Origin of the sequence: uncultured Treponema sp. (assembly GCF_934725225.1) — a bacterium.
Classification (GTDB): Bacteria; Spirochaetota; Spirochaetia; order Treponematales; family Treponemataceae; genus Treponema_D.
On sequence record NZ_CAKVAM010000002.1, the window covers coordinates 346,029 to 403,699 of the forward strand.

Sequence of the window (57,671 nt, forward strand, 5' to 3'; positions counted from 1 at the left end):
CACAACAGAATAAATTTTGCTTAGCTTTTGTAGATTACTTTATTTATAATCCAGCCTCGGCATACACTTCTTCTGCTGGAATTGTTTTTTCTTTTCCACTTTTTATGTCCTCGAGGATTTTTTCAGAAAGATAGATGTCCTCCAAATCTTCAAGATAATCTTCAAGCAAAAGATTATAATAGAAGCTTGTTGGTCTGTGGGTTTCTTTTGCAAGAAAATCCATTCTGCTTTTAAGTTCTGGTGTTGTTCTGAAAGTTGCGGTTGCTGTCATTGCCATAATTGTACCTCTCTGTAATACAATGTAATCGATGTATTACAATTTGTCAAATAAAAAAAATCTTCAATAACCAAAAAATTTCAATAAAAACAATGATTTGCTATTGACTTTTTTTTTATGACCTTGTATTTTATATGCACATTGCATTCCCCGATTGTGTAATGGTAGCACTTGAGATTCTGGTTCTCACTGTGGGGGTTCGAATCCTCCTTGGGGAATATAAGCTGGACTGCTAGTCTGGCTTTTTTTGTTTAGGTTCCTTCGTCTATCGGCTAGGACGTGACCCTCTCAAGGTCGAAAGACGGGTTCGATTCCCGTAGGAACCGTTTGCTCCTGTTTTGCGCAGGAGCTTTTTTTATGCATTTTTACTAGAAACTCATAGGAAAAAGTGATAGTCTTTTGAAACATATAAAAATCAGTATTCATTTAACTTGGAGTAGGAAATGACATTTTTTGAGGAGCTTCAGTGGCGCGGACTTGTTAAGGATGTTGCCGGAGAAGACATTGCAGACAAGCTTAACAATGAAAAAATCACATTTTACTGGGGAACAGACCCTACAGCAGACAGCCTTCACTTGGGACATTATTCGTCTTTGGTAACAGCAAAACGTCTTGCACGCGCAGGTCATCATCCGATTCTTTTGGTGGGCGGCTCTACAGGACTTATTGGAGATCCTCGTCCTACAGCAGAACGTGAAATAATCAGCCACGAAACGCTTGAAAAAAATCTTGCGGGAATTAAAAGCCAGGTTGACAGGATTTTTGAAGGAAAGGCGGAAATTGTAAACAACTACGACTGGACAAAAGATTATACTTTCCTTGAATTTTTGCGCGACATTGGAAAATACATAAACGTGAACTATATGCTTTCAAAGGAAATAATTTCACGCCGCCTTGACACTGGAATTACTTTTGCGGAATTTTCATATACGCTTCTGCAAGGCTACGACTTTTTGTGGCTTTACAGAAACAAAAACTGCATTCTTCAGGCTGAAGGCGCGGATCAGTGGGGAAACATAACAACAGGCCTTGAGCTTATCCGCAAAATTGAAGGAAAAGAAGCTTACGGATTCACGATGCCGCTTGTTTTGGACAAATACGGAAATAAATTCGGAAAAAGCGCAGGAAATGCACTGTGGCTTGACTTGAATAAAACTTCAAGCTATGAGCTTTACCAGTATCTTGTAAACGTTGACGATTCGATGGTTGTTGACTACCTTAAGATTTTTACCTTCCTCTCAAAAGAGCAGATTGAAGAGCTTGAGGCAAAAAACAAGGAGCATCCAGAGCTTCGTGAGGCTCACAAGGCTTTGGCGCGTGAAATTATAACTGATTTGCACGGAGCGGCGGAGTTTGAAAAAGCCGTGAACATAAGCAATTCGCTTTTTTCCGGCAATGTAAAATCTCTTAGCTTAAAGGACATTGAAATTGGATTTAAGGACGTTCCGACTGCCACGATTTCAGAAGGCGAAAAACTGATTGATGTGCTTGTAAACAATAAAATCGCTTCAAGCAAACGCGAGGCAAGAGAATTTCTTGCGGCAGGATCAATAACCTTAAATGGCGAAAAGTTCACGGACGAAAATATGCCTGTAACAAGCCAGCTTGCAATTGAAGGAAAAGTGATTGTCTTGCGCCGCGGAAAAAAGAAAAACTACATTGTTAAATTTGGTTGAGAATTTGGCAATTCTGATTTATAATATCATGCGGTGTTTTTATAAAAGCACGCTAAAATTTTATGGGAGCAAAACAGATGAATTTTATTTTTTTAGGACCACCGGGAGCAGGAAAAGGAACTTTGGCAGCTCAGGTTTCTGAAGAATACGGAATCCCTCAGATTTCCACAGGAGATATTTTCCGCGAGAACATCAAGAACCAGACAGAACTTGGAAAAAAAGTAAAGGCGATTCTTGATTCCGGCGGACTTGTAAGCGATGACGTTGTTCTTGAAATTGTAGAAGACAGGCTCAAGAAAGATGACTGCAAGAACGGCTTTATCTTGGACGGATTTCCACGCACAATTCCGCAGGCAGAAGCATTTGAAAAGCTCGGAATCGATGTAAAGGTTGTTAACTTTGAAGTTGACAACGACTTGATTATTGCGCGCCTTTCAAATCGCCGTGTATGCAAAAACTGCAAGGCAAACTACAATGTTAAGTTTATGCCTCCAAAAGTTGAAGGAAAATGCGACAAATGTGGCGGAGAACTTTTTACACGCGAAGACGACAAGCTTGAGTCTATAACTCACCGCCTTGAAGTTTACAGAAAAGAAACAGAGCCTCTTATTGAATTCTACAAGAAGCTTGGAAAAATCACAGACATCGACAGCGCAAGAGATTCAAGTCTTGTTCTTGTTGACTTTAAAAAGCTTTTTCCAAAGAAATAAAACTTTAAGCATTTAGCTTTTATTGGCTGTCCAGAAATCGGGCAGCCTTTTTTTTGTTTCCGCTGAAATTTGCTTTGCCTTGAAAATCATTTCCAACTCATGTATTATTTTTATATGCAGAAAAAAGTTACACTTGCTCTTTTTATTGTGATTGTTGCGGCGGTAGCTGTCGCGTTTATTGCAAAGAATTATTTCTATAAGCCAGATAAAAATAAAACTTCAGCTTCTGTCGTTGTGCCTATGTCAAGTTCCGCAGAAGAAAAAAAGAATTCAGCGTTTTCTTCAATGGAAGAGGATAACGCGCTTGTTTCCCTTATTCCGCTTAACGACAACGAAACTTTGATTGGCATTGTGAGCATGGATTTTGACGGCGACGGCTTTGATGACCAGGTGAACGTAATCAGAACAATGGACAGTCCGTATCTTGCGATTTTGGTTGGACTTTATAATCCGCAGAGAACTGCTTACGAAAGAAAAGCTGTTATTGCCACAGAAATTTCCCAGGCGCAGACATTTTCTTACACCGGCATGGACTTGACTGGCGAGCACAGGACGGCTTTGGTTTATCAGGGATTTGCAGACAACGGAGATTCCATTCTTCAGGCGTTTTTTATTTCAAACGCAGGCGGAAACTTTTCACTTACGAAGATTGCCGATTTGCGTGGCGACGGAACAATTTTTATTCAGCAGCTTGACCGCTACGATGCCTACGAACGCTCAAAGGCGAACGGCGCGAGTTTCCCAATCTGGGTTTATACTTCGGACACAGAACGGCCGGGCAGCGCAGACCAGCTTCAGATTCAGTATGAATGGAAGCATTCGGAAAACAGCTATGTAAAGACAAGAACTGTCCGAGTTGCAGGAAGCAGAATTGCGGCAAAGGAGCTTGCAAAAATTCAGGACGGAACAGTTGCTACATTCGCAAGCTTTTTGAACGGACTTTGGTATATGACCGAAGCTAACGGAAATTTACGGTACGTTTTCTTTGACTATGATTCCCGCGAGATTATTTTTTTCAAGGACGATACGGAAGAAGTTTACAAATGGGCGCACAGCAATATTCGGCGCAACGGAATTTATCTTTCAACTATAAATCAGGAAATTGAAAACCTTCAGCGCAGAATCGACATAAGCCTTAAAAGCACAGAAGAAATTCGTATAAGAATTCAAGATGATGTCCGGATGCTTATAAGTGAAAACGCAGTGTGGGACGGAAACTATAAAAAAATCGGAAAGAATATGTTTTTGAAAAATGCTTCGTCAAAGTCAAACAGCGTTTCAGAATCTTTTGAAAAAGACAGCACTTGGAAAATTCCAGACGGCTCTACTGTGAAGCTTCAGGACGGAAAATATTCAATGGAATCTGAAGGCTTTTTGGAAACCGGCATTTACACTTGCTTTGAAAACGAAGGCACTTCTTTTATTCAGTTTCGGCCTGATTCTGAAAACAACGCGCGCTTTTCTGGAGTTTACAAATTGTCTGTGGAAGAAAGCAATTCGCCGCAAAAAAAATATATCTTGCAGCCATGCAGGGCAACCGGCTACGGAATAGTTGTGCAGGAGTCGCGTCCAGTTGTCCTTATGATTCCGTCTGACAATTAATAAACAAAATTTATGTTGTCAACGAAGACCGAGCCTGAAAAACTTTTGCCTTTTATTTGGAAGGAAATGCTCCTTATGTCGTCGTTTTCGATTATGGCGGAAATCGGGTTGCCGTTTTCATCTGTTATTTCATGGAGCAGGTCGAAGTAGACATTTATATTTTCGCCTATGCCAAGAAGAATTTCCTGTGTCCTTGAAATTATATGATGAGAACCGCCTTGAGTTTCTAAAAGAATTGCAAGCGGATTTTGGCAAGTGTTGTTTATGTCCGCAATCAAGGCTTTTGCGCCCGACCAGTCTTTTTGCACAAGATTTTCTATTGAAAACGAAGCCTTTGCATTTTGCGGAATTTTTGCAAAGCTCCATTGCGCGCAGAAATCTCCTTGCGAGCTCCATTCTTCCGTAGTGTCCGTGTCTGTGGAATAGTCGTCGGTTTTTGTTTCGCCCAGCGCAAACCAAAAGTTCTCTTCTTCAAATCCGTCTATAAGCTCAAGAGTTCCTTTTGGAAGCGGATTATTTATAGGAATGACTTTTGCCGCCGTGTTTTTTTTCGCAGTTATTTCTGTGTCCGGCTTGCTTGGCGTAGAAGCGCACGACACTAAAAAAGCCGCCGTTACAAAAAGAAACATTGCCTGAATTGACTTTTTCATAATTCCTCCATAAATGATTGAATCTGATATTAACTATATATACGATTTTTTTCAAAAACTGCAAGGCTTCCGAAATAAATCCGCTGTGGCATTTGATTTTTTTGTGTTTTCTCTGTAAAATCAGTAACTAATATTATGCTACTTTGTTTATAATATTTTCTTTTTTAACTTTTGGAGGCTTTAAGTGAAAAAGGTTGTTTTGGGAATTGCCGCTGCGCTTTTTATTGGAGCGGCTGCTAGTGCGCAGGTTTTGGAAAGAGCGCAGATTAAGAACACTTTGTGGACTGGATTTGGAAACCCGTTTGACGGCGACACAATGTTCTATGGTTTTACTGATATTTTTCAGGCAAGATTTGACCAGGGTAAGTTCACGATGGACGGAATGCTCAACATGGGCGCATTGGCAAACTATGAAAACGGCGGCGATGTTGACAACTTTGAAGTTGGAACAACAAATTTGAATCCGCTTGCTCTTCACTACGGACGAAACACAAGAGGCGGCAATCACTCAAATACAAATCGTGATGGCTATAATAATGCTATTGATTCAAACAACACAATTACAGACGCTTTTTATTTGAACTTTGTTTACCATATCAACCGCAACTTTGACTTTGGAATGGGAACAAAACTCAACTGGAAAGTCGGACCTGCTCCGGGATACGGCGACTGGGTTTGGGGACCTAATGCTCACGTAAGACAGGGCGGATTCAGCACAGCCTACGATGACCGCTCAGGCTCATTTGCTCCTAGCTCAACTTCAACAGACTGCGCAGGCTACTACAAGTTCACTGTTGACAGACCGGGCACTGCTGATGTTGTAGGATTCATTCCTTATTCAAATTCCTATGCAAGAAGAGGACTTGGCGTAAGATACGTTTCAAAAGGAAAATTGAACCTTGAAGCGGGCGCAGTTCTTCCTAACGGATTCAACACAGACGATCCTGCTGTGAACTTTGGTGTAAAATTTGCTCCTGTAAACTGGATTAGCATTGGCGCTGCAATGGAAGGCGCTTTTGAAGATGCCGCAAACTTCTATGCAGGCTCAACAATCGGCGCAAAAAACTTTGTTCTTGAAGTTTATCTTGCAATGGATTCTTTGTTCACAAAAGAAAAGGATGACGAGGCTTACGGACTTGGAGGCGCAATCACATTCTCGCTTCCAAACTCAAAGCTTTCTTTGCGCCCGGAAGCCGGCTTGAACTTCTTTGAAAATGACGATTACACATTCGCTTGGTATGCTGGAGCTGCTCTTATTGTTCCTATTAACAAGGACTTCCAGTTCAATGCTTATGGTTCTCTTGCATTCGGTTCTAAAGACAAGGACTGGGACGATGACGACTGGAACGGCGGACACATCTTTACAATCCGTCCTTCTGTAAAATACAAGTTCTCTAAGAAAACAGACTTTGACCTTAACTTGAACTTGGAAAACAGAAAGGCATTCGACGGAAAAACTCGCAATGCTTGGTCTTGCGGATTCTATGTAAGCCACATTCTGTAAAGAAAGATCTTCGGGTCAATGCCCGAAGATGACAGACAGCTTGCCGATTGCAAAAATGGCAGGCTGACTGTAATACTGTCATTCCCTGGCTTGACCGGGGAATCTGTTTAAGCGCATTTATTTCTATATAAATGCAAGAGAATATGCTGTGGAATTCAGCTGAGGACCCACCACCGTAAAATCCGGACTTCTCTTAACTCTTTTTTTCGTTTAGGGGGACATCTAAATGAAGTTCATAAAGGCGTGTTCTGCCTTACTTTTAATTTCCTTTCTTTTTGCCTCGTGCATGGACAATGCAGACGATTCTGACAACAACGAAATCTCAAGCATTGATTCTCCTTCTTCAGGGGCAAACAATTCAAATCAAGATAATGCAAGGGCTTTGCTTTATGATGACGTTGCAAATACCGTGTGGTTTGCTTCAAATGAATATAGATTCGATTTTCCAGAAGATAAAGATAAAAAAATTGTTTACTTGAATTATATGCCGGACGGTGTTAATACAGAAAGATGGATTCAGCTTACCGCAGAAGAAAACGGCATAACGAAAGCGAAGATTATTTATTCTACAAATGTACGCGAAATAGGAAAAACTTCTGAAGTTTCTTTTTATAAAGAAAGCAATGGCAATGTTTATTTTAAATGCGATTTTCTTTATGCAACAAGTATGCAGATTTCCGCGGATAACAGCGCTTCATTTTTTGACTATGAAAAAGTTTCTCCATTAAAATCTGACTATCTTGCAAATTTTGATGGAAAATATAAATTGAATAAAAACAGTGGATGGGAGTTGCAGATTGGCGCAAAGCTTAGCATTTCTAAAGATGTAAGCCATTTCTGGTTTGCAAATGTTCTTGCCACAGAATACGATGAAAAAACAAAAACTTATGATTTGCTTTTGGCTCACACTTCTCAAAAAGGTGCGGCAGGCTCAACAAGTCCCGGCATAACAGGAAACGAGCCTTTTGTAACAAAGCAAGGTCTTTTCTGGAATCATTGTACCCTTACTAATATTGCGGGGGGGGTATGGAATGTTAAGTGGTCTTCTGATTGGTACGACAGCCCTGCGGAAGCTTTGGATGCTGCTCTGGATATGGATGACACATTTTATGGTCCTACGGAAACAAAGATGCACTACGTCTTTAACTTCTATTTTGGAGTGCCTGTTCAGTCAAAAGATAGTAGCTTGGAATATTGGACTGTGGAAAGAGGAGAGCGGATAGGTGCTTATAAAGAAGATTCTGATGTTGCAAAAACTTGGACCTGGGCTGAAATAAAAAGCCACATTCCTAGCTATACAATTCCAGAAGACAAAATTGAAGATTACTGGTGGTATGGTTCACCTAATTCATTTTATGTTAACAAGGATTCCTATGTTCATGAATTGAAATCTGATTCTGCCGAATTGTCTTTGGAAAGTTATGATATTTATCTTGCACTGAAAGATAAATTACCTGTAGGAAAAGAGCTTCCCACAAATGGAATTTTTATTTCTTCTAAGGATAGTGACAACCCTTTAGTTTTTGAAGGTTCTACTCTGAAGTATGGTTCCAATAGTTATATAGTCAAAGAACTTGTTCAATGGTCTTCTTCTGCAAATAATGAATGTTGGGCTTTGCTTCTTGACGATGGTATTTCTACTTATTGTGCTGCTTTTTATTGGTATACACATTATAAAGGAGAGTTACTTGCCCCTGATTATATGCATTGGTATCCACCTAAGCTTTATTCTGGGGAACTTCCAGCTTCCACAAATTTTAGAATTATGAATTCTAGAATTAAGGATTATGAAAGGCAATAATTCCTCTTACACAGTTCCATAGTGAACTGTAAAATTTAAACGCAATGGAGTTTTTATGAAAAACACAAAATTTTCTTTTAACCGCGCCTGGTTGTTTTTGACCGCGCTTTTGATGTCTGCACTTGTAGCAGTTTCCTTTGCAGGCTGTAAATCAGATGACGACGATGATGAAGAAGTTCATTACGCTCTTTACCCCGTCGAGCTTTCCGCTGCCGACCCCGTCAGCGGAGTATATTCTGGTTCTGCAGGTTATTACATTTTCCGTTCTTCAATTGCTTATGCTACAGCATGTTCAGCTGATAGTTTATCTTCTGTTGATGGCTTGAAAGAAAATACTGATTATGTAAAAGTAACAATTGATGATTATTCTAATTATCCAACTGTATCAAAGAAAGATTTGTATTTTGACTTAAAAGATTCAAACAAAGTTTATGTTGTTTACAATCTTCTCTCTGGTGCAGATTCTTCTGATGGAATTTCTGATAGTGAATTGGATAAGCATTCTGGTGTAATTCTTTTTCAGGCAAAGTATTCACCGTATGGTACTCCAGCTGTTGGTTGCTGGTATGGCGTAAAATTTCAGTTCCTTACAAAAGATGGTGAAATTCCAACTTCTGTAAATAAAGATTCTGTATTTAGTGATACAAAGATTTATATTGAAGGTGCTGCAGGAGATGCTTATAAAAACATAACAACTCTTGATGAGGCTGTTGAAAAATTTGCATTTAATAATGCGGATTGTTTTAACACAACTTACTGGACTTCTTCTTCATCTGGCGCAGACAAAACAGGACGCGCAGTTTCTTCAGTTATTGTTCCAACTAAAAATATTTTTTCTAAAGTAGAATAATTTTTTCATCTTCGGGTTAATCCCGAAGATGTCATTGGTATGAAAAATCTTATTGCTTTTCTTTTTGCTTTAGTTGTTTCTTTTTATTCATTTGCTCAGGAGCTGGAGCTTCCGGGCATTACGACAACAATTCACCGTGAAAAAAATCCGGAGCTGATTGTGCTGGATGAAGATGATTTGTCTTCTTTTTCTTCCGCAGAACAGGCTTTGGAAAGCGCGGGTTTCGCATTTAAAAAAGGAAACAATGAGCTTACTTTTCACGGCTATTGGAATTCTTCCATAAAAGTTTACATAAACAATGTTCTTGTGAACGATTCAAATACCGGCAAGTTTGATTTTTCAACTTTAGACTTCGCAACTGTAAAATCCATAAAAGTAAATCCTGCCGCGGTAAACGGTTCTGTTGCAATTTACATAACCACGGTTTCCTGCGACTTTAACAAGATTCACGCCGGCGCGGAATTAAAAAGCAAAAGCTATCTTTCTTCAGTGAACGACAGTCCTTCGGCAAGAACTGAATTTTCTGTTCCGCTTATTTTTGAAAACGGCTCGTCGCTTTTTGTGCACGAAGCCTTCAATGTTTCCCGCAAGGAAAATCACTTCGGCTACCGTTCGCTGGATGCAACTTACAAGCCGGATTTTAGCGATTCGTATTCAGGCTACAAGAAAAAATATTCAGGCTATGAGCGCACGCTTTTTAACAATTCGCTTTTTGCGGAATTTGCCACGCAGAAATTTCCGGGCGCTTCGTTTGGATTTTCAAGCTATGCAAACTATTCCGATGCCAACTGCGGAAAAACTGGCGGCGCATATTTTACAGAAGAAAATCAAAAAGACTTTTCGCTTGTTTTTGCGCTTCCTGTTTTTCTTCCGTTTGAAAACTGGAACTTAAAAGTTTTGCCGTCTTACAAATATTCAGACCTTGACTACACAAAGCACGCCCGCTTTTCTGATTTGGGAAACGAATACAAAGTAAGCAATTTTTCTTTTCAGGCGGAAAGTTCTGTCTTGGACTTTTTGGAATTTTACGCGCTTTGCTCTTATGATTTTTCCGATGAAATTTCTTCCGGCAAAGAAAATGCAACTTATTCACATTCGCTTTTTTCTGCGTTTTTTTCTCCGTCTGTGAAGTTTGAATTTTTTGGCTGGAACTTTTTGCTGTCGCTTCCGCTCGATTACTTTGAGCCTTCAAATACTTTGAGCTTGCTTTATAGTTTTTCTGCGGAACGGAACTTAAAAAATTTTGCGTTTTTCTTTAAGGCTTCAAAAAACATAACGAATCCAGTTTTTCAACAGCTTTATTATTCAGGCGATGGCGGAGTTGGAAATCCGAATTTAAAAAGCGAAAGCGCATATTCGTTTTACACAGGAATTTCTTACTCACAAAGAATCGGATTTTCTGTAAAGCCATTTTTGATTTTTTATAAAGACAAAATCGGGTGGGTGAGCGATTCAAGCGGTTCCTGGTCGCCGGACAACTGGGGTTCTTCTGTTAACTGGGGCGCGGATTTTTATTTTTCCACTAAAGAACTTTTGGGAAGCTTAGAGTTTTCCGCAAGCTATACTTTTTGCAAGGCAGTTTTGACTTCAGGCGGCATCACGGACGGAAATCAGATAATGTACACGCCTATTCATACTTTTTCTTTAACTGAAAAATATTCATTTTTTGATAACTTTGCTTGGACAACTGTTTTTTCCTATAATTCAAGAAAATACACAAGCAACAGCAATACTCTTTATGTGCCGGATTATTTTAATTTGGACACAGGAATTTCTTGGACAGGAAAAAAACTTTATGCGCAGTTTTTGTGGCAAAATGTTTTTGACTTTCAGTATGTCCATGTTGATGGCTATCCTGCGCCGGGAACATCATTCACATTGAGCGCAGGAATAAAACTGTAATCTATTTAATTTCCTTTTGAAGCTCTAAGACTTTTTCAAGCGGAATATTTGTAACCATTGAAATTTGCTCAGGCGTTCCTATATTTTCCTTAAGCATTTTTTGCGCAGTTTCAATAATTTTCTGATTTGCAATGTCATTAGCTATGCTTTGTGCAGTATCTTTGACCATGTCTCTAGCTATATCTTTTGCCATATCTTTGGCAAGCTTCTTTGCTCTTTCCTCTGCTATTTCTTTGGCTCTTTCTTCTGCTTGAATAGCCATTTCCTGTTCCCATGTCATAAACCTGTGCCTCCATTGCGCGTTTATTTTTACACGTTCGACCAGCGCGGAGAGCCTATCTGTGAAACCGGAGCTCGGCTCTTTTCCGCAGAGATATTTGAAAAACGATTTCAGCTCCTCGGATTTCATTGTATCATATTTTTTCGCATTGAAAAAGATATTTACTGTTCCGTCGTTCATCAGAAAATCCTTGTCCTCATCGGCGCGGTAGCGGAATGTGTAGACTGGAAATCCCTTTCCGAACGCGTCTCCCAGGCACAGAAAAATAACGTAGCTCTCATTAAGCACATCATAGCCTGCTCCGTGCTGCACATTGTCAACGTCCATCAGCCCTTGATAATAGCGGGCGCGTTTTGCTAGGGAAGTGCTGTGCGTTGTCTGAATCTCTATGTCGAACGAGCGGCCGTTTCCGTCCTTCACATATACGTCGAATCTTATTCCGTGCGAGATGAAATCTGTTTTAACTGATTTTTCCGCGGCAGGCTTTTCGATTCTATCAATTTTTATGTTCAAGAGAATTTCGATAAGATGCCTGCAGACTTCCGGATTGTCCTCAAGGACTTTGCAGAAGATGAAGTTGTCGGCGAGTGTGAGCCGCTCCCATTTTTGGGCCGGTGTAAGTTCATGTCTTTGCATTTTTCCTTCCTGTTTTTGTTGAAGTTTTCTATGATAACTATTTATTGCCGAAAAAATGCAAAAAGTGCGCGGTTTTGAAGAGATGTTTATGAGCAGCTGGGATTTGTTGATGTTTTATGATTGGAAAAAAAATAATCCCATGATTTTTCATGGGATTAATGGAAAATAAAATTTTCAATATTTACTTATACATTCCGTCCAAAAGTCTGTAGAGCATATTGATTTTTTCTTTTCGTGAAATATCAAGCTCTGAATCCTTTGTGTCGTCAATGAGCTTTTCAAGGGAGGCAAGGCTTTCATTGAGCGCGGTTGTAAATCCTCTTGAAACCTTGAACCAGTAAGTTCCGTTTCCGTCCGTAAACAGGCAGACAAATCCAAGTTCCTTTGAAGCGGCTTTTGCAACTGTAATGCGCATCGCAAAGTCAATGTTTTTTATTAGCTGTTCAAGTCCGCCGTCCTCAAAGATGTTTATGTTCAGCTTGCGCGGCCAGGATTTTTCATCAATCGGATTCAAGTTGAGCGTCTTTGCAATCTTCATTATGACTTCCATTTTTTCGCCGGAAAGAAGCTTGAATCCGCCCTTCATAAGAATTACGCCTTTCATGCCTGCGATGTTGTTCAGGAGGCTTTCGTTTGTTTCCTTTGAGAGTGCGCTTTTGAATTCATTCCAAGGAAGAAGCAATATTTTTTTGCCTTTGATTTTTTTGCATTCGAATGATTCTCCGCCGAACGAAACTGTGTTTTCATCCTTTTTCTTGTCTTCTTTTTTTGCGCCTTTTTTGCTTTCCGGCTTTTCTTTTTTCTTTGATTCTTTTGCGGCCTGAAGTTTTTCTGCTCTGTCCTTTTCTTTTTCCGCGCGGATTTTGTTTAGCTTTTCTTCAAGTCCTGGACTTATCTGCTCAAGGATTTTTTTTGTAAGCGGCGAAACACTCATTGCGAACATTCTGCTTGTGCGCACAATTTCTCCGGCTACAATGTAAACTGGATTCGCCTTGAACATCGAGGAGCCGGGATGAATTGAAATGTGGTCTTGCGTAAGACTTCTGTAGTTTTCTCTTCCTTCTCGCACGCATACAAACTGAATCATTCCGCAGCCAATGCAGCAAAGATAGTCTTCCAGATTTCCGTTGTTTAAAATTGGAAGCTGAAGCTTTTGCGACACGATTTCTTCAAGCTGAATTTTTATGTTCTGGATTTCCGCCATTACACGCTCGTCAAGGTAATTCTTTTTGCAGAACGCTTCCTTGTTTTTCATTTCTGAATAAGTCCTGAACATTTTTACGTAGGCAACAAAGTCTCCCTGCATGTCTCTAAATGAATGGTGTGCTTGCCGTGCGTCCATTTCTTCTCCAACAGGAAGCACAAACGGAGACTGCGCGCTTAAGAACGAAGAGGCAATCAGAACTTCTTCCATCACATTCGGATAGCGCATTATGCTTTCTACAATTATTCGGCTTATGCGAGGCTCAAGCGGGAACTGAACCATGAGTTTTCCGATGCTGGAAAGCGAGCCGTCTTTTTCAAGTGCGCCCAGCATATTCAATGTGTTTACAGCTCCAACAAGTCCTTCGTGTCCTGGTGGCGAAATAAAGTCGAACTTTTCAAATTCTGTTATTCCAAGTTCCGCCATGCGCAAAACAACTTCGCTTAAGTCTGTTCTGTAAATCTCTTCTGTTGTGTATTCCTGGCGGCTTTCAAAGTCCTTGCGTGAATAAAGCCTGTAGCAAGTTCCTTCGCAAGTGCGTCCGGCTCTTCCTCTTCTCTGGCTGCAGCTTGCGCGGCTTACTGGAGTTTCCACAAGGCTTGAAGTGAATGTCTTTGGGCTGTAGAAATTCAGCTTTGCAAGTCCTGAATCAATTACTGTTGTAATTCCGTTTATTGTAATAGAAGTTTCTGCAATGTTCGTGCTAAGGACAACTTTCTTTTTTCCGAACGGAGCATTGTCAAAGACCCGTTCCTGCTCTTCTTTTGGAAGCCTTCCGTAAAGCGGAACAATATGGATTTTGTTTCTGAACGTGGCGTTGTAAAGCCGCTGCATGCAGTCCTTGATTATTTTTTCGCCCGGAAGAAAAACAAGAATGTCGCCGGTTTCCTTGTTGTCCAGCACCCGGTCGATTGTCTTTTCTATCTTTCCAAGGATTGCTTCAACTCCGGCTTCTGTTGTTGTAGTCGGCTTGGATTCAGGCGGATCATAAACCATCGCAACAGGAAATGTCTGTGTCTCAATATTTATGATAGGGCAGTTGCCAAAGTACCTGCTGAAATTTTCCGCATTCATTGTGGCGGAGCTTACTATTACTTTAAAGTCGTGGCGCACTGCAAGAATTCTTTTTAAAAGCCCAAGCGCAAAGTCTATGTTCAGGCTGCGTTCATGCGCTTCATCCACCATGATAACGGAATACTTGCTCATGTAAGGATCCAGCTTCATTTCCTGCAAAAGAATTCCGTCTGTCATTATTTTGATTTTTGTTGTCGGGTCGGTCTTGTCTTCAAAGCGCACTTTGTAGCCTACAAGCCCCGGATATTTTGTCTTTAGCTGCTTTGCAATGAACTCGCTTACACTTAACGCCGCGATTCTTCTTGGCTGGGTTACGGCGATTGTTCCTGTCTGCGAATATCCGGCTTCGTGCAAGATAACGGGAAGCTGCGTGGTTTTTCCAGAGCCGGTCGGACTTTGCACTATTATAACCTGATTGTTTTTTAACGCCTCAAGGATTCTTTCTTTCTGCTCATAGACAGGAAGGTTTTTGTAGTTTATTGACATCTAGTTGTTCCTTTTATTTGTTCCATAAGTCTTTTTCGTTCTGAAAGATACGGTTTCCATTTTGAAGTTTCTTCCAGTGTATTTAGAAATTCATCATTCAGCTTCTTTATGACGAAGTATTTCTCATCTGTAATAAGCGTTGTAACAAGAACTGGATTCACCCAGAAGATTTTTGCACCGCCGGAATCCTTTTCAAAGGCAACCTGCGAAATATAGCCGTCCCCGGTGTATTCCCTTCTGTTTGCCGGATTTGAAAACTCGGGATTTCTTCTTTGCCCGCTGATTGTGTTTCCCATTGCGTAGAAGATAATCTTTCTAGGAACTCCATTGTAAGATATAAGCTCCCAGTCTTTTGCAACGTGCGGATGGTTTATCCAAAGAACGTCAACGCCAGAATCAATAAGTGCATGATAAAATTTTTTTTGATTTTCAGCAATGGTCAGAACGTATTCTTCTTCCGCGCAGTGAAAGCTTAAAATCAGCAGGTCGCATTCAGTCCTTTTCTGCTTTATAAGCTCAAGGAATTTTTCACGCTCTTTTTTCGCGGGCTTAAGGAAGTCAAAGTATTCGGTGTCAGTCCACTGGTTTGCAAGCTCTGTAACCGCGGCAAAAAGAATTCTCCATCCGTCTTTTTCAATCGGAATGAACTCTATTTGCTCTCCCTTGTGCTTTTTTATTCCTGCAAAATAAAGCTCCTTGTTCTGCGCGTTTAGCTCATTCTGCTTTTTTTCAAAGTACTTTCTGGTGGACTCAAGCCCGGCTTTTCCAAAGTCATTGCAGTGATTATTCACAAGGCTGAACACATTGAATCCGGCTTCTATTGCGGCGTCTGCGTAGCTTTCTTTTACACTGAACCGCGGATATGAAGAAAAGTCCTTTTTGTCGTCCACGGAAGTTTCCAAGTTCGCAAATGAAAGGTCGGCTTGCTTTACGATGTCTTCAATTTCCGTGTAAATGTCCTTGAAGTTTCCCCTTGTGTTTTCGGAATGCGCCATTATATCGCCTGCAAATGTAAGAAGAAGCTTTCCGTCTAAGAAGTTTTGAGATGTAACAAGCTCGTCTTCCTTTATTTCAAATTCATTTGCTTTAGGCTCTTCTACTTTGGAGGATTCGCATGAAGCAAGTAGCAGTCCGGCTATAAAGATTGCACTAATAAACACTCTTTTCATTGATAGAAATTATATAGTCAACCTCTGAAAATTGCAATTTTTATCGTTGTCATCAGCCTTGGATTATTAGTCATTGCTAGATTTAACTTTTTGTCATATCAGACTTGTCCATATTGCCATTGTCCGGCTTGAACGGATAATCTTGCGTAAATATATTTTCTGTCTGGCTTTCTATTTCTTCTTCAATGGAATCGTCTAGCGCGCTGAAAAAGTCTATGCCGGTTTTTGCTTCCACTTCATTTACGCATACTTTGTACGAGAGAATGTCCTGCTCGCTCTTTTCGTTGGGAATTATGAATCCTATTGACTGCCAGTTTCCGTCCTTGTCTTTTGCAAGAAGCACTTTGTAAAAATATTCGGGGACACAGACTTTGCTTTGCCCTATGGCGCTATATTCTTCCGGCTGTTTTTCAAGAACCGGGCCTGTCGCTACAATCAGAAAGTCCAGGCTTTGGGCGTATTTTCTGACTTGGGACTCAAGCTCTTTCCAGATTCCTCTGTTGAACTGCGGAACTTGAGGTGTCATGTTGCTCATCAAAAAGCTTTCGTTTTCGCTTTGTTCGCTCCAAGCCATGTCTGCCGCCGGCGCAAGGTGTCCTCTGTCATATCCGCTTGCCTTGTAGTCTGAAAGTTTCGCGCTTCCTGTTGAAATATTCTTGTCTTCTATGAATTTGTTTGTCCGCCGCGCGTTTTTTATTAGCTTTTCCTGCGTGAGAGTGTAGCTTACCCATTCAGCGTCCTTGTAGCTGTTCCTAAAGCACAGTGAAAACCCGGAATATCCGTGGATTTCGTGGTCGCCTGAGTTTTCGCCGCAACTTGAAGCGGGGCAGAGCGGAATTTCCAGTTCTGATATTTCCTGCGGAAAAACTGATGCTGCAAGCAAAACGTTAAAGGCTGCAAGGATTATTTTATGCTTAAAGTTCATACAGAAAAGCTATTTTAGTTCTAAAAGCGTGTATGTCAACTGGGCGGACATTTTGTGCAACTGATTGCGCGCCTTTGTAAATCTGTGTTTGACAGCTGGGGAAAATCATTTTAAAATTGCGGTATGAATATTTACGAATCTATTAATTCCCTTGCAGGCTATGGTCTTGCAACTGGTCTCATCAAGAAAGATGATGTTGTTTATACAAAGAACCGTTTGCTTGAGCTTTTTGCTCTTGATGGATTTGAAAACGAGCAGCAGGCGGAATTTGTGCCTTCCGTAGAGGTTTGCGAGCTTGAAAATATTCTAAAAAGCCTTTTGGACTATGCGGTGGAAAAAAAGTTCATAGAGGACAGCATTGTTTACCGCGACTTGTTCGACACAAAGATTATGTCTTGCCTTGTTGCGCGTCCTTCGGAAGTTCAGGCGGAGTTCAATTCGCTTTATAAGAAGTCCGCAAAGGAAGCGACTGACTGGTACTATAAATTCAGCCAGCACACTGACTATATCCGCCGCTACAGAGTCTGCAAGGACTTAAAATGGAAGGCAAGCACCGAATACGGCGACATCGACATTACAATCAACCTTTCAAAGCCTGAAAAAGACCCAAAAGCAATCGCAGCCGCACGCAACGCAAAGCAGGGCGGTTATCCAGCCTGTCTTTTGTGCAAGGAAAACGAAGGCTATGCAGGACGCGTAAACCATGCCGCGCGCCAGACCCACAGAATTATTCCTGTTGAGCTGAACGGAAGAATGTTCGGGCTTCAGTATTCGCCTTATGTCTATTACAACGAGCACTGCATTGTCTTTAGCTACGAGCACGAGCCGATGAAAATCTGCCCGGAAACTTTCCGCTATCTTTTTGACTTTATAAAGCTTTTTCCGCACTACATAATCGGAAGCAACGCTGACTTGCCGATTGTTGGCGGCTCGATTCTTTCGCATAACCATTTTCAGGGCGGAAACTACGAGTTCCCTATGGCGAAAGCTCCTGTTGAAGAAAAATTCACGGTCGCAGGCTTTGAGGACGTTGACTGCGGAATTGTAAAGTGGCCGATGAGCGTAATCCGCTTGGACGGAACTGATTCTGAAAAAGTCTGTCTTCTTGCCGACAAGATTCTTGAAAAGTGGCGGGCATACACAGATGAGGCTTCTTTTATTTTTGCGGAAACTGACGGTGAAAAGCACAATACAATCACGCCGATTGCCCGCATGAAAAACGGAAAGTTCGAGCTTGATTTGGTCTTGCGCAACAATATAACCACTGCCGAGCATCCGCTTGGTGTGTTCCATCCGCACGCAGAGCTTCACCACATAAAAAAGGAAAACATCGGGCTGATTGAAGTTATGGGGCTTGCGGTTCTTCCGTCAAGGCTTAAAAAGGAGCTTGCAGGCTTGGAAGATGCAATTTTGAGCGGCACTGACTTTAGCGCGGACGAAGTTCTTGGAAAGCATTACGACTGGGTAAAATCCTTTGTTCCAAAGTACAGCAGCATAACAAAAGACAACGTTGGAAAAATCCTTCAGGACGAAGTCGGAATCGTGTTTGCAAAAGTTCTTGAAGACGCCGGCGTTTACAAAAGAAATCCAGAAGGTAAAAAAGCATTTGAAAAATTTATAAAATCGTTGTAGTATGTGGAGATTCTAAAATAAGTTCATGTACGGAGACTAAAATGCCTGATTTGTATATTCCAGAAAACTACAAGCCTTTGCTTAGCGTAAAGGAAACTGAAAAAGCTATTGTTTTGCTGAAGGATTTTTTTCAGCTTGCGCTTTCCACGGAGCTTGGGCTTACAAGAGTTACAGCGCCTTTGTTTGTAAAATCAGGCACTGGAATAAACGACGACTTGAACGGAGTTGAGCGGCCTGTAAAATTCCCTGTAAAAGACATGGGGGATGCCCAGATGGAAATTGTGCATTCGCTTGCAAAATGGAAGCGTCTGAAAGTTTCCGAACTGGGGCTTGGCTGCGGATTTGGAATCTACACAGACATGAACGCTATCCGCGCGGACGAAACTTTGGACAATCTTCATTCGCTTTACGTTGACCAGTGGGACTGGGAAATGCACATCGATGAAAACGACAGAAATGTAATGTTCCTTCGCGAGTCTGTTGAGCGTATTTACAGAGTTCTTAAGCAGACTGAATTTTTTGTCTATGACAGATACGAAGAAATCACTCCGATTCTTCCGCCGAAAATTACTTTTGTGTATTCAGATGATTTGTACAGACTTTATCCAAAGATGACTCCAAAAGAGCGTGAAAACGAATTCTGCAAAAAGCACGGAGCAATTTTTGTAATAGGAATCGGCGGAAAACTTCCGGACGGCTCAATCCATGACGGACGCGCTCCAGACTATGACGACTGGATTACAGAAAGCGGCGACGGACACATAGGACTTAACGGCGACCTTTTGGTCTGGAATCCTGTTTTGAATCAGGCAATGGAACTTTCTTCCATGGGAATAAGAGTTTCCAAGGAATCTTTGGTTGCCCAGCTAAAGGAACGCGGTTGCCCGGAACGTGCGGAACTTGATTTCCATAAAAAGCTTTTGAGCGGTTCTCTTGTACAGACAATGGGCGGCGGAATCGGACAGTCGCGCTTGTGCATGTACTTTTTGCGCAAAGCCCATATCGGGGAAACTCAGGTCAGCATTTGGCCGGATTCCATGATAAATGAATGTGAGAAGCACGGAATTGCAATCCTCTAAGGCGTCACTTTCTGTCTTTTCAATAAAAAAAATATTTGAAACTCTCCCGGAATTTTCAAGGCAGGGAATTACTGAACTTTCTATTTCTGACAGGCAGTTTTCGCACGATAAAAACGGAATTCTTCGCCTTATAAGCCAGATAAAAAAGTTCTGCCCGGAACTTTTTGTTTCAATTTTGGTTTCTCCTGAAATTCTTGACAAAACGCTTGTGCAGGAATTTCAGGAAATATACTGCTCCTTGGAAATTCCTTTTGGTGGAACAGAAAAGAACGGCGCGCTTTTATTCGACAAGAAATTTTATTCGCAGAAGGCTCGGCTTTTAAATGAAGCGGGTCTTGTATTTGGCTTTAATCTGGACTGGGGAATGAAAACTGGCGACACTTTCAAAAATTTCCGCAGCCGCCTTGATTTTGCAGTTTCACTTTATCCAAACCACATTGATTTTCCGCAGCTAGAAGAAAAGCCGTACCACGAGCCAAAGCCGACTGGAATTTATTCTTCTAAAGACCTTGATTTTTCCAGAGGAATGGCGTTTGCCTGCAAGACATTTTATTCAGCGGGAAGGGCAGTTCCTTGGTTTTGCAGTGTTATAAATGCGCTTAAAATAGAAGCCTCTTCATTTTTTTCTGACTTTGAGGAATTTCAGCTTTGCAGCAACTGCTCGTTTGAAACTGGGTTTGACCCGGAACTTGCAGGACACAAGGCGATTGAAAAACTTCAGCTTTTATTTTTAAAGCAAAAGTTTGAAGAAAAAAACAAAATGCATCTTTTTGCCGCTGTAAAAGATATTGTAAGATTAAACGGAGCTTTTAGCCGGCTTGCAAGTGAAAATGAAGAAAGCGTTGTTGAAACTTCTTATAATCCGGACGACTTGCTTTCTCCTTGCGCGATGAATATTGCGGATTTCTGCGAAAATGTTACGATGGAAAGCTGTTCTGTAAAGATTTTTGAGTCGGCTGAAGGTCCTAATTACAAGATTCTTTGATGAAATCTTGAATTATAAAATTCCAAGGTGATTTAAAAGAATTTTTATTCCGATTAAGATTAAAATTATTCCGCCTGCAATCTCTGCCTTTTTTTCGTACTTGTTTCCGAATACGCTTCCGATTTTTACTCCGGCTGCGGAAAAGCAGAATGTTATTGAGCAGATAAAAAGACTTGCAAGAATTATTTCCTTCCAGCTGTCGAGCAAAAGACCGAATGTTATTCCGACTGCAAGCGCATCTATGCTTGTGGCAACCGCCATTACAAACATTGTTTTTAGCGCGAACGAATTGTCAACTTTTTCACATTCATCAGAAAAAGATTCCCGAATCATGTTTGCGCCGATTGCGACTAAAAGAAGAAATGCAATCCAATGGTCAAAGTTTTCTATATAATATTTAAATCTTGAGCCTAGAATCCAGCCTAAAAATGGCATCAAAGCCTGAAATCCGCCGAACCAGACGCCGGCAATGCACATTTCCTTGATGGAAACTTTTTTTGCAGCCAGTCCCTTGCAAATTGAAACCGCAAATGCGTCCATGCTTAATCCTACAGCCAAAATAAACAATTCCAATACAGACATGGCGGATATTATATTTACGAAAGAAAGTTGTGTAAAGGTAATTTAGTTTTTCAATGCTTTGTAAAAAAAACAAGCCCCAACACCCGCTGGAGCTTGAAAAAGGAGTTCTTATGAAGAAAGTAAGAGGTCTCTTGTCTTTCAATAATAACAACATAAATCTTTTGTTTTGGTTACATTTATTTTGTAAAAAAAAGATAATTTTTTCAGAAAAGATGTTTTTGTGGAAACGAAAAATGCCGCGGCAGGCGCGGCATTTTTCAGCTACAAGAATTTTTGTTGGCTTTACTTTCCGATTTTGTATCTTGCGGTTGTTACTACATGACCGTTGCTGTACACATCGTACCAAATTTCTTTCTTTGAGCTAGTGTCCAAAGCTGCATAGAATTCTTCAAGGCTTGAAACTTTCTTGTCGTTTACAGCGCAGATAATGTCGCCTTCCTGGAGCCTTAATGCGGCGGCAGGGGATTTTTCAAATACTCTTGCGACAACTACGCCTTCAACTTTTTCTTTTTCAATGTTGAGCCTTTTCCGCAAGTCTGGAGTAAGCGGAGATGCTACAAATCCTGGCCAGAGCTTTGTGTCGTTTGCAGTAACTTCTTCGTTGCGCTCGTCAATTTTTACAGAAATTTCCTTTGTTGTTTTTCCGCGCAGAACTTTTATAGTTGTTGTTTTTCCTGCTGGAATGCCTCCGATTTCGCGGATAAGCTGGTCTACGGATTTTATGTCGTGTCCGTTCAGTCCGATTATAAAGTCGCCCGGAAGAATTCCGCCTTTGTACGCAGGTCCGTCAAGGAACACTTGGCTTGCAAGCGCGCCCTGCTGTTTTTTGTCTATTCCAAGCTGCTCTTTGTATTCATCAGTAGTTTCTACTAGGCTGATTCCGACCCATCCGTAAGTTATTTTTCCTTTGTCAATGAACTGGTTTATTGATTCCTTTATGTTGTTGATTGGAATTGAAAATCCAAGTCCCTGTGAGCCGCCGGAATTTGAAGCAATCCAAGTGTTTATTCCGATTACTTCTCCAAAAATATTTACAAGCGGACCTCCTGAGTTTCCTTGGTTGATTGCCGCGTCAGTCTGAATAAAGTCGCTGATTGAGCCAATCTGTCCGCCGCTTCTGCCTGTTGCGCTTACAATTCCCTGTGTTACAGACGCAAAATATCCGAGAGGACTTCCAAGTGCAAGAACGATGTCTCCCTGATGAATTGTGCTGCTGTCTCCGAGCTTTGCAATTGCAATTGACTTGTCGCTGCTTTCAAATGAAACAAGAGCAATGTCCATGCGCTCATCTTTTCCAACGAGTTTTCCTTCAAATTCGCGCTCATCGTTAAGCTTTATTTTTATTGAAGTGGCGTTTCCTACAACGTGGTTATTTGTAAGAACATAAACTGTGTTTCCTGTTCTTCTTACAATTACGCCGGAACCAAGCGCGGACTGCTCAAGTTCTTTTGTTCCGTCTCCTTCTTCTCCGTCGCGTGGAATTCCAAAGAAGAACGGAAGGTCTTTAAATGGAGAAAATGTTTTTACTTTTGTTGTTTCCTTTACATCAACTTCTACAACGGCTGGAAGCACTTGGGATGTTATCGAACGGAATGAATCCTGCAAAGCCTGAGTAACTGCCAATGAGTCCTGCGGAATTTGCGTGGCTGGTGTTTCTGCGAAAGCGACGCTTGCAGAGCCTTTGTTTACTTTGCATGAAAGCGAAAATATTCCGGCTGCCATTACTGCGGCACCGGCTATGTACGCAATCTTCTTCACTAAATTTTTCATATTAAACTAAAACCTCCTGATTTTTGAAGTTTTCTATGCTAAAAATTTCTTTACTAAAATAATAAACAAATTTTGAAAAGAGTTACATAGTTTTCAAAAAAATATTGTATTCAAATTGAAAAAAATCATATCATAAATTAAAATGTTCCTATGAATTTACAAGATTACAGGCTTAACGCTTATTCTGCTGGAGCCGGTCAGAATAAAAAACTTGTCCATAAGCCGGTTTTTGAAAATGTCAATTCAGCAATAGACAGAATTGAAAAGCAGAACAAAGAGAATGCGGAAAGGCAAAATATAGAGCAGGCAAAAATCGCGGCAAAAACTGGAACTTGGTTTGAAAAGAAAAAATCAGCGACATCAGATGATGTAAAAGACGCGGCAAAAAATCTTACGAGCGGCGGACTTGTAAAGATTCCGGCTTCTTCAACAGAAAAAGATAGTATATATAGAAGAGTTGCAAAATTTCTTGTGATAATCGGAATTGACGAGGCTGCAAAAATTCTTCCGCATTTAACAGAAGAGCAGACAGAAAAAATAATTCCAGAAATCGCTTCAATTCAAAAAATCACGCCGGAAGAGTCAGCTTCGATTCTTGAGGAATTTGAATCTCTTGTTGAAAAGGCTAGGGAAGAAGGCGGACTTGAGACTGCGCGGAATATTTTGACCAAGGCTTACGGTTCTGAAAAAGCTGAGGATATGCTCAAAAAATCTGTGAAGTATCCGGACGGAAAGCCTTTTGACTATCTTTCGGATGCGAATGCTGAGCGAATTAAAGTTTTGATTGACGGAGAATCTGATGCTGTAAAGTCGCTTGTTCTTTCGCAGATTGAGCCTAAAAAAGCCGCAAAAGTTATAAATTTAATGGACGTTGAGGACAAAAAAAAGATTGTCCTGCGCCTTGCAAAAATGAAGCCGGTTGCCCCAGAAGTTCTTGCTGAAATTGACAAGAGCCTGCACGAAAAGCTTCTTACCCAGAACACGGAAAATTCACAGAACATGGACGGACGCGGAGTTCTTGCCCAGATTCTAAAGAGAATGAATCCTTCCGCGGAAAATTCAATTATCAATACATTGAGCGAGCAGGATCCAGAGCTTGGCGAAGATTTGCGCAAACGGCTTTTTACAGAAGAAGATGTTATTGGCTCAGATGACAGATTTATTCAAAATTATCTTCATGACATGGAAGACCGCGACATTGCAATTTTGATTTATGGAAAAAATGATGCGTTTAGAGAAAAGATTCTTTCAAATGTTTCCAAGAACAGAAGGCGCGTTATCCTTGATGAAGAAAGCATGATTCATCATTTGACAAAATCCGACAGCGAAAAAATGACTTCATCGTTTTATTCCGTTCTTAGGCGCGCTTGGGAAAACGGAGATTTGCGTGTTTCTGGAAGAGATGAAGGTGAGGTTTATGTATGAAAAAAAATGATGTTTACAAAGGCTTTGAAGTTTTGGATGTTTTTAAAATTCCATATTACGATTCAGAAGGAATTTTTTTGCGGCATAAAAAATCCGGTCTTGAAGTTTTTCACATTTTGAACAACGATGAAGAAAATCTTTTTGCATTCGCTTTTAGAACTCCTTGCAAAGACAGCACTGGAGTCGCGCATATTATTGAGCACAGCGTTTTGTGCGGCTCAAAAAAGTTTCCGATAAAAGATCCGTTTCTTCAGCTTAGAAACCAGAGCATAAATACATATCTTAACGCTTACACTGCAAAAGATAGAACTGTTTTTCCGGCAAGCTCTCTTATAAAAACTGATTATTTTAATTTGATGTCTGTCTATGCGGATGCTGTTTTTTTTCCGATTTTAAATGCTGAAACTTTTTTGCAGGAAGGCTGGAGGATTGAAACCGACCAAAATGGAAATCCTGTGATTCAGGGAGTTGTCTTTAATGAGATGAAGGGAAACTATTCGTCTTTTAATTCCGTTGCGACTGATGCAGTTTTAAATGCTTCTGTTCTTGGCACTGGATACGAAAAAGATTCCGGCGGCGACCCTTTGGAAATTCCGTCTTTGTCTTACGAGCAGTTTAAAGAGTTTCACAAAAAATATTACTGCGCGGCAAACTGCCTTGTATTTTTGTACGGAAACATTCCGACAGAAGAGCAGCTTGATTTTCTTGATGAAAATGTAATTAAAAACATAAAATCTCCCGGTGAAAAATATTCGTTTGCTTCTGAAAATTCTTGTGTAAAAATGAAGAAGCGGATTGACGCTTTTGGCCCTGCGGAGGATTCAAAAAACACAACGGCTTTAGTTTGGAAAATCGGAGATTCCGCGGAAAAGGAAAATCTTTTTTCACTTCCAATGGAAATAAGTTTTTTGTCCGAGCTTCTTTTGGGAAACGATTCTGCGCCAGTTATAAAACTTTTGCTGAATAAGTTTAAAGGCTGTGATATTGCGCCGCAAACAGGATGCAGCATAAGCTCAAGATTTTTTTCCATAGCAGTCGGCATGAGCGGACTTAAGCCGGAAGAGGCTCAGGAATTTCAGAATTGCATTGATGACGCTATGAAGTCGCTTGCTGAAAACGGAATAAAAGAAGAAGACATTGAACGCAGTTTTATGAGTTTTGATTTTTCAATAAGAGAAGTAAAAAGATCTCCGTCGCACGGCCCGTATTCGCTTGTTCTTCTTAAGCGTGTTTTGCGTTCCTGGACTTACGGAGCAAATCCGAAAGACGCGCTTGCTTTTATTGAATCTTTTGAGCAGATAAAGAAAAAAATAAAAGACGAGCCGGAATATCTAAAAAATCTTATAAGAAAATTTTTTGTTGAAAATAAAAACAAAACTTTGGTAACAGTTTCGCCATCTGAAAAATGGAGTCTTGACAGAACCGAAAAAGAAAAAAAACTTGCATCTTGCCTTTATAAAAAAATCGGGAAAGAAAACGTTTTGCTTTCACTTGAAAAACTTCATGCGTTTCAAGCCAGTGTGGAAAATGAAAATTTGATTCCAGCTGTTAATATTGAAGAACTTGAAAATCCTGCTGAAAAAATTGAAACTCGCAAAACTTTGTGCGAAAAAATTCCTTTCTATATAAATCAAGAAACCTGCAACGGAATTGTCTACGCTTCTGTTTCTTTTCCTGTTGACCGCCTTGAGCCTGCGGATTACAAATTTCTTCCTTTGCTTTCCAGCTGCATTTCTGGACTTGGAACAAAAAAAAGATCTTGGGAAGAAACAATTTCTTATTCCGACAGAATTATGGGAGATTTTGGAGCTTATATACGAAGCGCGAAAGTTCCAGAATATTCTAAAAAACTTGCCAAAGAAAATCCGCTTATAATCGGGCGTGAGTGGCTTGTCATTCATTTTAAATTTATAGAAGAAAAATCCGTGCAAGCCTTTGACTTTGCAAGCGAAATTATTTCTTCGATTGATTTTTCAGACAAATCTAGACTTAAAACAATTGTAAACGGCTTGTGCTCCAGTCTAAATGCATCTGTTGTTCCTGGCGGACATTATTTTGCAATGCTTAGGTCATGCAGGCTTTTAAACCGTTCGTGCGCTGTTCAGGAAATTAAGGACGGGCTGACTTCTGTCTTTGCGATGAATGAAATAAAAAAAATGAAGCTTTCTGAAATTTCTGAAAAGCTTGAATCAATTTATAAAAAAATAATTTCAAGCGGCTCTCTTTTCCATGTAACAGCCGGAAGCTCAGGAATTGCCGTGGCTAAAAAAGGATTTGCTTTTCTTGCAAAAAATCTTTGCCTTGAATTTCCAAAGCCAAAAAAGAAAATTTCTGACAAGGAATTTTTTAAGCAGACAGAGCTTGCAGGAAAAATTTACTGCGAGAAAAATCCTTGTGTGGATGAAGTTTTTGTTGTGCCGGGAAACATAGGCTTTGCTTCTGCCGCTGTAAAAAGTTCCGGCGAAAAAGGAAAAGAAATCATGGCGGACACAGTCTTTTCACATCTGCTTGAAACTTCCGACTTATGGAAGCAGATTAGAACTAGCGGCGGAGCATACGGTGTTTTTCTTTCTGTTCAAAGTTCAAGCGGCGCAACTTGCTTTGCCACATACCGCGACCCAAAGCCATTTGATTCTCTTGAATATTTTGAGGAAAAACTTCCGCTTCTTAAAAAAGATGAATTTTCTTTTGACGACATAAAAAAAGCCATTGCAGGAGTTTATTCAGATGAAATTGAGCCGTACACGCCAGCAATGAGAGGCGGAACTGGACTTATGAGATGTCTTTACGGAATTTCTCTTTCTCTTGATAAAATCAGAATAAAAAATTTGCTGAACCTCAAAAAGAACGACATTGAAAAATCAGTCTGCCGCTACAAAAACGCTGTGTTCTGCGGAAAAAAAGTTGCAATCTGCGGAAAAGGCATGATTTCTGATAAAATTAAAAAAATAAGTGGAAAAATAATAAAGATTTCACTATAATAGTAAGACATTATCTGCTTTTGCAAAAATGAAGGAAAAAAATGACCAACAAAAACGTAGAAGAATTAACAAAGTTGATGAGACAGCTTGTTTCTGATGTTCAGGGCGCGCCGTTCCCTAGCGAAAAAATAGAGCCGGAACTTTATTCAATTTGGTATGAGCACGTTCAGCGCGGCGCGCAAAACTGCTTTGAATTTTTGGAGCAGCATTTTCCGCTAGACAATTCTGAATTCAAAGATTCTCTAAAGAAAATATTTAAATAAACATAGCTTCCTGCCGAAAATAAACCTAAGGCAATCTTTGTAAATTTATTTAAGTTTGCCAAAAATGCCGTGCTTTTTTTAGTGCTGGCTGTGTCTTGTTTTTGGTGGGAAGATATATGGCTGCAAAAAAAATTTGCCGTAATGAAAAACTACAATTAAAAGGTTCCCTTAGAAAAAATGGTTTTGACCGCTGGAGGCTTGTTACAAACGCTGTAAGTTCAGTTTCCGGCGAAGAAAAAACTTTCTTCATTGAATTTTACGCTGTGAACCCCGCCTTGTCTCCCAAAGAATGCGTGCTTGGATTTAAAAACCGTTTTAACAAGTCTACAGAAGATTTTCAGTACGTTTTGGCAGGCTCTGAAACTGCAAAGAATTTCACTTCTCAAACTTATGTTTCGCCTTCATTTTTTATGATAAAAGCTGGAGTTCTTTCTGTAAGCGCAAACCAGATGAATTCTTATTTTCCGTCCGAAATCTTATCTGCAAAAAAAAGCGAATATATAATTTCAGCCAAGCAGGAAGAATTGCCAGCCTGCATTTTGGCGCATGACTATACTTCGGGCGCAATAAAAGTTACAGACGAAGACTTACGCGCTCACCCGGAATATATGGGAAGCTGTGGCACAATGTCTTGGAATTTAAAGTTTTCACGGAGCATTTCGTTTTCTTCAGACTACAGAGCAAAAGACATAAACTGGGCTGTTCTTGGCGGCAAGACTGATTTTTCCGGCACAATCATTTTCAATAACGAAGAATACAATGTGAATCCGCGGAATTCCTTTGGATATTATGATAAAAACTGGGGCAGGGATTTTTCTTCTCCATATTTTCATTTAAGCTCTTCAAATTTTACAAGCGAAATTTCCGGGCGGCTTTTGGAAGCTTCTATTTTTGCGGTTCAGGGCGAATACAAAAATAAAGTTTCAGTGCTTGTTTCAATTGAAGGAAAAAATATTGAATTTCATGCGAACAAACTGAAAAAAAAGCAGATAAATTTTGACTGCCAGGAAATGAACGGAACGGAAGATGAAGGCTTAAAACTGCATTGGTCCGTTAGCGTCCACGACAGGCGTTATGTGATTGACATCGATATTTTCTGCAACACAAAGGATATGTCTCTGCGCGATTTTGAAAGTCCTGCCGGCGGAAGAAAAGTTATGCGGATTCTTGCGAGCGGCTCTGGCACTGGAAAATTCAAGCTTTATAAAAAAATGAAGAAAAACCTTGAGCTTTTGGAGCAGGCCGACATTTCCAAGTGCATCTGCGAATACGGCAATCTTGAAACCGCCGAAAAATAATCCTTAAAAAAAATTTGATTTTTAGTTCGGAAATTTGTATATTCCTTTCTAGAGGAAATTTATGAACTACGAACAGATGACATTAAAAATGCAAGATGCGCTGCAAAGCGCAAGCAGCTTGGCCCAGCAAAGAGACCACAGCGAAATAGGCAATGAGCATCTTTTGTATGCCATGCTTAACCAGAAAGACGGAATGATTCCTCCGTTAGTTGAACGGATTGGACTTCAGCCTTCTTCTTTGCAAACAAATCTTGAAAACTTATTGGACAAATATCCTGTAGTGAAAGGCCAGACGCAAATGTCTTTGTCTTCCAGCGCGCAGAAAGTTCTTGCCAAGGCAGAAAAGGAAATGGCTTCTTTAAAAGACCAGTTTCTTTCTACTGAGCACGTTTTTCTTGCAATGATTCAGGCAGATGACAATGTCGGCGAGCTTTTGAGAAAATCAGGATGCGACAGGAATACAGTTCTTGAAGCCCTAAAGTCAGTGCGCGGAAATCAGAGCATTGATTCCCAAGACCCGGAAAGCAAGATGCGTTCGCTTGAAAAATACTGCACGGATTTAACTGCACGTGCCCGTCAGGACAAAATCGATCCTGTTATAGGCCGTGATGAGGAAATCCGCCGTGTAATGCAGGTTTTGTGCCGCCGAACAAAGAATAATCCAGTTCTGATTGGTGAGCCTGGTGTTGGTAAAACTGCGATTGTAGAAGGACTTGCCCGCCGAATTGCAAGCGGTGATATGCCTGAAAGCCTTAAAAACAAGCGTCTTCTTTCTCTTGATATGGGAAGCCTTGTTGCCGGCGCAAAGTTCCGCGGTGAATTCGAGGAACGGCTTAAGGCGGTTATCACAGAAGTTACAAAATCTGAAGGGCAGATAATTCTGTTTATCGATGAGCTTCATACGATTGTAGGAGCTGGCGCAAGCGAAGGTTCAATGGACGCTTCAAACTTGCTAAAGCCTGCTTTGAGCCGTGGCGAAATTCACGTTATTGGTGCCACAACTCTTGACGAATACCGCAAGTATATTGAAAAGGACGCAGCCCTTGAGCGAAGATTCCAGCAGGTTTACTGCGCCGAGCCGACCGTTGAGGACACAATCGCTATTTTGCGTGGACTTCGCGACAAGTACGAAATTCATCACGGAGTTAGAATCAACGATGAGGCTTTGGTCAGTGCGGCAGTTCTTTCAAACCGCTACATTACAAACAGGTTCTTACCGGATAAAGCGATTGACTTGGTCGATGAAGCCGCAAGCCGCTTAAAGATGGAAATTGAAAGCCAGCCTACGGAACTTGACCAGATTGAGCGAAAACTTTTGCAGCTTCAAATTGAAAAGCAGTCTTTGAGCAAGGAAGACGACAACGCTTCAAAAGAGCGTCTTGAAAAACTTGAAAAAGAGCTTTCCGAGTTGACTTCAAAACGCGATGCCATGAAACTTCAGTGGCAGAACGAAAAGAACAGCATCGACAAGAGCCGCAAAATAAAGGAAGAGCTTGAAGAGGCACGCTTTAACGAAGAAAAATACACCCGTGAAGGAAATCTTGAAAAAGCCGCTGAATTAAAGTACAGCACAATTCCTTCCCTTGAAAAGCAGCTTGCAGAAGCTGTTGCCCACGATAAGGAAGTTGAGGCGAACCCAGAACGCGAATCCCTTTTGCGGCAGGAAGTTACAGAAGAAGACATCGCTCGTGTCGTAAGCAATTGGACAGGAATTCCTGTTGCGAAAATGCTTTCGAGCGAAAAGCAAAAATATTTGCAGCTTGAGGAAGTTCTTCATAAGCGTGTTATCGGTCAGAACGAAGCTGTGCAGGTTGTAAGCGATGCAATCCGCCGTAACCGTTCCGGCTTGAGCGACCCGAACCGCCCGCTTGGAAGCTTCCTGTTCATTGGACCTACTGGCGTTGGTAAAACTGAGCTTGCAAAGACGCTTGCAGACTTTTTGTTCAACGATGAAAAGTCGCTTACCCGAATCGATATGTCCGAGTATATGGAAAAATTCAGCGTGAGCCGTTTGATTGGTGCGCCTCCGGGATATGTTGGCTACGATGAAGGCGGTCAGCTTACAGAGGCAGTTCGCCGCAGACCTTACAGCGTAGTTTTGTTCGATGAAGTTGAAAAAGCCCATCCTGATGTTTTCAATGTTCTTCTTCAAGTTCTTGATGACGGAAGATTAACAGACGGACAGGGCAGAGTTGTGGACTTTAAGAACACAATTATCATAATGACGAGCAACTTGGGAAGCGAACTGATTCTTGATGCTGACACAGACGAAAAGATGAAAGAGGCAAGAACTCAGATTGACGGTTTGCTTAAAACGCATTTCCGCCCGGAATTCTTGAACCGAATCGACGAAATTGTAATGTTCGGCCGTCTTGACAAGAGCTGCATTGTCGGAATTGTAAAGATTCAGCTTGAGCGCGTTGCAAAACGCCTTGAAGACAGAAGAATTACAATTAAGTTTGATGATTCTGCTGTAGACTTCATTGCAGAAAAAGGCTACGACCCTGCGTTTGGCGCCCGCCCTGTAAAGCGTGCCGTTCAGACTTGGGTAGAAAACCCTCTTTCAAAGGAACTGCTTGAAGGAAAGTTTGCCGAAGGCTGCACGATAAATGTTTCGAGCAACGGACGTGAACTTGAGTTTAAGTAATTTGCTTTGATTCTAAGAGGAAGCAGTGTTGGAATATTCCAGCACTGCTTTTTTTTTCACTTCCATATTAAGCTGAAACCACCGAAATCGGATTCTTGCTTATAGAGGTTTTTAGGTTGCTGGTTGTTCTTGAGCCCCAGCTGCTTGCAGTTCGGACTACAATGAACCATTTTGAATCGGCTTTTGCAATGTCCGGCAAGAAAAATGACAGCTCTTTTGGAAAATTTCTGAAAAGCCTTGAAACTTTCTTCCAGTTTTCCTCGTTCTCATCGATTTTTCCAGATTCAAGAACAGGCGCAAAGAATATGCCTGTCTCATCATTGCTTCCTGCAATTTTCAGTCTTTCTCCAGAAATTCTCATTCCGCCGCCTTCTGTTATTTCAAATCCTATTTTGTTAGTTGAAAGATCTGTGAATGTCGCTATGGAAGGCGATGTTTCGGCTTTTGCAAGAGAGTCGATTTCAATGTCAGAAACAGAGAACTTTGCGGTTTTTGAAGGAGTAAAACCGACACCGAATGCAGGGACATCTTCCGCTGTCGGATTTTCTGATTCAATGCTGCCTTTGGAAGTAAGGTATAAAGTTCCAAGATCGAACAGATTCAAGCCTTCTCCGTTTTGCAGTTTTTCAAGCATTGCTATCTTGAATTCAGTTGCTACCGTTCTTATGATATTTTCAGAAATCAATGGATTGTTCTTGTGAACTGCTGCAATTATGTTTTCAAGAGTTGCAGTATTGCGGTTTACTGTGGCGAATTGTTTTTCACCGTCGATTATGTGGCTTTTTCTTACCGTTACATTTACAGTTTTTGTAGAGCCAGTATGCTCCGTAATAAGTTCTGCCATAGGGCATTGCCTCTTATTAAAAAATTTTATTGACTCGGACAGTCTTTTCACGGTAATATTAGTAACACTATTAGTCATACCGTGAGTATGTGCCAGCCGCCGTTTTTCAGTACCAGTGAAAAGCGGCTATTTTTTTGCGGAAAGTTCCGAAGTTTCCGCACTAGTCTTAAATTTCCTCCAAGTTTATCGCTTTTTCTATATTAATTACTAATTCTAATATCTTTCTGCTATCCATCTATCTCGCTCTGCCTGCATTTCATATTCATATTGCAGGTCTAATTTTCGCGTCTTTGGGCAAACGGAATCAATAAATTTTCTGAAAGTAAATTTTACAAGATATTCATCAAATTCTTTTTCTTCATTTGAACGTAAAAAACTTGGATAGCTTTTTAGTGTCTTGAATCGGATTTCTGCCGCCTTTGCAGATGTCCCAAAGACCTTTTGAATTTCTTTGGCATCCATCTTTTTACCGCGTTTTTCAAGCTCTTTTATTACTGGCTCTGGCATAAGCATTTCTGCGGCAAAGAAATTTGCCTCAACTTCCTGCTTGTTATAAAGTTCTGTATTTTTTTCGCCTGCGTTTAAATCGTGATTGCTTTCATAATGAAAAAGCTCGTGAAGTATTGAAAACTTTGAATGTGCGGGCGGTTTTGTTTCATCATAAAAAACTGTGTAGCGTCCGTTTTGTTCATATAATTCTGCCGATTCGCTTTTAAAATATATTCGAGGGAATCCATGTTTTTCTGCCCAGCAAAATGAATGAAGCTCCAAGTCTGAAAAATCTTCAATGATTTTTGAAGTTTTCAGCGGAAATGTTGTTCCAAGTGGCAATTTTACAAGCTTTTCGTGGGCAGCAATATAAGATTTCTTAAAATCCGGTTTACAAGTCGCCATGGTCCTCCTTTTCATCTTCTTCCCAAATCTTGCCAAATAGCAGCTTCATTGCGGCATCGGCTTTTTCAAGGTCAGAATCATTTAGTTTTTTCAGGTTTCGCTGAATAGAATTTAATTTTATGTTTGTATCCTTAAAGTTGAAGTTTCCTAAAAGCTCGTCAGTTGAAACTTCAAAAAATTTTGCAAGCCTCAATAACGCATCCTGCCGCGGAACAGTGCCGTTGTTTTCCCACATATTGACACGACTTTTTGTTACTCCAACAGCATTTGCGAGCTGCTCCATTGTAAGATTTTTTCCCTCCCTTAACTTTCTTACTTTTTCTTTGAAAAAAGTGTTACCCATTAATATTTCACCCTTGCACTTTATGCGTGCTCTTTAATTAAAAAACTCTGTATTCCTTTTTGAAAAATTCTTTTGTATTTGTACAATTAAAAAGAACTTTTGATATGATAAATATAACTGTGAAAAAGTAGTTTGTCAAGCGTTTTAAATGTTTTTATGCAAAATAATTGTACTTTTTATTTTGCTTTTTATATTTAAATCCGCGACGCGGATCTGTACAAGTCCGCATGGCGGATATGGCTACGTCCGTGCCACGGATATGTACGTGTCCGCTATGCGGATGTGTTAATGTCCGCGACACGGACTAAAATGGAGTTTATTTGTGAAAAAGTTTATAGCATCTAAATATGGTAAAAATATTGAAAAGATAACTTGATTTTTTTTGTTTATCAAAAATCTATTTTATCTTAATAAATTCCTCATGAATTTTCTTTACAATAGAAGAAGTGATGTTTTGTTCCAATAATGACAAATTTGTTTTTTCTTGGTTAGTGGCAGCAATATTTTCCTCAAAAAGTTGCTTGTAGGAAATATTCAGTGCTGCCGCGATGTTTTGGACAACTTCCAGCGAGGCGGATTTTCTTCCAAGTTCAATTTGCGTCATAAAAGGAACTGAAATTCCTGATTTTTCCGCCAAATCCGCTTGAGTCCAGCCAAATTCTTTTCTTATTTTTCTAATGTTGTTTCCTAAAACCAAAAGAATATCTGTCATTAAAATTATTATGTTGCTATCAGCAATACTTGAAAATTATCCAAAAGCAATTTATAATATTGAAAATAGCAATATTTAGGAGAAGACTTTGACCCGCCACGCCATTCTCTGCGGCTCAGCCCCGGACGGATTCACGCAGAAAAAAATAAACGAGATGCACGATTTTCTCACAAGTGAAGCAGGCGGCTTCTGGGCGGAAAAAGAGATTGTGATTTTCCCGAACGGCGTGAGCGAGGCGATGCTTTCTTTTGTGCTTGAGCGGCTCAAAGCGGACAAAACTGAACAAATTCTTCTATATATATGCACTTTGTCGCCGGTTTCGGATGAAGATAAGTCCGTGTGGCTTGGTGGAGAGGAAGTTAGAAAAAGCGTGATAGAGGATTTTGGAAATTGCGGCGGGATTGAAACGCAGGTGGTTTACGACTGCGGAAGGGAAGTTGTGAGCGATGAAGAGATGGAAAAGGAAGAAAAAATTCTTGAAAGCAAAATAACTTCACTTTCATTTGCAAAAGAGGAGAAGAAAAATTGAAACGCATAATAACTTACGGAACATTTGACCTGCTCCATTACGGACACATAAATCTTCTGCGCCGGGCTAAGGCTTTGGGCGACTATCTCGTGGTGGGGCTTTCAACTGACGAGTTCAACTGGAACTCAAAGCACAAGAAATGCTATTTCAGCTATGAAAAGCGCAGGCAGCTTCTTGAGGCGATCCGTTATGTTGACCTGGTTATCCCCGAGGAGAACTGGGAGCAGAAGAAAAGCGATGTTGACCTTTATAAAATCGACACGTTTGTTATCGGCGATGACTGGAAGGGCAAGTTTGATTTCTTGAAAGAGCAGTGCGAGGTTGTCTATCTTGAGCGCACTCCTGAAATTTCTACAACGCAGATAAAGCGGGATTTGGAGAATAGGAGATGAGTTTATGAATATAGAGAATGAGAATACATTAAAAAAAGCTTTGGAAAAAGGAATAAACTTATTCTGTGGTGCAGGTTTTTCTGTTGAGGCTAAAAATTTTGAAGATAGAAAATTACCTTGCGGAGATGGTTTGTTATTAGTTCTAAAAGAAAGATTTAATAGCATATCAGAATATGGTGATTTGATAAAAGCTTGTACTTTTTTGCAATTAACAGAAAATGAAGCATTTCACAGTTTTATTACAGAATATTTTAAGGTAAAGTCATTTGAGGATTGTTATAATGAATTATTAAAACTGCCTCTAAAAAATATTTTTACAACAAATGTTGATAATTTATGGTTTAAAATTTTTTCTAATGCAGAAAGTGGATCATTGAATAACATTGCAAACAATGGTTCTGTTTATGGTAAAAATCGACATTCAGGTATTATTGACTATTATGCACTTCATGGATGTGTTGAAAACCCTAAAGCAGCTTATATTTTTTCTAAAATTGATTTAGCTACGGCTTTTATTGATGGGGCAAATTCATGGGAATCGTTAAGCAAAGAAACGGAATCATTTCCAATCATTTTCTGGGGGTGGAATTTTGCTGATCCTGCACCATTGCAGGTCATGTATAAAAAGAAGAATAATATTAACAATAACCAAAATAAATGGTTTTTGTTATATGGTGATAATGTAAAGAAAGAAGACGAAGATATATTAAGAGCATTAGGATTTAATATAATAAAAGGCTCAACAAAAGAATTTTTGGAATATATTAAAAAATTTAATATAGAAAATAAAAAGGAAAAGAGCGATTCGTATTCTTTTGATATTGATGATAAAAAATATTGCATTCCAAATAAAAAAGATATTGTTTCTGTTCCTATAGATATATTCTTTTCAGAGTATTCTACAAGATGGAGTCATATTTATTCAAATTTTATAGTAAAAACTCATCATTATAGAGATGTTTCAAATATTATAGATAGTGGTAGAAATTGTTTTGTAATAGGCATTAGAGGGTGTGGAAAGACTACTCTTATGATGCAATTATTGAAAGATTTTGATTCAAAAAGAAAAAAGCACTTTCTTATTGAACCTACTGTTTTTGATGTAAAAGAATATTTAAGAGTTATAGGGAATAATAATGTTTTGCTTTTTGTAGACGGAGCTTTTCAGGATTCGAATGCTTTGTCATTATTGTTGCAACATAAAAATATACAATTAGTGGCGTTTGAACGTGATTTTGATTATGAGAGCCAATTTCATAAGATTGAACTATATGGCTTGAAAATTATTGATATTACAGAAATATCAAAATCAGATGCACAAGAAATTTTAAATTCCATACCAAAATTTCTTTTACAGAAAAAAATAGGTACAAAACCTATTGAATTTGATCCGACTATTCCAAATTTATTTGCTGGAAATGTAAAAAGTATCAATTTTAAGTTTTTTAATAAATTTTATTCAGAAGATAAAGATGCTGCAGAAGTGTTTTTGCTTGTTTGTTATGTCCATTCTTGTGGAGTGCCATGTTCTTTTGATATGGTTTATTCATTTCTAGGTGATGATAAATATTCTTGGCAAGATATGCTTGATATAGTAGAGCGTTCTGGAAATCTTATAAAAACAGATGTTTCTGCATTCAAAGCCTATGATATTTTACAAGATTATTATTCCTGCCGTTCTAGATTTTTCGCAGAAAAAATTTTAGAAAAACTTGGAAATTATAATGGAGATATTTTAGGAAAAGTTTTGAAAAGATTTGTTAGGAAAGTTGCTATTAGTAAAATTTGTAATTATGTGAAATTTAAGAAACGTTGCATTGATGCTGATTTAATTTATAAAACATTTAAAAATGTATCAGAAGGTATTGAATTCTACAATTTATGGCTTGAAAAAGATGGAAATGAATATGTTTATCAACAAGAAGCATTATATCTTTCAAAGAACAAAAAATATCAAGATGCTTTTCTTTGCATAGATATGGCGAAAAGTATTTCTTCGTATAATCCTTTTGCAGTGCAAAGTACTTATGCCCAGATTTGGTTTGACAGTAATTATGATAAGAATGATAAAAAAGTATTGAAAAAAGCTTTGGAACTGCTTGAAGAATGTTGTTGTAATGATAAAAAAACTCGCGGTATTCATTTTATCCATTATGTAATTAGAGTTTGTAAATTTTTTACTAAATATGGCTTTTCTGAGTCAAAAAGTATTATCGATTCAGCACTTAGATATATAAATATTGGATTAAATCCTGAAAATTTTGAATTGAGCAATTATCACAAGAATCTTTTAAAAAAATATAAAGATAAATTTGCAAAAATTAAAGATGGAGTTGACTTAAATTAAATGAAAAAAAATATAAAAAAAGAGATAACTTTTATTTGTACAGATAAATTGGAACATCAGTGTGAAGAACCTATTGCAGATGAAGCAATGAAGCGAGGTTATAAAATTAATTTTTCTGATGATGTTTTAAAAAAATGTGAAATCGGGTTTTATTGCCAACATTTAAATTTTCCTAAAAATAGCAAATTTTCTTGTGTTATGCTGCACGATTTGGGACAGCAACATGGCGAATGGCCTGTTATGTGGAAAAATGAATTTTGGAATGATTTTAATTTGGGGTTCCTTCCGAGCAAAGAATGGGCTGATATGTGGCATAATGCAAGTTGCTATGATTTTGTTCGTCCGAAAAATGGCTGTTATTTTGTTGGTTGGCCTAAATCGGATGATATTAAGAAAAAAGTTTTTATAGATGAATGTGAAGAAATAATAGCACGCTATGGTATAAATAAGAATAAAAAGACTGTTTTGTATGCTCCAAGTTGGGAATGGGATGGCAGACAACTTGAAATGATTGATGTCTGTAAGGAGCTTGATGTCAATTTGATTATAAAACAATTTCCATGGAATCCAAAAACTTTTAAATTTCAATATGACATTTGTAATGAAATGGCAGAGAAGTCAAAGAATATTCCAAATGTTTTTGTTCTTGATACTTCTATAAATATATTCAATGCAATCAATTTATGTGATGTCCTTGTTTCTGAAGAAAGTTCAACTTTATATGAAGCAATGCTTATGGATAAACCTGTTGTTGCAGTTACCGATTGGCTTGTCCCTGATGATTTTCCACCTCGGTTTCCAGATTTTCCTTATGATTTTGCAGTCAAATGTAAAAAAGCGGAATTGAAAGAAACTGTAGAAAATGTTCTGTCTGATAAAAGTTATATTTTGGCTATAAAGAATTATAGACAGAATAATTTTCCTCAATTAGGAAATTCAGCAAAAAACATTATGGATGTAATAGATAAAGTTCTTGAAGGAAAAGAAGAAAATCCTCTCAGAATTCATGAATTGCCATTAATAGAAACTCCGCTTGAATTCAAGAAGTCTGTTAAAAAAAGAAAATCTCTAATGAAAAAAGTTTGGGTAAAACTTCGTTTTGTAGACAACAGTAAAATTTTGACTATCTTATATAACTTCCTTCGTTCAATAAAGCATAGTTTTCAGAAAAGAGGTTAAGACTTGTGTCAAAATCAATAAAACTGAATGCTTTCTATAAAAGTGTTCTGAGTGTGCTTAATATAATTTTTCCTCTTGTAACTGCTCCTTATGTGGCGCGTGTTCTTTCTGTAGGCGGATTCACAGAATACAACAAGGCTATAAGCATTATCGGTTGGTTTTCACCTTTTGCGGTTTTTGGCGTTTACACTTACGGAATGAGGACTGTAAGCCAGATTAAAAATGACAAAAAGAAAGTTTCCGTGCTTTTTACAAAACTGTTTGCATTTAATATTTTTACATCTGTGCTTGTAACGGCTGTGTATGTGATTATGGTTTTGCTTGTTCCGTCTTTTTTGAAATACAGGAATATTTATCTGATTCTTGCAAGCCAGATATTTTTTGTATGCTTTGCAATCGACTACGTAAACGAGGCGTTTGAAAGCTATGGTTTTATTCTTGTAAAGACCTTTTTGTGCCGTTTTTTATATGTTGTAAGCGTTTTTGTTTTTGTGCGGAAAAGTGATGGCATTTTTGTTTATGTTTTTCTGACAAGTCTTTCTTTGATACTGAACAATATTTTTACATTTTTTTATGCAAAGTCAAAGATAAAGTTTTCAAGAATATGTTTTAAGGATTTGACATCTCTTTTTAAACCATTGTCAGTTGTGTTTTTGCTTGTGAATTCAAGCATGCTTTACACGATTTTTGACCGTTTTATGTTAGTGTGGTTTTCTGATGCTCTGAGTCTTACTTATTACAATGTTTCCCAGACAATTATCCTTGCAGTTGTGAATGTTACGACATCTGTTCTGCTGGTGAGTATTCCGCGTCTTTCGTTTTACTGGGCGGAAGGCAAAAAGGATGAATATTATTCTCTGCTGGAAAAAAGCTCATCTTCTTTTATGGCACTGCATACTCCTTGCTGCATAGGAATGGCGACTCTTTCATTTGAGGTTTTCTATATTTACGCAGGTTCAAAATATCTGTCAGGTTCGATTGCCTTGTGTCTGTTTTCTGTCCGCTATTATTTTAGCGCGTTTGACATGATTCTTGCCAAGCAGGTACTTCTTGCGACTGGCAACGAGAAAATCCTTACGAAAATTTATTACTCCGCAGGCATTTTCAATATCTTGTGCAAAGTTGTGCTAGTTCTGCTCAATAAACTTACTCCGGAGCTTTGCATTATAACAACCGCATCTTCTGACATTCTGGTTGTTTTTCTGCAGATTCTGTTCATAAGAAAACTGGGATTCAAGTTTTCAATATTTTCAAAAAATAATTTCAAATATCTGATGACAAGTATTCTTTTTATTCCTATTGTTCTTTTGATTCAACATTTAATTCCATTTGAAGGAATAAAATATATAACTTTTCGTACAATTTTATCAATAATTGTTTGTACTTTATTATATATGTTAATGATGTTTATTACAAAAGATGACTTTATATATTCTATTTTAAAGAGGTCTCGAAAATGAAAAAAAATTATATTGTAGAATTTTTAAGATTTTTCTTTGCTGTGTTTATCATATTGTATCATTATTATTCATATGTTTTAAAAGGTTCTGTGTCTCCAAAGTTATTTATGCATGCTTATGTAGGTGATGAATTCTTTTTTATGATAAGTGGATTTTTCTTAGCAAATTCAATAATTAAGAAATTAAATGTTTTACCTACGGAAAATTCTACAGTTGTTGCAGGGGGGGGTACTTGTTAACTCGAATTAAAGGTATTGCTCTTCCATACTATATAAGTTGGCTTTTTGCATTTGTTTGTGCACATTTACCATTTGGATTAAAAGATTTTGCTCGAGATTTATCTAATAGTCTTTATGAACTTTTGTTTATTGATATGGCAGGATATAAAGTCGGTTATTATGTTAATGAACCGGCATGGTATGTTTCTGCTTTATTTATGAATATATTGATTTTTGCTCCTCTTGCTGAAAGATTTGGAAAAAAATATTTTGAACGGATCGCTCCGGTTGTTGCTCTGTTTTTATATGGTCTACTTTCATTGAACACTCCTAATCTTTATGCTCCTCACACGGTAATGTATGGTTTTATTTATAAAGGTATGATTCGCTGTGCCGCCGGCGTTAATGCAGGTTTTGCTATTTACGGACTTTTTAAGAATGGAAAATTTTTAGAGTTTATAAGGCAGCACAAAAAAACAAAGATATTCATAGAATTTCTAAGCTTTACAATAATTGTTGCGTATATGATTTTTCCTATATACAAGTTTGAAGCTGCTCGTGATTATGCAGTGGTGATTTTGATTTTTGTATTCCTAACAACTATTTTGTGTTCAACTTCTGTTCTGGAAAAAAAATTGCAAAAATGTCCTGTCGTTTTGTGGCTTGGCCGCTTTAGCGTATACTTGTATTTTTCTCAGTGTATAATTTATACACATAAGGAACTTTTGCACAATTGGAATATTTCTAATTTTATAAAACTACCTATTTGGGTTGTATTGTGTTTTTCTGTTGCTTTTGCTGTGTATGGTTTTGCAAGCTTGTTTAAATTTATTAGGAAATTTGTAAGATGATAGATACTTCTGATGTTATTGATGCACATGACAAAGAACTCATAGAAGATGTCATAAGGTTGTATAAGACTGGCTTTTGTCGAGCTTCTTATCTTATGGCTTGGCTTTGTTGTGTTGAATCATTTAGAACAAAATTTAAAACAATGGCAGAAAAAGGTGATGATAAAACAATTTGGGAGCGAATAAAATTTATAGAAAATTCTCACAAATCTGCGGATTTGGATATTGTTCAAGAAGCTTACAAAGCAGATTTTATTAACGAAGTCGAAAAGCAAAAACTTGAATACTTTTACAAAATACGATGTATTTATGGGCATCCTTATGAACAGTCCCCTAATGCAATAGATTGTGAGCATATTATTCAATCTGTAATAGATATTTCTCTTTCTAAAAAATTACTGCTTGGAAAAACAAGCATTGACTCTATTTTTACAAAATTAAAAGAACAGGAATCTTTTTTAAATAAAGACGAAGAAAAGATAAAAGAATATTTTGAAAATCTTGTAGAACGCATTGAAAAATATCAATATCCATATTTATTGCAGATTTTAACAGATTTTTACGAAACTGTAGAAAAAGAATGTGAAGATAGTTTTTCATATGTCAGGATTAGAATATTTATAGATGTGCTGATTGGAAAAATCGGGATTCAGCAAGTATTGCAGACCATAAAACAACAGGAAGATTTTATTTATAAGACCAAAAATACTGCCCTTATTATTTTTGCTAGAAAAGATGTATTTGAACACCTCGATGACCATATAAAAACAATAGTCTTTAACGAATTAAAGGCAAATAAAGATTCTTTAAAATTAGCAGTGCTAATGAATGAATATGTTTTGTCAGAAAGTCAAGCAGAGGAGATTAAAAATCTTATAAATAATGAGAAACTTGATTTGCAATATTTTGATGCAAAATTTGTTATACATAAATTAACAGAAAAATTGGAATCTTTAGATTTTAACAAGCAGAATCCTGCTATATATACTTTACAATCACCTCATGTTAGGGGAACGCTAAAAGCATGTGAGGAAGAAGATTTAATAATTCTTGGAAGAAATATATTACAGTCTGCAAATCACAAGAATTCTTGTTATTCTGCGTCTGCTTATGATTTACTTTGTAATGCAGAAAAATTGCAGAGTAAATATCCTTCTGAAGTTGTAAAAGGTATTGTTGCAGAATGTTTTACCAATGAAAAGAAAAAAATAATTAGATCAAAAATCAATCAGATAAAGGAAGTAGAAGAAATAGTAAAACTGTATAATCACAAAAAGCAAAAAGCGATAATTGATTATACGGAAAGATTGATAGATTCTTTTACTTTTGGCGAATATTATGATTCTGACTGGTCAAAAATAGACGAAGATTCAATATTCTATCCTCTTGTTACAAAAATAAAGGAGAAATCAAAAAATGAATAAGAAAAATCTTCCTTTGCCGTTGAAAATTTTGCGGCGCGGCTTTATTACGCTTTTCAATATTATTGAGCTACCGTTTTATTATCTTTTTGGACTTCTTCCGCGCAGCAAGAATCTTTGGATTTTCTGCTCCTGGTTCGGGCAGCGGTATTCCGACAACTCGCGTATGTTTTTTGAATATGTGAACAAAAATCATCCTGAAATAAAAACTGTCTGGCTTTCAAAGAACAAGGATGTTGTGAAAAAACTCCGTGCGGAAGGCAGAAACGCTTTTTCATCTTATTCTGCTGCAGGGCTTTTCTGTTCTTTGCGCGCGTCAAAAATATTTTCAACTACAGGTGGCGAGATGAGCCTCTTTTTCTGTAGAAACGCCGAGTATTACGCTTTGTGGCACGGTATGCCGCTCAAGAAAATCCTGAATGACGACACGAACTCCGGCGGAGAATCTGCGAACTCTGAATTTAGAAGAAAAACTGCGCATATCTTGAGAAAAATTTTTCCGTGGAAAATCTTTCTGGAGCAGAAAAAACTCTTTACAGTTGCAAATTCTGAATTCTTTGTGCCGTTCCTGAAAACCGCGTTCAGTCTGCCGGACGAAAAAATCTTGCGCACAGGCTCGCCTCGCTGCGATGCTCTTTTTGCGCATAGAAAAAAACCATTGCTCGAAAAAATCTGCGAGCAGTTTCCCGGAAACAGGATAATTCTTTATATGCCCACGTTCAGGACGGCGGAATGGACTGGCGAGGTTTTCAATCCTTTTGATGAGAAATACAGCTTTAATCTTGACGATTTTTTGGCGGCGCTGGAGCGTCAGAAAAGTGTGCTTGTGTATAAGCCACACTTTTCTGACTTACGCTTTATGCAAACCGTAAGTCAGAAAAGCTCAGCCTCGCGGCTCATCACGGTAAATGATTCTGACTACGACGAGCTTTACAACTTTGTCGGCCAGGTTGACATGCTGATGACCGATTACTCAAGCATTTACTTTGACTTTATCGCGACAAAAAAGCCAGTGGTTCTTCTTCCTTTTGATTACGACTTTTACATCAAATACGCGCGCGGTCATTACTTCAATTACTTTGAGAACTTGGAAGGAGCAAAGGCAAAAAACTGGCAGGAATTCTACAGAATCCTTGAAGAGGAAAAATATTCGCCGGTAAGCGAGGAAACGCGGAAAAAGTTCGCGGAATACTTAGACGGAAAGGGATGTGAAAGGCTGTGGAATTGCATGGAAAAATAAATGGAACTGATTTTTTATTTGTTTTCTTTATTTATGTTATTAATTATCTGGACTCTTTTTAAGGATTATCTTCATCCAGCTTTTATTACAGTTGCTGTATGGTTTGTCATTATATTTTCATATAACTATTTGATAAGAAAAACTGGTATATGGATTTCTTTGTCTGACGGTTTTTATCTTGTAATAATTACATATATTTTATCATTTTGTATTTTTTCTGGATTTTTTTCATCAAGAGAATTTTGCATAAGCGCAGTTGAAAAAGTTTCTTTTGGACTTATGCATAAGTTTTTTTTGTATGCATCTATATTATTTTTATTTATTTCAAATGTTTACTATATAAATCTAATTAGGGATGTTGGGTTCAGTTTATTGAGAGAAGAAACCGAGTTTGGATCTTCTCTTCCAATCTATGTAAAACTTTCTTCATATTTTATGCAGCCTGGAATTATAGTTTTTTTTCTTGGAACTACAAATCCTGTAAATCAAAAGAAATACAGAATTTCACTTTTTGTTCTTGCTGTTATGATTTTAATTTCTTTTTTTACATCAATGAACAAAGGCGGATTTTTTCAGCTTGCTGTTTGCATATTCTATTTCTTAAAAGTAAGCAACAAGCTAAACAAAAAAACTTTTCTTGCTTTGCTGCTAGTATTTTTAGGATTCGTTATTACTTTGCAGTTTCTTAGGTCAGGGAATGAAACATCTAAGTCAAATTTTTTTACAAGATTTTTATATGTTTATTTTTTATCTCCTGCACCGGCTTTTGATGCTGTTGTAACAGGCGGCAAAAATTTACATTCAGAATATTTTGGCTGTTGGACTCTTTCATTTTTTTACAGATTCTTTAATAAACTTGGTGTTTGCAATGTTCTTCCTAGCACACTTCTAAAAAGTGAAAAATGGATTGGAGTTCCGTATGCAACAAATGTCTATACAATGCCTGGATATTTTTATATCGATTTTGGGATTATAGGAATCATTATTTGCGCACTTCTGTACGGAAGCATATTTGGAAAATTGTATTCAGGAATTAAATACAAGAATTCTATTGATAAGAAAATCTTTTACGCCCTTTACCTTTATTGTCTTGTATTTCAGTTTTTTGGAGATTGGTTCTTAGGATTTTTCAGTGTAACTTTGCAAACTTTATTCTGGCTTTTTGTTCTTACAAAAAAATTCAAAAGCTATGCCTTGAGGTACAGATATGATTGATATTCTTTTGGCAACATACAATGGAAAAAAGTATATAGATACTCAAATTTCAAGCATTGTGAATCAAACTTATTCAGACTGGAAGCTTTATATTCACGATGATGGAAGTTCCGATTCAACACTTGAAAAAGTAAAACTATGGACGCTCCGCGATTCCCGGATTGTTTTTATTGAAGATGGAATAGCTTTTCATAATCCCGGTATGCATTTTATGCATCTTTTAAAGTTTTCAAAATCTGAATTGATTTGTTTTTGCGATCAAGATGATTTATGGCTGGAATATAAACTCCAGAGAATGTTTGATTCGTTTGATAGGCAGACAAAAAATCCATGCTTGCTTGTTTCAAATTGTTATTTATGGAATACAGAAAATAAAACTATTTTTCCAAAAATGAATTTTAATCAGGCATATTCTCTTGAAGAATTTTTATTCTTAAATGGTGGTCTTCAAGGATGCGCAATGATGTTTAATGCAACTTTAAGAAATATTGCTCTTTCTAAAAATATTAAAAATCTTTATATGCATGATTATCTGATTTCTTTGGTTGCTTTTACATTCGGAAAAGTTAAGTATTTAGACGAGAATTTGTTTTTATATCGGCAGTATGAAAACAATGTTTCAGTTCATATTGAAATTAACAAAAATCAATACAGAAAGCGAATATTAAAAAATCATAACATTCCTGTTGTTTTTGCTCCGGCATATAAAAATATTATGTCATTTTATCAAGTCTTTAAAAATGATATGGACGAGTCCAAGAAAAATGTTTTTAAGCGGTATTTGGAATTAAAGGATAAAAATTCAATAGCACGTTTTTTTAAAGTATTTTTTTCAAAATTTTCATTAGGAAAAAATGGTCATAAAAAACTAGTTCTAAAAATGATGATTAGAAAATTTTGGAGGGAATCATGAACAATAAAATAGAAGTCTCTGTGGTTATTCCTGTTTACAATGCAGAAACAACTATCTGCGAATGCGTTGATTCTGTTGTGGATGAACTTGTTGCGAACTGTCTGTCTTATGAAGTTATTTTGGTGGATGACGGAAGCACAGACAGCTCTCTTACATTGTGCAGAAAATATTCTGAATCAAATCCATGCGTAAAGGTGATTGCACAGAAAAATTCAGGTCCTTCTGTTGCAAGAAACACAGGAATAAAAAATGCGTGCGGTGAATTCATTGCTTTAAATGATGCCGATGACAAATGGCTTTCTGGAAAAATGAAGGTACAGATAGAAGAACTGCGTAAAAATACTGAAGTTGATTTAGTTTGTGCAAAATACGGCTCCGGTCGGCGGGCTGGAAAAAGAACAGAGATAACATATAAAAAAGAGATTTTTCATAATTTTTTCAGCCCGCAGACAAGTGCCTTCCGCTTGTCGGCTCTTGTCTGCGGCGATGTTAAGTTTTGTGAAAATAAAAAATATTCCGAAGATATGCGGTTTTTGTTGGATTTTATGCAGTACGGAAAATGTGTGTATCTCCCTTTTTTAGCGACAGTTCCTGTTTTTTCTAAATGTGTTTTTGGAGAGGCTGGACTTTCTTCTCATATATGGAAAATGGAAGTTGGAGAACTCAAAAACATCTTGTTTGCAAAAAAGATTCATAAAATAAACATTTTTGTTATGTTGATTGCGCTGCTGTGGTCATTATTAAAATTTTTTAGAAGAGCCGCAATTTCAGTTTTTATAAAAATCCGAAAAATTTTTAGGAGAAAATAAAATGAGTGAAAATACTAAGAAAAAAGTTCTCTTTCTTTCAAACACCGCCAATTTCTCAAAGTTTAATCTGCCTTATATGCGCTGGTTCATGGATCAGGGCTGGCAGGTTGACTATGCTTCGGCAGGCGAGGAGAAGGTTAAGGACTGCGACAACCAGTACACAATAAGCATCGCGCGCTCTCCGTTTTCTTTTAAGAATTTTAAGGCGTACAGGCAGCTTAAAAAGATTTTGGCGGAAAATCATTATGACATTCTGCACTGCCACACACCTATGGGCGGAGTTCTCGGACGGCTTGCGGCTAAAAAACTCTGGAAGCAGCACAAAATCAAGGTGATTTATACTGCGCACGGATTCCATTTTTACAAAGGCGCGCCAATCTTGAACTGGCTTCTGTATTATCCGATGGAAAAATGGCTTTCGCACTGCACGGATGTGATTGTAACAATAAACGAGGAAGACTATGAACGGGCAAAAAAATCATTCTGAGATTTTCAAGATTGACGGCGTTGGAGTGAACCTTTCAAGATTTCACCCTTGCACTTTTGATGAAAAAAATACGTTGAGGGCGGAACTTGGATATTCTGAAAAAGACTTTATCATAACGGTTGTCGCGGAGCTCAACAAAAACAAGAATCAGATTATGCTTGTAAAGTCTGTTCCAGAGCTTGCAAAAATTATTCCGAATCTGAAAATTCTCCTGATTGGAAAAGAGACTCTTCCGATTGTGCGCGAATTTGTCCAGAAAGAAAATCTTGAAGAATACGTGAAATTCTTGGGCTACAGGCGCGATGTCGAAAAGCTCACGATGATGAGCGATGTGGCGTTTTCCGCAAGCCTGCGTGAAGGGCTTCCTGTGAACATAATCGAGGCGATGGCGTGCGGACTTCCTGTTGTTGTGAGCGACAACCGCGGACATCGCTCACTTATAGAAGACAAGGAAACCGGCTTTATCTTCAGCCCGAAATCCGAAAAAGAAATGACAGACGCGATTATCCTTCTATATAAAAATCCTTCGTTGCGAGAGGAAATGGGCAGGCGGAATATTGACGAGGCGAAAAAATATTCAGTTGACATTGCGGTAAAGATGATGGCAGGAATATACAGTGAAGTCATTTCTGAAAATGTCGGGGGGGGGGATAACTGTAGAGTAGTTTTTCAGTTCACTTTGCCTTCATTCACAAATATGGAGGCTGCGTGATGAAAAAACATGCTCAGATTTTCATGCTGGACGGAGTTGGAATAAACCTTGAAAAATTCAAGCCGTTTTCTTCTGAAGAAAAACTCGCGCTCCGCTCAAAATACAAATACGATTCATGCGATTTCATAATCCTTTACATTGCAGAGTTCATTCCGCGAAAAGACCACGAGTTTTTCATAAAAAACATTCCAGAGCTAAAAAAGCAGATTCCGAATTTAAAAATCATAATGCCTGGCCGCGGCGTTCAGCTAAAGGAAATGAAAATTCTTGCCGTGAATCTTGAGGTTGACGACATCATCTGGTTTCCCGGCTACAGAAAAGACATAAATCTGCTGTGCGCGCTTTCCGACCTTTACGTTACGACAAGCAGGCAGGAGGGGCTTCCAGTCAGCGTGATTGAGGCGATGGCGAGCGGGCTTCCGGTTGTGGCAAGCAATATCCGAGGCCAGACTGATGCTGTTTTGCCCGGACGAAACGGAGAACTTTATCAGCTGGACAACAGCGCAGACTTTGTGGAAAAAATCCTGAAACTCTACAAAAATCCCGGGCTTATGGCAGAAATGCGGAAGAATAATATAGAAGATTCTAGAAAATATTCGGTTGACATCGCAGTGAAGAAGATGGCGGAGATTTACGGGGAATGTGTGAAAGAATAAAGATTGAGTTTTTAATTTGGCTATAAATTTTATCTTGAGTTAGAAATAATTATTTGTGTTTTGATTTGGAATATTTTGTTTTAAATTATAAAAATATTTCTATAGAACTAAATGGAAAATTGTATAATGACTATTACACTTGAATAAAAGTATGATAACAGTTCTTTATAATTGTCGTTCAATGGCAGCTCAAAAATCAAATAAAAATGATGTTATTGCTAGAATCATTTTGACTCAGTTAGTAAGAGAATTTTTTAATGACTAAATGATTTGATTCAAAATTTCTCAGACAGGTTTTGTTTTTCCTGTGAACTGGAAGAAAGTTTTTAAGTATAAAGTTTAGTATTATTTTGTAAATTTTCCTTTCTTTTTATTTTTTAATAAGTATATTGTCAATAGGAAGTTCTGTGTATTTTTAACAGATTTTTGAAGGTTTTGTAGATTCAATTTTTATTTTTGATTTTCTGTTGTCCATCGTATATTTAACCTTTAGATTTGAATAACAGTCTTTCTAATTTTTATTTTAAAATTAAAAATTACTAATATAAAAATTTTATTATAGAAATGTTTTACAAAAATAATGAAAATTTTGATGTGTTATAAATATAGGGTATATGAAACTTCAAGATAAAATTCTGTTTTGTGTCGTCAAAAAATTGTGTTATAATTCAGTAGAAAATTATAAATGGAGTTTATTATGGACTATTTTACAAAGAAAATTGATCAGAAAATTGCTTTAGCAAAAAATTTAGAAAATTATTCAGAATTGAAAATTTTATTGCAAGTTAAAATAGAGTATGCACTGCTGTTCATGCTTTCTTTATTAAGAAATAGAAATTTTGGTAGCTTAAAAATAGAAGAACAAGAATATATTAATAGACTATTGGTAAAACCAAGTGTTGGAGATTTAGCCCAAGTTATTACTAAATTAAATATTTCTAATGACAAAAATACAAAAAAAATTGTAAATGCAATATCGAAATATCCTGAGTTGCGAAATGTAAGTATTGGACATGGATTTACATTTGAAGATGGAAATCAAAATTTCATAAAAAAATTTGAGGATTTAAGCTCTGTTATTTATGATGGAGTTATCATGTCTTCTGATTATGATTATATCTTTGTGCTTGATAAAAAGGATAGTTTTTATTTAGGAATTAATTTTTCTTATAATGATGGTATGATTTCATGGAAATGTCCTGTTTCTAATTTTTCTTTTCAAAAAGAATCAACTTATATTCTTGCTTCTGATAATAATTATTTTTTTACTATGCCTTATATTTGGATTAATAATAATGAAGAATTGTACCTTTATTCCAAGATAGTTGATCCTTTATTAGGCAGAATTTTATATAATCAAATTTTTACTACGAGGCAGATAACTAAAGATTGGGATTCTTTGGAAGATATTTCTTTAATTACAGATGATATTGGAAGAAAAATTTGTGTGAATAAGACAATTGTCAATGATTTTAAGAGAAATTATACAAAATATTTTGAGGTTGGAATAAAAGATAAGATAAAAGAATTTTTAGAAAAAGATAAATCTACAGTCTCTTGTACAATATGGGGACATGGTGGAGTCGGAAAAACTGCGGTTATACAATCAATTATTGAAGAATATGAAAATTCTGAAAGAAAAATTTTCGATTATATTGTTTTTTTAAGTGCAAAAGATCGTTTGTATAATTATAAAAATGGAAAAATTGAAGAAATAAGAGAGCGGATAGATTCTTTTTCAGATATAATTTTTAAAATAAATGAAGTAATTGGCAGTGATTTAAATACTATTGATAGTATTGTTTCAATAAATGGGAAAATATTGATTGTGATTGATGATTTGGAAACGTTTAACAAATCCGAAGTCGAAAAAATTCAATGTTTTATAAAAAAACTTGATATAAATAAGCATAAGGTTGTTTTAACTACAAGAACTAATTTAATTATTGGACAAGAGATAAAAACTAACGAGTTGAATATTTCAGAAACACAAGTATTCTTATCTAATATTTTTACACATGATATAAAAGATACATCTATGTTAACATCAATTCAAAAGGATAAGATATTTCTTGAGAGAATTCAAAAATTAACTTCCTGACGACCGATTTTTATTTATCAATTAGCATATATTTTCTTGCAGAGAGGGATATCAAATGCATTGAAATTTGATATAAAAGCCTCTGATACCGCTGTTGATTTTTTGTATGGTAGAATTTATGACTATTTGTCTATTCTTGGAAAAAAGATATTTATTGCAATTGGACAACTTATCCAAACTGATGATAGAACAGGTTCTTTAAATATAATAAAGTATGCTTTGGATATGGAGAAAGATGAAGATTCTTTTTCAGAAGGACTGAATGAATTAATAAAACTGAAAGTAATTGAACTTACGACTGATGGAATATATAGAGTGTATTCTAATGAAATATTGAAGATTATGAAAAAATATTATTCAGAAAGGGGAAATGATTTTCCGACAGAGATTTTTGAAAAACATTTAGAACAGTTAAGAAAATCATCTTCAAATGATGTTGAAAAAATGTTGTTGGAAAATGCAAATAATGCGAGATTTACTCAATCTAAAAAAGATGTGATAAATAATTATGAAAACATTTTGTCAAGAGATTCTGCGCCAATGGAAATAAAATTAGAGGCATTGATTCAATATACGTCATATTTATATAATGAGTTAGCTGATTATGAAGCGACTCTGAAATTGATGAATTCAAATTATTCATTATTTAAAAATCAACCTGAATATATACAATTTTATTCAAGCATTTTATGGGCTTCTAAGTTAAAAGAGCAAGCCATAAAAGTATTGGAAAAGTATGTTGATGGAAAGGAGATAAAATCGAATATAGATATAGAAATTTTTTGTTCATTAGCAATAAAAAAATCAATTTATATAATTGATGTTAGAGAGGAACTCAAAAATTCATATGGGTATGATGGTTCTTTTAAGTTAAAACAACAAAAAAAGAGTTTTTTTGATTATTTAGAGCGCATAGGAAGACCTTTAATTCAATATCTATATATAACAGATATCGAAAATATAGATGATAAATTAAAACAAAATTTATTTACAGCAATTTATCATTCTATAGATGTGTTTTGTAGAGTTTCAAAATTAATTGAAATACTTGGTCATAAAAATATGATTCTTTCTAAATTTAAAAGTAATAAAGAGTATTATAATAAACTGGATTGTAAATTTTTTAATATTGAAAGATATAAAAGAAATGAAAGTTGCGGAAAAAACTTGTGATACAAAACTGCGACTGCTTTGCAATTAACTTTTTTGTGTTGACAACTCAATAAAAATGTCTTAATTTGTAATTAAGAGGTATGTTATGGCAACGCTTCAATTACGCGTAGATGATTCCTTAAAGGCAAAAGCTGACGCTCTTTTTTCATCGTTGGGGCTGGATACTTCAACGGCAGTCCGCATTTTTCTTGCTTCCTCAATAGAAAACAACGGACTTCCTTTTGCTGTAAGGCACAAGGCTAATCCGCTTTCATTGGAAACGGCGATTTCTGACAGCAGAAATCGTACAAATCTGCACGGACCTTTTAAAACTGCCCAAGAGGCGGTTGCGTCTATGCTGGAGGATTGATTTGTACGAAATTGTCTATACAAATCGAATGAAACATGATGCCAAACTGATGAAGAAAAGAGGCAAGAAGTTACAAAAACTTGTTGAAGTTTTGAACATTCTTGCTTCTGGAGATCCGTTGCCGCAAAAATATAAAGACCATCAGCTGACTGGAAGTCTGAATGATTTTCGAGAGTGCCATATAAAACCTGACTGGCTTTTGATGTATCAGATTTTTGAAAATCAGCTTATTCTTTCTTCGACAGCAACAGGTTCTCACTCTGATTTGTTTGGAAAATAGAAAAAATCATTTTGCAGAAACTCGGAAAAGATTTTGATTTTTTTGAATACGAGAAATTTGACTTTGATAAATCCATATTAAAAGAAAGTGAAAAAGAGTAGAATAGGGCTATGTATTTGTAAAAACAAAAAATCATAGTTGCTACTATTTTATTTAGGCGGGGAAATAAATATTGTCATTGGAAAAAGAAATTCTTGATGAAACCAAAAAAGATAAAATTTTAGAGATAACAAAAAGCTCTATAACAACAGCCTGTAGCTTTATTCCTTTTATAGGAACTGGTATAGCGGAAGTAATAAATTATTTCATTCCTGATAACAGATGGGAACGTGTTCTTAATTTTATAAAAGAATTATCAGATTGTGTTGTTAGTCAAAAAAAGCAAATAACGGAGTTGCAGCAATGGCTGGAAAAAATAAAGACAGATAAAAAATCCTCTTTGTTGTTTGAAAATGCAATATTTTATTCAATGCAGACAGAATCGGAAATAAAACATCACTGCTATGCTTTTTATGTTTTTAATGCCATCGAAAATTCCAGCATTTCTGACATTCAAAAAGAGCATGTCCTGCGAACTATATCGCTTTTAAATGAAACGGAAATTCTTCTGCTGATATATTTAGAGCATATTGCTTTTGAAGAGTCTGATTTTCATAAAAAATACGCAGATTACATTGACAGACATTCTGCTTGTGGCGATGAAGATGATAAAATTTTTAACGCAATGCAAGATTCTTACTTAAATAATTTGGTTGTTTATGGAATTGCAGCTGCAAAAAATGATCCTAAAAGAGGACTTTCTAGTTTTTATTTGTTGCCTTTTGGTCATATTGTGTATGATGCAGTTTTTGATGAAGAGTATTTTAAATAGAATTTAAAGTTTAGAAGAATATAAGTATAAGGAATTTTAAAATTCTTTATTTTGATTTGTGATATAATAAAATAGTTTTAATATTAAAGATGAATTTGAATCATGATATCTTTCATTAAAAAAAAAGCATTTTGTGAATGATATAATTTAAATAGGAGTAAAACAAAATGAGTTATTCTGCAGAACAAAAAACAATACGTGATTTGTTTAATTCTCAACTTTATAGAATTCCTAGAAATCAGAGACAATATGTTTGGAATGAAGATAATTGGGAAGACTTGTATCTTGATGTTGAATATGCGACAAATAATAAATTAAATCATTTTATTGGTAGTATAGTTTTATTAAAAGACAAAGAGAAAATAGCTGGATTACCTCAATTTACAGTTATTGATGGACAACAGCGTATTTGTACATTGTCAATATTTTTATCTGCAATAATGTTTTCAATGAAAAAATATTTATTGGAAAATGATTATTTTGGAACAGAAAAATACCTATATGCAACAGATGATAAAAATGAATTACATAATATATTTTCTTCGTCATATCACATTGGTTTGGAAAAAATATTATCAGGATTGAAAGATTTACCTTTTAGTAAAGGTAATCAAATTCTTCCTTTTATAAATACTAATGTAATTGATAAAAAACGAGATAAATGCATTATAGATGCTTTTAATTTTTTCTGTAAAAAAATTGATAATTTTATAGAGATACATGAAAATAATCCAGAATCAATTACTCTCTTAAGAGATTCAATAATTAATATTGAGTATGTAAGAATAGAAGCAACAACAGAAGAAGATTCTTATACAATTTTTGAAATTTTAAATGCTCGTGGACAGAATCTCGCTGATCATGAGTTATTGAAAAATTATGTAATGCGTTATATACAACCAAAAGAAAAGGTTGATTCTGTAAAACAAGATTGGGAATCAATGGAGAAAAATCTTGGGCAAGGAATCAATAAATATTTGCTTCACTATTTAATTCATAAATATAAAATTGATGATAAAGATAGAAGAGATTCATATAAAGCAATTAAGAAGTTTGTAAAAGTTAAAGAAATTGATAAGTTTTATAAAGATTTTATATTAAAAGCTGTATACTATTTAAAAATATATTCTCCAATTTTAAATGATAGTGAAGGAAATGCGATATGTTCAAAACTGGAATTTGATATATTTCAGTTTTTTCGAGCCAAAAAACAAGAACAGTTTAGACCTGTTATTTTGAGTCTAATGCATCAAAAAGATTTAGGAAATTTATCAAATAGTGATTATGAGAAATCCCTTTGTTTTATAAAAAAATTCTTTATTTGTTATACATTAATAGGAAAAGAAAAGTCTAATACAATTACATCTTTGGTGGCTAATTATGCATATAGATTAGAAACAGAATACTCATTAGAAGTATTAAATGAATTTTATGAAAGTTTTAAACAGAGAATTCCTAACAAAGAATGGTTTAAAAAGGTTTTTTCTGCTATTGGGTATTCGAATCATTTTAAATTCTACATGGACAAAAAAGAAATAGAAAAAACAAAACTTGTGTTGGAAATATATGAAAAATATTTAGGAAATAAAAATATTGAAGCGTTTACAATAGAACATATTTTGCCAGATGCTGAATGTGAGGAAAATGCAAATATTGGTAATCTTTTGCCATTAGAATATAAATTGAATGAAAAATGTGGTATTTTACCATTAAAAGATAAGATTAATTTCTATAAACAGTCAGAGTTTAAAAGTGTTAGAAAATTTGTGGAAAGATATGAAAATGAACCAGAAAAATTTTCTATAGAAAAAAGGAGAGAATTTTTGTCAGAGGATTTTTATAAAATGATTTCAGAATAAAAAGCAATTTTTTGAAATAGGAGAAATTATGACTTTTGTACAACTAGAAGATGAATTAAAAAGAATATTTAATAAAGCTATACAAGCTGGAAAAACTGAATTGATTTTTATATCAATAAAATAAAACCTGACTACGGGCATTGTTTGCCAATGTGCTGTGATGAAGTTTTATATCATACAAAATCTTAGCAGAGTTCAACTCTAAAAATTAAGTACAACTTGCCGAGGTAAAAAATAAAAATAAGGTAAAAAGTTTAAGGATTTTTATGTTTTTATCTTAATTTCTTGATTCTTTTTTATTTATAATGCTCTCTGCACGAAACTATGTAAATAGTATTTTCTGTGACTTTATAGACAAGCCTATGTTCATCATTGATTCTTCTAGACCAATAGCCGGAAAGTTCGTGTTTCAATGGTTCTGGCTTTCCAATTCCTTCAAATGGATTTCTAGAAATATCTTTTATGAGTTCTTTTATTCTCTTAAAAAGTTTTTTATCTGTTTCTTCCCATTTATTGTAGTCGTCATAAGCGGTTTTATAAAAAGCAACTATTTCAATCATAAAGTCTCTAGTTTTACTTTTGTTACATCGCCTTTTTCAATTGCCGCGATTCCATCCAGAAGCATCTGCTTGTTTACAGGATTGCTCAAAAGATATTCCGTCTCATCCTGCTCGTCTGTTTTGTTGTCGCTTACGGTGATATTCAGTGTTTTTCCGGAAAACATCTTCTTCAAGCCTTTCAAGAAATCCATATTCAGCTCGTCTTTTCTGAGTGTAAATGTGCTCTGCATAGTTACCTCCGTTCTTTTTTATAAATATACTGGAATTTTTCAGAATTTTCTATTGTCACTTCTTTTCATTCTTATCTTTTTCCATAATTTCCATCATTTCTTTTGGGGTAATAACGAACGGTTTTATCGGAAAGTCCTTGATATTGCCGGTTATAAGAAAAGTGTCAGCAGTTTGGCGAGAATCCATTGTAACTTCATAAAAAATCACATCTTTTGGGTCGGATGGTTTTTCTTCTGTTTGAATGCCCGAAAGTTCAATGCCGTTGTCAAGAATCATTTTGATTACTTTATGAACGTTTTTTGGCGAAAACTTATTTTTAAACTTTCCTCTGGAAAGAACTTCAGAATATTCAGCAATAATTTCATTGCTAAAAACCGGGATTATGGTTTTATCAAAAATCTTAAAAACAGTTTTGACTGTTGCAGAATCTTCATTTTTAGAAAGCAGAGCAGAGACAATAACATTTGTATCAATGACAGCATAATATTTCATATTTTATTTTCCATCTCTGTATGCGCGGATTTCTGCGTTGATTTCATCAAGAGCCATTTCTTGAAGTCCGTTTTTCTTTGCTTCTTTTCTAAGCTGCATAAAAGCTTTTTTTCCCTCTTTTAGGGAAACTTTTCTTTCCATTCTCATGCTGAATGGAATGCCTCTTTCTTCAACGGATTTTTTAAGGAATATCCTGAATGCGGTTGGCAAATCAAGTCCGAGCTGTTCGAAAATGCTTGTAGCCTCGTTCTTCAAATCTTCATCTACTCTAATCTGTACCAATGTGCTTGCCATAATGCGCCTCCAAAAACAATAAAAAATTGTACCTATAATTTGAATATATGTGAATGTAATGTGTTTGTCAATAAAAAATAAAAAAGGAGCAGTTTATGCCTGAATCAAATATTTCATCAAAAAATCCTAAAAAACTTCGTGTTGCTGTTATCGGCACGGTTGGCGTTCCTGCCTGCTATGGCGGCTTTGAGTCTCTTGTAGACAACCTGCTGGATTTTACGCCCCCTAACGTTGAATACACGGTTTTCTGTTCTGGTAGGAAATATGAAAAACGTTTGGAGTCGTACAAGGACGCAAAACTTGTTTATCTTGAAATGGACGCGAACGGAAAGGACAGCATTTTTTATGATTTTAAGTCGATGAAACTTTCGGTTGCGGCTAAAGCTGACATAATGCTGGTTCTTGGTGTTTCCGGCTGCATTTTTCTTCCATATATAAGGCGGATTTTCAAGGGAAAAATCATAACAAATATTGACGGGCTTGAATGGCGGCGCGACAAATGGAAGTGGTACGCAAAAAAGCTTTTAAGGTTCAGCGAGAAAATAGCTGTAAAATATTCCGACATTGTGATTGGCGACAACAAAGGGATTACTGACTACATAAAATCTGAATATTCAAAAATCGTAAAAAACAAGAGAGTTGAGCTGATTGCGTATGGCGGCGACCAGGTTTCGCACGTTTTGGACGATTCTTTGTTTGAAAAATATCCGTTTTGCCGCGAGCCTTATGCGGTTACTGTCTGCCGGATTGAGCCTGAAAACAATGTCCATGTGATTCTTGAGGCATTTTCAAAAATGCCGGACGAAACGCTTGTTTTTGTGGGCAACTGGG

At 36.9% G+C, this 57,671-nt stretch carries 54 protein-coding genes and 2 tRNA genes (2 of these 56 cut by a window edge); 40 read left to right on the forward strand and 16 right to left on the reverse strand.

Annotated elements, in window-relative coordinates:
* On the forward strand, nt 1-13 hold the 3' portion of the coding sequence (gene sufU / locus Q0H92_RS04425) for a Fe-S cluster assembly sulfur transfer protein SufU (RefSeq protein ID WP_296012368.1). It extends 461 nt beyond the left edge of the window; the window shows 13 of its 474 coding nt (coding positions 462-474); its start codon lies off the left edge, out of view; the stop codon is at nt 11-13.
* A 30-nt stretch (nt 14-43) separates the two neighbouring features.
* On the opposite strand, the gene Q0H92_RS04430 is transcribed toward sufU, so the two are convergent.
* Nucleotides 44-277, reverse strand: a complete 234-nt coding sequence (locus tag Q0H92_RS04430; protein ID WP_296012370.1) for a hypothetical protein — start codon at nt 275-277, stop codon at nt 44-46.
* Between the two features lie 147 nt (nt 278-424).
* On the opposite strand from Q0H92_RS04430, the gene Q0H92_RS04435 reads away from it, so the two are divergent.
* The 5 genes from Q0H92_RS04435 (at nt 425) to Q0H92_RS04455 (ending at nt 4,265) form a co-directional block, all read left to right on the forward strand.
* Nucleotides 425-495 (forward strand) — tRNA-Gln (locus Q0H92_RS04435).
* A 36-nt stretch (nt 496-531) separates the two neighbouring features.
* Nucleotides 532-603, forward strand: a tRNA-Glu gene (locus tag Q0H92_RS04440).
* Nucleotides 604-720: 117 nt separating this feature from the next.
* Complete coding sequence (tyrS, locus tag Q0H92_RS04445) at nt 721-1,953, forward strand: tyrosine--tRNA ligase (RefSeq protein WP_296012372.1); 1,233 nt, start codon at nt 721-723, stop codon at nt 1,951-1,953.
* 77 nt (nt 1,954-2,030) lie between these two features.
* Entirely contained in the window at nt 2,031-2,663 is a 633-nt protein-coding gene (locus Q0H92_RS04450) for an adenylate kinase (RefSeq protein ID WP_296012375.1), read from the forward strand.
* A gap of 114 nt (nt 2,664-2,777) precedes the next feature.
* Nucleotides 2,778-4,265 carry a pallilysin-related adhesin gene (locus tag Q0H92_RS04455; protein WP_296012376.1) on the forward strand — a complete coding sequence of 496 codons (1,488 nt, stop codon included), beginning with the start codon at nt 2,778-2,780 and terminating at the stop codon, nt 4,263-4,265.
* Here the strand turns inward: Q0H92_RS04455 and Q0H92_RS04460 are convergent.
* On the reverse strand, nt 4,262-4,915 hold the full coding sequence (locus Q0H92_RS04460) for a hypothetical protein (protein ID WP_296012378.1): 654 nt from the start codon (nt 4,913-4,915) through the stop codon (nt 4,262-4,264). The two genes, Q0H92_RS04455 and Q0H92_RS04460, sit on opposite strands and share 4 nt — an antisense overlap.
* Nucleotides 4,916-5,099: 184 nt before the next feature.
* Here Q0H92_RS04460 and Q0H92_RS04465 point away from each other — a divergent pair, with 184 nt between their 5' ends.
* The 4 genes from Q0H92_RS04465 to Q0H92_RS04480 all read left to right on the forward strand — a co-directional run bounded on the left by Q0H92_RS04465 (nt 5,100) and on the right by Q0H92_RS04480 (nt 10,972).
* The gene (locus tag Q0H92_RS04465; protein WP_296012379.1) at nt 5,100-6,419 is read left to right on the forward strand and encodes a hypothetical protein; all 1,320 of its coding nucleotides are present in this window, start codon (nt 5,100-5,102) and stop codon (nt 6,417-6,419) included.
* Nucleotides 6,420-6,645: 226 nt separating this feature from the next.
* Nucleotides 6,646-8,220 (forward strand): hypothetical protein, encoded by a 1,575-nt coding sequence (locus Q0H92_RS04470; RefSeq protein ID WP_296012381.1) that lies wholly within the window; start codon nt 6,646-6,648, stop codon nt 8,218-8,220.
* 55 nt (nt 8,221-8,275) lie between these two features.
* Nucleotides 8,276-9,070 carry a hypothetical protein gene (locus Q0H92_RS04475; RefSeq protein ID WP_296012382.1) on the forward strand — a complete coding sequence of 265 codons (795 nt, stop codon included), beginning with the start codon at nt 8,276-8,278 and terminating at the stop codon, nt 9,068-9,070.
* A gap of 39 nt (nt 9,071-9,109) precedes the next feature.
* Entirely contained in the window at nt 9,110-10,972 is a 1,863-nt protein-coding gene (locus Q0H92_RS04480) for a TonB-dependent receptor (protein WP_296012384.1), read from the forward strand.
* 1 nt (nt 10,973) lies between these two features.
* Here Q0H92_RS04480 and Q0H92_RS04485 read toward each other — a convergent pair whose 3' ends face one another.
* The 4 genes from Q0H92_RS04485 to Q0H92_RS04500 all read right to left on the reverse strand — a co-directional run bounded on the left by Q0H92_RS04485 (nt 10,974) and on the right by Q0H92_RS04500 (nt 16,746).
* A complete protein-coding gene (locus Q0H92_RS04485; RefSeq protein ID WP_296012387.1) occupies nt 10,974-11,888 on the reverse strand; it encodes an Rpn family recombination-promoting nuclease/putative transposase in 915 nt (304 codons plus the stop codon).
* A 181-nt stretch (nt 11,889-12,069) separates the two neighbouring features.
* Nucleotides 12,070-14,652: an ATP-dependent RNA helicase gene (locus Q0H92_RS04490; protein WP_296012389.1), complete on the reverse strand. Its 2,583-nt coding sequence runs from the start codon at nt 14,650-14,652 to the stop codon at nt 12,070-12,072.
* Nucleotides 14,643-15,821: a CapA family protein gene (locus tag Q0H92_RS04495; protein WP_296012391.1), complete on the reverse strand. Its 1,179-nt coding sequence runs from the start codon at nt 15,819-15,821 to the stop codon at nt 14,643-14,645. Before Q0H92_RS04495 ends, Q0H92_RS04490 begins: the two co-directional genes overlap by 10 nt.
* Before the next feature lie 82 nt (nt 15,822-15,903).
* Nucleotides 15,904-16,746, reverse strand: coding sequence for a DNA/RNA non-specific endonuclease (locus tag Q0H92_RS04500; protein WP_296012393.1), 843 nt, complete (start codon nt 16,744-16,746; stop codon nt 15,904-15,906).
* Between the two features lie 123 nt (nt 16,747-16,869).
* On the opposite strand from Q0H92_RS04500, the gene galT reads away from it, so the two are divergent.
* From galT to Q0H92_RS04515, 3 genes are read left to right on the forward strand one after another with little or no spacing between them, the layout of a single operon-like run.
* Complete coding sequence (galT, locus tag Q0H92_RS04505; RefSeq protein WP_296012395.1) at nt 16,870-18,378, forward strand: UDP-glucose--hexose-1-phosphate uridylyltransferase; 1,509 nt, start codon at nt 16,870-16,872, stop codon at nt 18,376-18,378.
* Nucleotides 18,379-18,419: 41 nt separating this feature from the next.
* Nucleotides 18,420-19,457 carry an aspartate--ammonia ligase gene (asnA, locus tag Q0H92_RS04510; RefSeq protein WP_296012397.1) on the forward strand — a complete coding sequence of 346 codons (1,038 nt, stop codon included), beginning with the start codon at nt 18,420-18,422 and terminating at the stop codon, nt 19,455-19,457.
* Nucleotides 19,444-20,442 carry a hypothetical protein gene (locus Q0H92_RS04515; protein WP_296012398.1) on the forward strand — a complete coding sequence of 333 codons (999 nt, stop codon included), beginning with the start codon at nt 19,444-19,446 and terminating at the stop codon, nt 20,440-20,442. Before asnA ends, Q0H92_RS04515 begins: the two co-directional genes overlap by 14 nt.
* 12 nt (nt 20,443-20,454) lie before the next feature.
* Here Q0H92_RS04515 and Q0H92_RS04520 read toward each other — a convergent pair whose 3' ends face one another.
* Nucleotides 20,455-21,024 (reverse strand): manganese efflux pump MntP family protein, encoded by a 570-nt coding sequence (locus Q0H92_RS04520; protein WP_296012401.1) that lies wholly within the window; start codon nt 21,022-21,024, stop codon nt 20,455-20,457.
* Between the two features lie 282 nt (nt 21,025-21,306).
* Complete coding sequence (locus Q0H92_RS04525) at nt 21,307-22,794, reverse strand: Do family serine endopeptidase (protein WP_296012404.1); 1,488 nt, start codon at nt 22,792-22,794, stop codon at nt 21,307-21,309.
* Nucleotides 22,795-22,944: 150 nt separating this feature from the next.
* Between Q0H92_RS04525 and Q0H92_RS04530 the strand changes: the two genes are divergently transcribed.
* The 5 genes from Q0H92_RS04530 to clpB all read left to right on the forward strand — a co-directional run bounded on the left by Q0H92_RS04530 (nt 22,945) and on the right by clpB (nt 31,408).
* Nucleotides 22,945-24,219 carry a flagellar motor switch protein FliG gene (locus tag Q0H92_RS04530; RefSeq protein WP_296012405.1) on the forward strand — a complete coding sequence of 425 codons (1,275 nt, stop codon included), beginning with the start codon at nt 22,945-22,947 and terminating at the stop codon, nt 24,217-24,219.
* A complete protein-coding gene (locus Q0H92_RS04535; RefSeq protein WP_296012407.1) occupies nt 24,216-27,200 on the forward strand; it encodes an insulinase family protein in 2,985 nt (994 codons plus the stop codon). The genes Q0H92_RS04530 and Q0H92_RS04535 overlap by 4 nt, the downstream gene beginning before the upstream one ends.
* 41 nt (nt 27,201-27,241) lie before the next feature.
* A complete protein-coding gene (locus tag Q0H92_RS04540) occupies nt 27,242-27,463 on the forward strand; it encodes a hypothetical protein (protein ID WP_013701667.1) in 222 nt (73 codons plus the stop codon).
* A 116-nt stretch (nt 27,464-27,579) separates the two neighbouring features.
* A complete protein-coding gene (locus Q0H92_RS04545; protein ID WP_296012410.1) occupies nt 27,580-28,761 on the forward strand; it encodes a hypothetical protein in 1,182 nt (393 codons plus the stop codon).
* A gap of 61 nt (nt 28,762-28,822) precedes the next feature.
* Nucleotides 28,823-31,408, forward strand: a complete 2,586-nt coding sequence (gene clpB / locus Q0H92_RS04550) for an ATP-dependent chaperone ClpB (RefSeq protein ID WP_296012411.1) — start codon at nt 28,823-28,825, stop codon at nt 31,406-31,408.
* Nucleotides 31,409-31,475: 67 nt separating this feature from the next.
* Here clpB and Q0H92_RS04555 read toward each other — a convergent pair whose 3' ends face one another.
* The 4 genes from Q0H92_RS04555 to Q0H92_RS04570 form a co-directional block, all read right to left on the reverse strand.
* The gene (locus Q0H92_RS04555; protein ID WP_296012412.1) at nt 31,476-32,252 is read right to left on the reverse strand and encodes a DUF4469 domain-containing protein; all 777 of its coding nucleotides are present in this window, start codon (nt 32,250-32,252) and stop codon (nt 31,476-31,478) included.
* A gap of 213 nt (nt 32,253-32,465) precedes the next feature.
* Entirely contained in the window at nt 32,466-33,146 is a 681-nt protein-coding gene (locus Q0H92_RS04560) for an ImmA/IrrE family metallo-endopeptidase (protein ID WP_296012414.1), read from the reverse strand.
* Entirely contained in the window at nt 33,133-33,489 is a 357-nt protein-coding gene (locus Q0H92_RS04565; RefSeq protein ID WP_296012415.1) for a helix-turn-helix transcriptional regulator, read from the reverse strand. Before Q0H92_RS04565 ends, Q0H92_RS04560 begins: the two co-directional genes overlap by 14 nt.
* Nucleotides 33,490-33,886: 397 nt before the next feature.
* Complete coding sequence (locus tag Q0H92_RS04570) at nt 33,887-34,201, reverse strand: helix-turn-helix transcriptional regulator (RefSeq protein ID WP_296012417.1); 315 nt, start codon at nt 34,199-34,201, stop codon at nt 33,887-33,889.
* A gap of 88 nt (nt 34,202-34,289) precedes the next feature.
* On the opposite strand from Q0H92_RS04570, the gene Q0H92_RS04575 reads away from it, so the two are divergent.
* The 21 genes from Q0H92_RS04575 to Q0H92_RS04675 all read left to right on the forward strand — a co-directional run bounded on the left by Q0H92_RS04575 (nt 34,290) and on the right by Q0H92_RS04675 (nt 55,263).
* Complete coding sequence (locus tag Q0H92_RS04575; protein ID WP_296012419.1) at nt 34,290-34,730, forward strand: hypothetical protein; 441 nt, start codon at nt 34,290-34,292, stop codon at nt 34,728-34,730.
* Nucleotides 34,727-35,122 (forward strand): glycerol-3-phosphate cytidylyltransferase, encoded by a 396-nt coding sequence (gene tagD / locus Q0H92_RS04580; protein WP_296012421.1) that lies wholly within the window; start codon nt 34,727-34,729, stop codon nt 35,120-35,122. Before Q0H92_RS04575 ends, tagD begins: the two co-directional genes overlap by 4 nt.
* 4 nt (nt 35,123-35,126) lie before the next feature.
* A complete protein-coding gene (locus tag Q0H92_RS04585; protein ID WP_296012423.1) occupies nt 35,127-37,469 on the forward strand; it encodes an SIR2 family protein in 2,343 nt (780 codons plus the stop codon).
* Complete coding sequence (locus tag Q0H92_RS04590; RefSeq protein ID WP_296012425.1) at nt 37,470-38,648, forward strand: CDP-glycerol glycerophosphotransferase family protein; 1,179 nt, start codon at nt 37,470-37,472, stop codon at nt 38,646-38,648. It begins immediately after the preceding gene.
* Between the two features lie 5 nt (nt 38,649-38,653).
* The gene (locus tag Q0H92_RS04595) at nt 38,654-40,108 is read left to right on the forward strand and encodes an oligosaccharide flippase family protein (RefSeq protein WP_296012427.1); all 1,455 of its coding nucleotides are present in this window, start codon (nt 38,654-38,656) and stop codon (nt 40,106-40,108) included.
* A complete protein-coding gene (locus Q0H92_RS04600) occupies nt 40,105-40,347 on the forward strand; it encodes a hypothetical protein (RefSeq protein WP_296012429.1) in 243 nt (80 codons plus the stop codon). The genes Q0H92_RS04595 and Q0H92_RS04600 overlap by 4 nt, the downstream gene beginning before the upstream one ends.
* Nucleotides 40,341-41,177: an acyltransferase family protein gene (locus Q0H92_RS04605; RefSeq protein ID WP_296012431.1), complete on the forward strand. Its 837-nt coding sequence runs from the start codon at nt 40,341-40,343 to the stop codon at nt 41,175-41,177. Before Q0H92_RS04600 ends, Q0H92_RS04605 begins: the two co-directional genes overlap by 7 nt.
* Nucleotides 41,174-42,601, forward strand: a complete 1,428-nt coding sequence (locus Q0H92_RS04610; protein ID WP_296012433.1) for a hypothetical protein — start codon at nt 41,174-41,176, stop codon at nt 42,599-42,601. The genes Q0H92_RS04605 and Q0H92_RS04610 overlap by 4 nt, the downstream gene beginning before the upstream one ends.
* Entirely contained in the window at nt 42,594-43,838 is a 1,245-nt protein-coding gene (locus tag Q0H92_RS04615; protein WP_296012435.1) for a CDP-glycerol glycerophosphotransferase family protein, read from the forward strand. Before Q0H92_RS04610 ends, Q0H92_RS04615 begins: the two co-directional genes overlap by 8 nt.
* A gap of 33 nt (nt 43,839-43,871) precedes the next feature.
* Nucleotides 43,872-45,053 carry an O-antigen polymerase gene (locus tag Q0H92_RS04620; RefSeq protein WP_296012437.1) on the forward strand — a complete coding sequence of 394 codons (1,182 nt, stop codon included), beginning with the start codon at nt 43,872-43,874 and terminating at the stop codon, nt 45,051-45,053.
* Complete coding sequence (locus Q0H92_RS04625; protein WP_296012439.1) at nt 45,046-45,966, forward strand: glycosyltransferase; 921 nt, start codon at nt 45,046-45,048, stop codon at nt 45,964-45,966. Before Q0H92_RS04620 ends, Q0H92_RS04625 begins: the two co-directional genes overlap by 8 nt.
* Nucleotides 45,963-46,775, forward strand: a complete 813-nt coding sequence (locus Q0H92_RS04630) for a glycosyltransferase family A protein (protein WP_296012441.1) — start codon at nt 45,963-45,965, stop codon at nt 46,773-46,775. The genes Q0H92_RS04625 and Q0H92_RS04630 overlap by 4 nt, the downstream gene beginning before the upstream one ends.
* 1 nt (nt 46,776) lies before the next feature.
* Nucleotides 46,777-47,262, forward strand: a complete 486-nt coding sequence (locus Q0H92_RS04635; RefSeq protein WP_296012443.1) for a glycosyltransferase — start codon at nt 46,777-46,779, stop codon at nt 47,260-47,262.
* A complete protein-coding gene (locus Q0H92_RS04640) occupies nt 47,237-47,974 on the forward strand; it encodes a glycosyltransferase (protein ID WP_296012445.1) in 738 nt (245 codons plus the stop codon). The genes Q0H92_RS04635 and Q0H92_RS04640 overlap by 26 nt, the downstream gene beginning before the upstream one ends.
* Complete coding sequence (locus Q0H92_RS04645; protein ID WP_296012447.1) at nt 47,974-48,630, forward strand: glycosyltransferase; 657 nt, start codon at nt 47,974-47,976, stop codon at nt 48,628-48,630. Before Q0H92_RS04640 ends, Q0H92_RS04645 begins: the two co-directional genes overlap by 1 nt.
* Before the next feature lie 697 nt (nt 48,631-49,327).
* A complete protein-coding gene (locus tag Q0H92_RS04650; RefSeq protein WP_296012449.1) occupies nt 49,328-50,731 on the forward strand; it encodes an NB-ARC domain-containing protein in 1,404 nt (467 codons plus the stop codon).
* A gap of 60 nt (nt 50,732-50,791) precedes the next feature.
* Nucleotides 50,792-51,904, forward strand: coding sequence for a hypothetical protein (locus tag Q0H92_RS04655; RefSeq protein ID WP_296012451.1), 1,113 nt, complete (start codon nt 50,792-50,794; stop codon nt 51,902-51,904).
* A gap of 85 nt (nt 51,905-51,989) precedes the next feature.
* Nucleotides 51,990-52,253 (forward strand): type II toxin-antitoxin system RelB/DinJ family antitoxin, encoded by a 264-nt coding sequence (locus Q0H92_RS04660; protein ID WP_296012453.1) that lies wholly within the window; start codon nt 51,990-51,992, stop codon nt 52,251-52,253.
* Between the two features lies 1 nt (nt 52,254).
* Entirely contained in the window at nt 52,255-52,533 is a 279-nt protein-coding gene (locus tag Q0H92_RS04665) for a type II toxin-antitoxin system YafQ family toxin (protein ID WP_296012455.1), read from the forward strand.
* 178 nt (nt 52,534-52,711) lie between these two features.
* The gene (locus Q0H92_RS04670; RefSeq protein ID WP_296012457.1) at nt 52,712-53,404 is read left to right on the forward strand and encodes a hypothetical protein; all 693 of its coding nucleotides are present in this window, start codon (nt 52,712-52,714) and stop codon (nt 53,402-53,404) included.
* Nucleotides 53,405-53,571: 167 nt separating this feature from the next.
* On the forward strand, nt 53,572-55,263 hold the full coding sequence (locus Q0H92_RS04675) for a DUF262 domain-containing protein (RefSeq protein WP_296012459.1): 1,692 nt from the start codon (nt 53,572-53,574) through the stop codon (nt 55,261-55,263).
* Nucleotides 55,264-55,559: 296 nt separating this feature from the next.
* Here Q0H92_RS04675 and Q0H92_RS04680 read toward each other — a convergent pair whose 3' ends face one another.
* From Q0H92_RS04680 to Q0H92_RS04695, 4 genes are read right to left on the reverse strand one after another with little or no spacing between them, the layout of a single operon-like run.
* Nucleotides 55,560-55,823 carry a Txe/YoeB family addiction module toxin gene (locus tag Q0H92_RS04680; protein ID WP_296012460.1) on the reverse strand — a complete coding sequence of 88 codons (264 nt, stop codon included), beginning with the start codon at nt 55,821-55,823 and terminating at the stop codon, nt 55,560-55,562.
* Nucleotides 55,820-56,053, reverse strand: coding sequence for a hypothetical protein (locus Q0H92_RS04685; protein ID WP_296012462.1), 234 nt, complete (start codon nt 56,051-56,053; stop codon nt 55,820-55,822). The genes Q0H92_RS04680 and Q0H92_RS04685 overlap by 4 nt, the downstream gene beginning before the upstream one ends.
* 55 nt (nt 56,054-56,108) lie before the next feature.
* Complete coding sequence (locus Q0H92_RS04690) at nt 56,109-56,546, reverse strand: putative toxin-antitoxin system toxin component, PIN family (RefSeq protein ID WP_296012464.1); 438 nt, start codon at nt 56,544-56,546, stop codon at nt 56,109-56,111.
* 3 nt (nt 56,547-56,549) lie between these two features.
* Nucleotides 56,550-56,840: a type II toxin-antitoxin system RelB/DinJ family antitoxin gene (locus Q0H92_RS04695; RefSeq protein WP_296012466.1), complete on the reverse strand. Its 291-nt coding sequence runs from the start codon at nt 56,838-56,840 to the stop codon at nt 56,550-56,552.
* Nucleotides 56,841-56,935: 95 nt separating this feature from the next.
* Between Q0H92_RS04695 and Q0H92_RS04700 the strand changes: the two genes are divergently transcribed.
* A protein-coding gene (locus tag Q0H92_RS04700; RefSeq protein WP_296012468.1) for a DUF1972 domain-containing protein crosses the window boundary here: on the forward strand, nt 56,936-57,671 show its 5' portion. The gene runs 407 nt beyond the window's last position; only the first 736 of its 1,143 coding nucleotides appear in the window; it begins with the start codon at nt 56,936-56,938; its stop codon lies off the right edge, out of view.

Bases quoted from the DNA above. Each gene is read 5' to 3' on its own strand.
- Q0H92_RS04430 (WP_296012370.1), bottom strand. From the start codon at position 277: ATGGCAATGACAGCAACCGCAACTTTCAGAACAACACCAGAACTTAAA.
- tyrS (WP_296012372.1), top strand. From the start codon at position 721: ATGACATTTTTTGAGGAGCTTCAGTGGCGCGGACTTGTTAAGGATGTT.
- Q0H92_RS04450 (WP_296012375.1), top strand. From the start codon at position 2,031: ATGAATTTTATTTTTTTAGGACCACCGGGAGCAGGAAAAGGAACTTTG.
- Q0H92_RS04455 (WP_296012376.1), top strand. From the start codon at position 2,778: ATGCAGAAAAAAGTTACACTTGCTCTTTTTATTGTGATTGTTGCGGCG.
- Q0H92_RS04460 (WP_296012378.1), bottom strand. From the start codon at position 4,915: ATGAAAAAGTCAATTCAGGCAATGTTTCTTTTTGTAACGGCGGCTTTT.
- Q0H92_RS04470 (WP_296012381.1), top strand. From the start codon at position 6,646: ATGAAGTTCATAAAGGCGTGTTCTGCCTTACTTTTAATTTCCTTTCTT.
- Q0H92_RS04475 (WP_296012382.1), top strand. From the start codon at position 8,276: ATGAAAAACACAAAATTTTCTTTTAACCGCGCCTGGTTGTTTTTGACC.
- Q0H92_RS04480 (WP_296012384.1), top strand. From the start codon at position 9,110: ATGAAAAATCTTATTGCTTTTCTTTTTGCTTTAGTTGTTTCTTTTTAT.
- Q0H92_RS04485 (WP_296012387.1), bottom strand. From the start codon at position 11,888: ATGCAAAGACATGAACTTACACCGGCCCAAAAATGGGAGCGGCTCACA.
- Q0H92_RS04490 (WP_296012389.1), bottom strand. From the start codon at position 14,652: ATGTCAATAAACTACAAAAACCTTCCTGTCTATGAGCAGAAAGAAAGA.
- Q0H92_RS04495 (WP_296012391.1), bottom strand. From the start codon at position 15,821: ATGAAAAGAGTGTTTATTAGTGCAATCTTTATAGCCGGACTGCTACTT.
- Q0H92_RS04500 (WP_296012393.1), bottom strand. From the start codon at position 16,746: ATGAACTTTAAGCATAAAATAATCCTTGCAGCCTTTAACGTTTTGCTT.
- galT (WP_296012395.1), top strand. From the start codon at position 16,870: ATGAATATTTACGAATCTATTAATTCCCTTGCAGGCTATGGTCTTGCA.
- asnA (WP_296012397.1), top strand. From the start codon at position 18,420: ATGCCTGATTTGTATATTCCAGAAAACTACAAGCCTTTGCTTAGCGTA.
- Q0H92_RS04520 (WP_296012401.1), bottom strand. From the start codon at position 21,024: ATGTCTGTATTGGAATTGTTTATTTTGGCTGTAGGATTAAGCATGGAC.
- Q0H92_RS04525 (WP_296012404.1), bottom strand. From the start codon at position 22,794: ATGAAAAATTTAGTGAAGAAGATTGCGTACATAGCCGGTGCCGCAGTA.
- Q0H92_RS04530 (WP_296012405.1), top strand. From the start codon at position 22,945: ATGAATTTACAAGATTACAGGCTTAACGCTTATTCTGCTGGAGCCGGT.
- Q0H92_RS04535 (WP_296012407.1), top strand. From the start codon at position 24,216: ATGAAAAAAAATGATGTTTACAAAGGCTTTGAAGTTTTGGATGTTTTT.
- Q0H92_RS04540 (WP_013701667.1), top strand. From the start codon at position 27,242: ATGACCAACAAAAACGTAGAAGAATTAACAAAGTTGATGAGACAGCTT.
- Q0H92_RS04545 (WP_296012410.1), top strand. From the start codon at position 27,580: ATGGCTGCAAAAAAAATTTGCCGTAATGAAAAACTACAATTAAAAGGT.
- clpB (WP_296012411.1), top strand. From the start codon at position 28,823: ATGAACTACGAACAGATGACATTAAAAATGCAAGATGCGCTGCAAAGC.
- Q0H92_RS04555 (WP_296012412.1), bottom strand. From the start codon at position 32,252: ATGGCAGAACTTATTACGGAGCATACTGGCTCTACAAAAACTGTAAAT.
- Q0H92_RS04560 (WP_296012414.1), bottom strand. From the start codon at position 33,146: ATGGCGACTTGTAAACCGGATTTTAAGAAATCTTATATTGCTGCCCAC.
- Q0H92_RS04565 (WP_296012415.1), bottom strand. From the start codon at position 33,489: ATGGGTAACACTTTTTTCAAAGAAAAAGTAAGAAAGTTAAGGGAGGGA.
- Q0H92_RS04570 (WP_296012417.1), bottom strand. From the start codon at position 34,201: ATGACAGATATTCTTTTGGTTTTAGGAAACAACATTAGAAAAATAAGA.
- Q0H92_RS04585 (WP_296012423.1), top strand. From the start codon at position 35,127: ATGAATATAGAGAATGAGAATACATTAAAAAAAGCTTTGGAAAAAGGA.
- Q0H92_RS04590 (WP_296012425.1), top strand. From the start codon at position 37,470: ATGAAAAAAAATATAAAAAAAGAGATAACTTTTATTTGTACAGATAAA.
- Q0H92_RS04600 (WP_296012429.1), top strand. From the start codon at position 40,105: ATGAAAAAAAATTATATTGTAGAATTTTTAAGATTTTTCTTTGCTGTG.
- Q0H92_RS04610 (WP_296012433.1), top strand. From the start codon at position 41,174: ATGATAGATACTTCTGATGTTATTGATGCACATGACAAAGAACTCATA.
- Q0H92_RS04615 (WP_296012435.1), top strand. From the start codon at position 42,594: ATGAATAAGAAAAATCTTCCTTTGCCGTTGAAAATTTTGCGGCGCGGC.
- Q0H92_RS04620 (WP_296012437.1), top strand. From the start codon at position 43,872: ATGTTATTAATTATCTGGACTCTTTTTAAGGATTATCTTCATCCAGCT.
- Q0H92_RS04625 (WP_296012439.1), top strand. From the start codon at position 45,046: ATGATTGATATTCTTTTGGCAACATACAATGGAAAAAAGTATATAGAT.
- Q0H92_RS04630 (WP_296012441.1), top strand. From the start codon at position 45,963: ATGAACAATAAAATAGAAGTCTCTGTGGTTATTCCTGTTTACAATGCA.
- Q0H92_RS04635 (WP_296012443.1), top strand. From the start codon at position 46,777: ATGAGTGAAAATACTAAGAAAAAAGTTCTCTTTCTTTCAAACACCGCC.
- Q0H92_RS04640 (WP_296012445.1), top strand. From the start codon at position 47,237: ATGAACGGGCAAAAAAATCATTCTGAGATTTTCAAGATTGACGGCGTT.
- Q0H92_RS04645 (WP_296012447.1), top strand. From the start codon at position 47,974: ATGAAAAAACATGCTCAGATTTTCATGCTGGACGGAGTTGGAATAAAC.
- Q0H92_RS04650 (WP_296012449.1), top strand. From the start codon at position 49,328: ATGGACTATTTTACAAAGAAAATTGATCAGAAAATTGCTTTAGCAAAA.
- Q0H92_RS04660 (WP_296012453.1), top strand. From the start codon at position 51,990: ATGGCAACGCTTCAATTACGCGTAGATGATTCCTTAAAGGCAAAAGCT.
- Q0H92_RS04675 (WP_296012459.1), top strand. From the start codon at position 53,572: ATGAGTTATTCTGCAGAACAAAAAACAATACGTGATTTGTTTAATTCT.
- Q0H92_RS04680 (WP_296012460.1), bottom strand. From the start codon at position 55,823: ATGATTGAAATAGTTGCTTTTTATAAAACCGCTTATGACGACTACAAT.
- Q0H92_RS04685 (WP_296012462.1), bottom strand. From the start codon at position 56,053: ATGCAGAGCACATTTACACTCAGAAAAGACGAGCTGAATATGGATTTC.
- Q0H92_RS04690 (WP_296012464.1), bottom strand. From the start codon at position 56,546: ATGAAATATTATGCTGTCATTGATACAAATGTTATTGTCTCTGCTCTG.
- Q0H92_RS04695 (WP_296012466.1), bottom strand. From the start codon at position 56,840: ATGGCAAGCACATTGGTACAGATTAGAGTAGATGAAGATTTGAAGAAC.